This window comes from Candidatus Electronema sp. JC (genome assembly GCF_048287365.2).
In the GTDB taxonomy this organism is placed as follows: domain Bacteria; phylum Desulfobacterota; class Desulfobulbia; order Desulfobulbales; family Desulfobulbaceae; genus Electronema.
In genome coordinates, this window is sequence record NZ_JBLWEM020000024.1 from 1 (window position 1) to 56,934 (window position 56,934).

Annotated in this window: 51 protein-coding genes and 2 tRNA genes (1 of these 53 only partly in view); 32 read left to right on the plus strand and 21 right to left on the minus strand. The window is 59.5% G+C overall.

What is annotated here, in order from left to right:
* From ACNKH3_RS03685 to ACNKH3_RS03695, 3 genes are all read right to left on the minus strand, one after another.
* On the minus strand, positions 1 to 195 hold a 195-nt coding region (locus tag ACNKH3_RS03685; protein WP_420208293.1), incomplete at its 3' end, for an IS630 transposase-related protein.
* Positions 196 to 593: 398 nt separating this feature from the next.
* Entirely contained in the window at positions 594 to 1,595 is a 1,002-nt protein-coding gene (fbp, locus tag ACNKH3_RS03690) for a class 1 fructose-bisphosphatase (RefSeq protein ID WP_420208294.1), read from the minus strand.
* Between the two features lie 39 nt (positions 1,596 to 1,634).
* Positions 1,635 to 3,185 (minus strand): leucyl aminopeptidase, encoded by a 1,551-nt coding sequence (locus ACNKH3_RS03695; protein ID WP_420208295.1) that lies wholly within the window; start codon positions 3,183 to 3,185, stop codon positions 1,635 to 1,637.
* A 156-nt stretch (positions 3,186 to 3,341) separates the two neighbouring features.
* Between ACNKH3_RS03695 and ACNKH3_RS03700 the strand changes: the two genes are divergently transcribed.
* Positions 3,342 to 4,421 carry a hemolysin family protein gene (locus ACNKH3_RS03700; RefSeq protein WP_420208296.1) on the plus strand — a complete coding sequence of 360 codons (1,080 nt, stop codon included), beginning with the start codon at positions 3,342 to 3,344 and terminating at the stop codon, positions 4,419 to 4,421.
* 90 nt (positions 4,422 to 4,511) lie between these two features.
* On the opposite strand, the gene ACNKH3_RS03705 is transcribed toward ACNKH3_RS03700, so the two are convergent.
* The 4 genes from ACNKH3_RS03705 to ACNKH3_RS03720 form a co-directional block, all read right to left on the minus strand.
* Complete coding sequence (locus tag ACNKH3_RS03705; protein WP_420208297.1) at positions 4,512 to 7,916, minus strand: NACHT domain-containing protein; 3,405 nt, start codon at positions 7,914 to 7,916, stop codon at positions 4,512 to 4,514.
* A complete protein-coding gene (locus ACNKH3_RS03710) occupies positions 7,909 to 8,079 on the minus strand; it encodes a hypothetical protein (protein WP_420208298.1) in 171 nt (56 codons plus the stop codon). The genes ACNKH3_RS03705 and ACNKH3_RS03710 overlap by 8 nt, the downstream gene beginning before the upstream one ends.
* 134 nt (positions 8,080 to 8,213) lie before the next feature.
* Complete coding sequence (gene xseA, locus ACNKH3_RS03715; RefSeq protein ID WP_420208299.1) at positions 8,214 to 9,434, minus strand: exodeoxyribonuclease VII large subunit; 1,221 nt, start codon at positions 9,432 to 9,434, stop codon at positions 8,214 to 8,216.
* 7 nt (positions 9,435 to 9,441) lie between these two features.
* Positions 9,442 to 9,957 (minus strand): hypothetical protein, encoded by a 516-nt coding sequence (locus ACNKH3_RS03720; protein ID WP_420208300.1) that lies wholly within the window; start codon positions 9,955 to 9,957, stop codon positions 9,442 to 9,444.
* A 312-nt stretch (positions 9,958 to 10,269) separates the two neighbouring features.
* On the opposite strand from ACNKH3_RS03720, the gene ACNKH3_RS03725 reads away from it, so the two are divergent.
* The 13 genes from ACNKH3_RS03725 to ACNKH3_RS03785 all read left to right on the plus strand — a co-directional run bounded on the left by ACNKH3_RS03725 (position 10,270) and on the right by ACNKH3_RS03785 (position 19,754).
* On the plus strand, positions 10,270 to 10,989 hold the full coding sequence (locus ACNKH3_RS03725) for a YfgM family protein (RefSeq protein ID WP_420208301.1): 720 nt from the start codon (positions 10,270 to 10,272) through the stop codon (positions 10,987 to 10,989).
* Complete coding sequence (panC, locus tag ACNKH3_RS03730; RefSeq protein ID WP_420208302.1) at positions 10,989 to 11,837, plus strand: pantoate--beta-alanine ligase; 849 nt, start codon at positions 10,989 to 10,991, stop codon at positions 11,835 to 11,837. Before ACNKH3_RS03725 ends, panC begins: the two co-directional genes overlap by 1 nt.
* Positions 11,834 to 12,469, plus strand: coding sequence for a hypothetical protein (locus ACNKH3_RS03735; RefSeq protein WP_420208303.1), 636 nt, complete (start codon positions 11,834 to 11,836; stop codon positions 12,467 to 12,469). Before panC ends, ACNKH3_RS03735 begins: the two co-directional genes overlap by 4 nt.
* 17 nt (positions 12,470 to 12,486) lie before the next feature.
* A complete protein-coding gene (locus tag ACNKH3_RS03740) occupies positions 12,487 to 12,720 on the plus strand; it encodes a hypothetical protein (protein WP_420208304.1) in 234 nt (77 codons plus the stop codon).
* The gene (locus ACNKH3_RS03745; RefSeq protein ID WP_420208305.1) at positions 12,704 to 12,973 is read left to right on the plus strand and encodes a hypothetical protein; all 270 of its coding nucleotides are present in this window, start codon (positions 12,704 to 12,706) and stop codon (positions 12,971 to 12,973) included. The genes ACNKH3_RS03740 and ACNKH3_RS03745 overlap by 17 nt, the downstream gene beginning before the upstream one ends.
* Entirely contained in the window at positions 12,966 to 13,301 is a 336-nt protein-coding gene (locus ACNKH3_RS03750) for a cupin domain-containing protein (RefSeq protein WP_420208306.1), read from the plus strand. The genes ACNKH3_RS03745 and ACNKH3_RS03750 overlap by 8 nt, the downstream gene beginning before the upstream one ends.
* On the plus strand, positions 13,298 to 13,456 hold the full coding sequence (locus tag ACNKH3_RS03755; RefSeq protein ID WP_420208307.1) for a hypothetical protein: 159 nt from the start codon (positions 13,298 to 13,300) through the stop codon (positions 13,454 to 13,456). The genes ACNKH3_RS03750 and ACNKH3_RS03755 overlap by 4 nt, the downstream gene beginning before the upstream one ends.
* Positions 13,457 to 13,462: 6 nt before the next feature.
* Positions 13,463 to 14,233: a dihydroorotate dehydrogenase electron transfer subunit gene (locus ACNKH3_RS03760; RefSeq protein ID WP_420208308.1), complete on the plus strand. Its 771-nt coding sequence runs from the start codon at positions 13,463 to 13,465 to the stop codon at positions 14,231 to 14,233.
* Entirely contained in the window at positions 14,221 to 15,153 is a 933-nt protein-coding gene (locus ACNKH3_RS03765) for a dihydroorotate dehydrogenase (protein ID WP_417916802.1), read from the plus strand. The genes ACNKH3_RS03760 and ACNKH3_RS03765 overlap by 13 nt, the downstream gene beginning before the upstream one ends.
* Entirely contained in the window at positions 15,153 to 15,836 is a 684-nt protein-coding gene (aroD, locus tag ACNKH3_RS03770; protein ID WP_417916803.1) for a type I 3-dehydroquinate dehydratase, read from the plus strand. The genes ACNKH3_RS03765 and aroD overlap by 1 nt, the downstream gene beginning before the upstream one ends.
* Before the next feature lie 243 nt (positions 15,837 to 16,079).
* Complete coding sequence (locus ACNKH3_RS03775) at positions 16,080 to 16,538, plus strand: response regulator (RefSeq protein ID WP_417916804.1); 459 nt, start codon at positions 16,080 to 16,082, stop codon at positions 16,536 to 16,538.
* On the plus strand, positions 16,531 to 19,128 hold the full coding sequence (locus ACNKH3_RS03780) for a response regulator (protein WP_417916805.1): 2,598 nt from the start codon (positions 16,531 to 16,533) through the stop codon (positions 19,126 to 19,128). Before ACNKH3_RS03775 ends, ACNKH3_RS03780 begins: the two co-directional genes overlap by 8 nt.
* Entirely contained in the window at positions 19,113 to 19,754 is a 642-nt protein-coding gene (locus tag ACNKH3_RS03785; protein WP_417916806.1) for a response regulator, read from the plus strand. Before ACNKH3_RS03780 ends, ACNKH3_RS03785 begins: the two co-directional genes overlap by 16 nt.
* A 6-nt stretch (positions 19,755 to 19,760) precedes the next feature.
* On the opposite strand, the gene ACNKH3_RS03790 is transcribed toward ACNKH3_RS03785, so the two are convergent.
* Together ACNKH3_RS03790 and ACNKH3_RS03795 are read right to left on the minus strand one after the other, a co-directional pair.
* Complete coding sequence (locus ACNKH3_RS03790; protein ID WP_417916807.1) at positions 19,761 to 20,468, minus strand: response regulator; 708 nt, start codon at positions 20,466 to 20,468, stop codon at positions 19,761 to 19,763.
* A gap of 23 nt (positions 20,469 to 20,491) precedes the next feature.
* Positions 20,492 to 21,589, minus strand: coding sequence for an MBL fold metallo-hydrolase (locus tag ACNKH3_RS03795; RefSeq protein WP_420208309.1), 1,098 nt, complete (start codon positions 21,587 to 21,589; stop codon positions 20,492 to 20,494).
* A gap of 244 nt (positions 21,590 to 21,833) precedes the next feature.
* Between ACNKH3_RS03795 and ACNKH3_RS03800 the strand changes: the two genes are divergently transcribed.
* Complete coding sequence (locus ACNKH3_RS03800; RefSeq protein WP_420208310.1) at positions 21,834 to 22,319, plus strand: DUF3015 family protein; 486 nt, start codon at positions 21,834 to 21,836, stop codon at positions 22,317 to 22,319.
* A 92-nt stretch (positions 22,320 to 22,411) separates the two neighbouring features.
* On the opposite strand, the gene ACNKH3_RS03805 is transcribed toward ACNKH3_RS03800, so the two are convergent.
* The 4 genes from ACNKH3_RS03805 to ACNKH3_RS03820 form a co-directional block, all read right to left on the minus strand.
* Positions 22,412 to 24,010: a glucose-6-phosphate isomerase gene (locus tag ACNKH3_RS03805; protein WP_417916542.1), complete on the minus strand. Its 1,599-nt coding sequence runs from the start codon at positions 24,008 to 24,010 to the stop codon at positions 22,412 to 22,414.
* 20 nt (positions 24,011 to 24,030) lie between these two features.
* Entirely contained in the window at positions 24,031 to 24,306 is a 276-nt protein-coding gene (locus ACNKH3_RS03810) for a hypothetical protein (protein ID WP_417916541.1), read from the minus strand.
* Positions 24,303 to 24,971: a ribulose-phosphate 3-epimerase gene (rpe, locus tag ACNKH3_RS03815; RefSeq protein WP_420208332.1), complete on the minus strand. Its 669-nt coding sequence runs from the start codon at positions 24,969 to 24,971 to the stop codon at positions 24,303 to 24,305. Before rpe ends, ACNKH3_RS03810 begins: the two co-directional genes overlap by 4 nt.
* Positions 24,972 to 25,432: 461 nt before the next feature.
* A complete protein-coding gene (locus tag ACNKH3_RS03820; protein WP_420208311.1) occupies positions 25,433 to 27,355 on the minus strand; it encodes a vWA domain-containing protein in 1,923 nt (640 codons plus the stop codon).
* A 340-nt stretch (positions 27,356 to 27,695) separates the two neighbouring features.
* On the opposite strand from ACNKH3_RS03820, the gene mutL reads away from it, so the two are divergent.
* The 3 genes from mutL to ACNKH3_RS03835 all read left to right on the plus strand — a co-directional run bounded on the left by mutL (position 27,696) and on the right by ACNKH3_RS03835 (position 30,538).
* Positions 27,696 to 29,429 carry a DNA mismatch repair endonuclease MutL gene (gene mutL, locus ACNKH3_RS03825; protein WP_420208312.1) on the plus strand — a complete coding sequence of 578 codons (1,734 nt, stop codon included), beginning with the start codon at positions 27,696 to 27,698 and terminating at the stop codon, positions 29,427 to 29,429.
* A gap of 197 nt (positions 29,430 to 29,626) precedes the next feature.
* On the plus strand, positions 29,627 to 29,896 hold the full coding sequence (locus tag ACNKH3_RS03830) for a hypothetical protein (RefSeq protein WP_420208313.1): 270 nt from the start codon (positions 29,627 to 29,629) through the stop codon (positions 29,894 to 29,896).
* A 345-nt stretch (positions 29,897 to 30,241) separates the two neighbouring features.
* Positions 30,242 to 30,538 (plus strand): hypothetical protein, encoded by a 297-nt coding sequence (locus ACNKH3_RS03835; RefSeq protein WP_420208314.1) that lies wholly within the window; start codon positions 30,242 to 30,244, stop codon positions 30,536 to 30,538.
* Between the two features lie 63 nt (positions 30,539 to 30,601).
* Here ACNKH3_RS03835 and folP read toward each other — a convergent pair whose 3' ends face one another.
* The 8 genes from folP to ACNKH3_RS03875 all read right to left on the minus strand — a co-directional run bounded on the left by folP (position 30,602) and on the right by ACNKH3_RS03875 (position 40,874).
* The gene (gene folP / locus ACNKH3_RS03840; protein WP_420208315.1) at positions 30,602 to 31,408 is read right to left on the minus strand and encodes a dihydropteroate synthase; all 807 of its coding nucleotides are present in this window, start codon (positions 31,406 to 31,408) and stop codon (positions 30,602 to 30,604) included.
* 69 nt (positions 31,409 to 31,477) lie between these two features.
* The gene (gene ftsH / locus ACNKH3_RS03845; protein ID WP_420208316.1) at positions 31,478 to 33,310 is read right to left on the minus strand and encodes an ATP-dependent zinc metalloprotease FtsH; all 1,833 of its coding nucleotides are present in this window, start codon (positions 33,308 to 33,310) and stop codon (positions 31,478 to 31,480) included.
* Between the two features lie 69 nt (positions 33,311 to 33,379).
* Positions 33,380 to 36,607: a carbamoyl-phosphate synthase large subunit gene (carB, locus tag ACNKH3_RS03850; RefSeq protein ID WP_420208317.1), complete on the minus strand. Its 3,228-nt coding sequence runs from the start codon at positions 36,605 to 36,607 to the stop codon at positions 33,380 to 33,382.
* A 346-nt stretch (positions 36,608 to 36,953) separates the two neighbouring features.
* Entirely contained in the window at positions 36,954 to 38,063 is a 1,110-nt protein-coding gene (carA, locus tag ACNKH3_RS03855) for a glutamine-hydrolyzing carbamoyl-phosphate synthase small subunit (RefSeq protein WP_420208318.1), read from the minus strand.
* Positions 38,064 to 38,123: 60 nt separating this feature from the next.
* Positions 38,124 to 38,357: a hypothetical protein gene (locus tag ACNKH3_RS03860; protein ID WP_420208319.1), complete on the minus strand. Its 234-nt coding sequence runs from the start codon at positions 38,355 to 38,357 to the stop codon at positions 38,124 to 38,126.
* A complete protein-coding gene (locus ACNKH3_RS03865) occupies positions 38,338 to 38,952 on the minus strand; it encodes a hypothetical protein (protein WP_420208320.1) in 615 nt (204 codons plus the stop codon). Before ACNKH3_RS03865 ends, ACNKH3_RS03860 begins: the two co-directional genes overlap by 20 nt.
* Positions 38,953 to 38,973: 21 nt before the next feature.
* A complete protein-coding gene (locus ACNKH3_RS03870; RefSeq protein WP_420208321.1) occupies positions 38,974 to 39,600 on the minus strand; it encodes a hypothetical protein in 627 nt (208 codons plus the stop codon).
* Positions 39,597 to 40,874, minus strand: a complete 1,278-nt coding sequence (locus tag ACNKH3_RS03875; RefSeq protein ID WP_420208322.1) for a 3-deoxy-D-manno-octulosonic acid transferase — start codon at positions 40,872 to 40,874, stop codon at positions 39,597 to 39,599. Before ACNKH3_RS03875 ends, ACNKH3_RS03870 begins: the two co-directional genes overlap by 4 nt.
* Before the next feature lie 328 nt (positions 40,875 to 41,202).
* Here ACNKH3_RS03875 and ACNKH3_RS03880 point away from each other — a divergent pair, with 328 nt between their 5' ends.
* From ACNKH3_RS03880 to ACNKH3_RS03945, 14 genes are all read left to right on the plus strand, one after another.
* A complete protein-coding gene (locus tag ACNKH3_RS03880; protein ID WP_417915925.1) occupies positions 41,203 to 42,444 on the plus strand; it encodes a tetratricopeptide repeat protein in 1,242 nt (413 codons plus the stop codon).
* Between the two features lie 298 nt (positions 42,445 to 42,742).
* On the plus strand, positions 42,743 to 44,182 hold the full coding sequence (locus tag ACNKH3_RS03885) for an amidohydrolase family protein (RefSeq protein WP_420208323.1): 1,440 nt from the start codon (positions 42,743 to 42,745) through the stop codon (positions 44,180 to 44,182).
* A gap of 114 nt (positions 44,183 to 44,296) precedes the next feature.
* Positions 44,297 to 46,345: a tetratricopeptide repeat protein gene (locus tag ACNKH3_RS03890; protein ID WP_417916413.1), complete on the plus strand. Its 2,049-nt coding sequence runs from the start codon at positions 44,297 to 44,299 to the stop codon at positions 46,343 to 46,345.
* Positions 46,346 to 46,673: 328 nt separating this feature from the next.
* Entirely contained in the window at positions 46,674 to 47,948 is a 1,275-nt protein-coding gene (gene lysA, locus ACNKH3_RS03895; RefSeq protein WP_417916412.1) for a diaminopimelate decarboxylase, read from the plus strand.
* Between the two features lie 85 nt (positions 47,949 to 48,033).
* Positions 48,034 to 48,109: transfer RNA gene (locus ACNKH3_RS03900), tRNA-Lys, on the plus strand.
* 12 nt (positions 48,110 to 48,121) lie between these two features.
* Positions 48,122 to 48,196, plus strand: a tRNA-Glu gene (locus ACNKH3_RS03905).
* 171 nt (positions 48,197 to 48,367) lie between these two features.
* Positions 48,368 to 48,580, plus strand: a complete 213-nt coding sequence (locus ACNKH3_RS03910) for a hypothetical protein (protein WP_417916411.1) — start codon at positions 48,368 to 48,370, stop codon at positions 48,578 to 48,580.
* Positions 48,546 to 50,051 (plus strand): class I adenylate-forming enzyme family protein, encoded by a 1,506-nt coding sequence (locus ACNKH3_RS03915; protein ID WP_420208324.1) that lies wholly within the window; start codon positions 48,546 to 48,548, stop codon positions 50,049 to 50,051. Before ACNKH3_RS03910 ends, ACNKH3_RS03915 begins: the two co-directional genes overlap by 35 nt.
* 18 nt (positions 50,052 to 50,069) lie before the next feature.
* Positions 50,070 to 51,248 (plus strand): scyllo-inosose 3-dehydrogenase, encoded by a 1,179-nt coding sequence (gene iolM, locus ACNKH3_RS03920; protein ID WP_420208325.1) that lies wholly within the window; start codon positions 50,070 to 50,072, stop codon positions 51,246 to 51,248.
* Positions 51,245 to 52,018, plus strand: coding sequence for a polysaccharide biosynthesis/export family protein (locus ACNKH3_RS03925; protein WP_420208326.1), 774 nt, complete (start codon positions 51,245 to 51,247; stop codon positions 52,016 to 52,018). The genes iolM and ACNKH3_RS03925 overlap by 4 nt, the downstream gene beginning before the upstream one ends.
* A 5-nt stretch (positions 52,019 to 52,023) precedes the next feature.
* Positions 52,024 to 53,196, plus strand: coding sequence for a glycosyltransferase family 9 protein (locus ACNKH3_RS03930; protein ID WP_420208327.1), 1,173 nt, complete (start codon positions 52,024 to 52,026; stop codon positions 53,194 to 53,196).
* Positions 53,197 to 55,263 carry a GumC family protein gene (locus tag ACNKH3_RS03935; RefSeq protein ID WP_420208328.1) on the plus strand — a complete coding sequence of 689 codons (2,067 nt, stop codon included), beginning with the start codon at positions 53,197 to 53,199 and terminating at the stop codon, positions 55,261 to 55,263.
* Complete coding sequence (locus tag ACNKH3_RS03940) at positions 55,250 to 56,671, plus strand: oligosaccharide flippase family protein (protein WP_417915799.1); 1,422 nt, start codon at positions 55,250 to 55,252, stop codon at positions 56,669 to 56,671. Before ACNKH3_RS03935 ends, ACNKH3_RS03940 begins: the two co-directional genes overlap by 14 nt.
* Before the next feature lie 11 nt (positions 56,672 to 56,682).
* Positions 56,683 to 56,934: the 5' portion of a hypothetical protein gene (locus ACNKH3_RS03945; RefSeq protein ID WP_417915800.1), read on the plus strand. Its footprint extends 99 nt past the window's final position; 252 of the gene's 351 nt are visible here — the first part of the coding sequence; the start codon lies at positions 56,683 to 56,685; its stop codon lies beyond the right edge, outside the window.

Consider the following 56,934-nt stretch of genomic DNA (forward strand, 5'->3'; position numbering starts at 1 on the left):
CACATCACGGATGAGACGCTCAGGAGCAATCTTTGTCGCGGGTTTGTTCCGAGTGCGGCACGGTTCAAGCCGTTTCGCCCAGCGGCTCACGCTTGATTTGCTGACTCCGAAACGCAGAGCCGTCTCTTCAAAGCTCAGACCATCCCGGTCTTTGATCTCCAAAACCTTCCGACGAAAATCTATTGAGTATGCCATACTCACAGTGTAGTCATTTTATACTACTTTGGCTATAGCACTTAGCTGTCAGCGTGTCAAGAGAAATTCATCGCCGCTTTTGAATATGCAATAAGAAGACGCAAGACGTGCGGGAATGACTTACGAAAGAGAATGAGAATCCTTCTCAGTAGAGACACGCTAAGAGGATATACCGCAGCCAGCTGCCGGGTTCAAGGCCAACGCAGGAGGCTGGCAAAAAGTGTCGGGCGAGGAAGTAGAAGAGTATCGAGCGAGAGCAGGCAAGAGACTCGAGCGAGGGAAAGAGGGAGACTCGCTCGAGTCTCTTTGGAAACGTCGAGCGAGGAATTTTGGAAGTGTCGCTCGACAAAATACGGGCGTGGCGGGCGGCGGGGGGGAGTTATGTGCGCGGCTGAACCTCAGCCCTTGAAATACTGTGCGGCCAAATCAACTTCTTCCTTAGAGCCGATGATCAACGGCACCCGCTGATGCAGCTCGTCCGGCTGGATGTCGAGGATGTTCCGGCCTGTGTCGTCAATCGCCCGCCCGCCCGCCTGCTCGACGAGCAGGGCCAGCGGCGCGGCCTCGTAGAGCAGGCGCAGCTTGCCTTTGCCGCTTTTTCGGTCGCGGGGATAGACAAAAACCCCGCCTTTGATCAGATTGCGGTGGAAATCCGCCACTAACGAGCCGATGTAGCGCAGGCTGTAGGAGCACTCGCCGCGCTCGTCCAAGTCCTTCAGATGCTCGACATAGGCGCGGGTGTTGTCGTGCCAGTAGCGGGAATAGGCCTCGTTGATGCTGTAATACTTGACTTTCGGCGGTATCTTGATGTCAGGATGGGAGAGGAAGAACTCGCCCACGCTGGGATCAAGAGTGAAGCCCTGCACGCCCTCGCCGACGGTGTACACCAGCATGGTGCTGGAGCCGTAGATGATGTAGCCCGCCGCGACCTGCTCGCTGCCCTTCTGGAGCAGGTCGCCGATCTCGCCTTGGCCGTTCTGGCTTTTCCGGCGGTGGATGGAAAAAATCGTGCCGATGCTGACATTCACGTCAATGTTCGACGAGCCGTCGAGCGGATCAAAGGCCACAGTGTACTTGCCCTCGTAGCCGTCTAAAACCGGAATCGCGCCTTCATCTTCTTCCGAAGCCATGATGCAGACATAGCCGCACTGCTCCATCCGCCGTTTGATGGTCAGGTTGGCGAAATCGTCCAATTTCTGCACCTGCTCGCCCTGAATGTTGACCTGGCCGGACTGGCCAAGAATGCCGGCCAGCCCAGCCATGTTGACCTCGGCGCTGATGATTTTCGCGGCCACGATCAGGTCGTTGAGGAGGCCGGTCAGCTCGCCCGTGGCTTCCGGGTGGCTGCGCTGGCTGTCCATGATCTGGCGGCTGACAGTTACGCCTTTGCGTTTTGGCATGTCGCGCTCTCCTTGCTGTGAAGTTCAGTGATTTCAGATTCAGGGCTGCTTGGCCGCAGGCTGCCAGCCGCGCACCAAATTAAGCAGGGTGCGCACGCCGATCCCGGACGGCCCTTTCGGCACGTAGCTCTTTTCGGTGAAGCTCCAAGCCGTGCCCGCGATGTCAAGATGCGCCCACGGCGTGTCGCCGACAAACTCCTGCAAATAGGCGGCGGCGGTGATGGTGCCCGCCTCCTTGCCGCCGCTGTTCTTGATGTCAGCGACGTTTGATTTGATCTGCTTGGAATACTCCGGCCCCAGCGGCAGCCGCCAGACCGGCTCGCCTGCGCGCTCGGCGGCGGCGTTGATCTGCGCGGCCAAGGTGTCGTCCGTGGCAAGCAGGCCGCTGCGGTGGTGGCCAAGGCCGATGATCACCGCGCCGGTGAGGGTGGCGAGGTCAACTACCGCGTTCGGTTTATACGTGGCGATGCCGTAGGCCAGCGCGTCGGCGAGAATCAGGCGGCCTTCCGCGTCGGTGTTGACGATTTCCGAGGTGATGCCGCCGAAATGGGTGATGACATCGCCGGGCTTGAGAGCTGTGCCGGAGGGCAGGTTCTCGCTCGCCGGGATCAGGGCCACCACGTTGATGCCCTTCAGCTTCTCCTCAGCAATGGCCTGCATGGCGCAGATCACCGCCGCGCCGCCGCACATGTCGTACTTCATCTCCTCCATGCCCTGCGGCGACTTCAGGCTGATGCCGCCGGAGTCAAAGGTCAGTCCCTTGCCGACCAGCATCAGCGTCGGGGCTTTTTTCTCGTCGCTGCCCTGATAGCGGAGAATGACCAATTTCGGCGGCTGCGCTGAACCCCGGCTCACGCCGAGCAGGCCGCCCATGCCGAGCTTGCGCATCTCCGGCTTGCTGATGACCGTGCATTCGAGGCCGTGCTCTTTGACCAGCTTCTCGCCGAATTCGGCGAAATGCTTGGGAGTCCAAGCATTGCCTGGCTCATTGGCCATGTCTCTGGCCGCGCAGACCGCCTTGGCCGCCCGCTCGCCCCGGTGCAGCCCCTGTTTGACCGCGTCCTGATCAAGGCCGCCCGCATGAAGAGAGACCGCCTCGATGTTCACCGTCGGCTCATCGTCTTTTTTCCTGCTCTTGTGCCGGTCGAAACGGTACGCGCCGAGCAGCATTCCCTCGCTCACCGCCTCCGCGACTTCGTCGTCGGGCAGGCTGGTGTTTTCCGGCAGAACCGCGAGCAGACTTTTCACCTTCAGCTTGGCCGCCTGCTGCGCCGCCGTGCCTGCGGCCAGACGGAGCTGCTCGCGCAGAACATCCGCGTTCATGCCCTCGCCGGTCTTGCCCAGCCCGACCGCCAGCACCCGGCCAGCAGCCAGATTGTGCTTGATGTCCTTTTTTGCGGCGGCAGGATAAAAGAGAAAGGTTTCCCCCTTCTTGCCGGAAAAATCCTTGTTCTTCCACGCGTGCTTGATGTTCCGCCGCAGCACCTTGCAGGGGCACATCACCGCGCTGCCCCCGCTCTCCCGGATGAAATAGACGAGCATGTCGCCGTCAAACTGCTCCAAATCGCCTTTTTCCAGCTGAATCTTCATGCTTTGCTCTCCGTCTGGTTTGCTCTGTCATCTGATTTCGGCTTGGCTCCGCCGCCGCAGCCGACGGCATTATACTCTGTTCCGGCGATTGGCAAAACAGTTCGTTTCAGGTAAGATGCAGAAATTGTCAGAACAATCGAACTCAGGAGGAAAAACATGGTTCTCGAACTTGTCCTTGCCGTCAGCCTCGCGCTTGTGATCTCAACGCTGTGCAGCCTGGTGGAGGCCGCCCTTTACTCGCTGTCTCTAAGCCGGATTGAAATGATGGCCGCAGAGCGTCCGGCGACAGCGGCAACGCTGAAAAAGCTGAAAAATAACATTGATCAGCCGATCACCGCCATTCTCACGCTGAACACGGTCGCCCATACTATGGGTGCCTCTGTGGCAGGAGCCGCCGCCGCTCAGGTCTTCGGTGAAAACCGCCTGATCTGGTTCTCCGCTTTTTTCACTCTCGCCATCCTGCTCATTTCAGAAATTCTGCCGAAAATCATCGGCGTGGCCTTCAGCATGTCTCTGGCTCCCTACATGGCCCGGCCTTTGAGCTGGCTGGTGTTCATCTTCAAGCCGGTCATTTTCGTCGGCCAAGTGATATCGCGTTTAGTCCCGAAGAGCAATGAGCACTCCATCTCCGCAGAAGAACTGATGATCCTCACCCGCCTCAGCCGCAGCACCGGCGAAATCTGCGCGGAGCAGGAGGCGGTGATCACCAACATCATCGCCCTGCGCCGCAAGACGGTGCGGCAGGTGATGACCCCGCGCACCGTCCTCTTCAGCATGAGCAAAGACGCGACCGTGGCTGACGCGATGCGGGAGGAGCGGTGGAGCGTGCACAGCCGGGTGCCGGTCTGCGGCGAGGACAGCGACGACGTGGTCGGCATCGTCCGCAGCTACGCGGTGATGGCTGCGGCGGCCTCCGGCGAGGCGGAGCGCAGGCTGGAGGAGCTGATGTTTCCCGCGCACTTCGTCCCGGAGATCGCGCCCTTGAATAAGGTGATGCTGGAGTTTTTTGAACGCCGCCAGCATCTTTTCGTGGTGGTGGACGAGTACGGCGGCGTGACCGGGGTCATCAGCCTGGAAGACATCATTGAGGAGATCATGGGCCGGGAGATCATGGATGAGTCCGACCGCACCGGCGACATGCGCGACTTGGCCCGGAGCAAACGGAAGGCCGCAGCAGCTGAGGCCGCCTCAGCCCGCTCCGGCAACGGCGCAGCACAGCCGCCCCTCGCGCAGTAAAATCACCCTTCGGCTTCGCTCAGGGAGCTTTCGGCACCACGCAGGGAGCTTTTTGCAGGTGCCCTGAGCGAAGTAGAAGGGCAAACCGCCTCAATACTGCGCCGGAACCCATTCAAAGCAGCCGGTCTCGTCCAGCGTCCACGTCTTGCCGTCCTTGGCAAAATTGGCCATTTTCCAGCTCAGTTCGGTGCCGATGATTTTTTCCAGCTGATTGCTGGAGAAAAAGGCCGCATACCATTGGCCGCGCTCGGCGGCGAAGATGCGTTCCAGCGTGCCGTCCAAACGCCAAAGCCGCAGCGTGCCGTCAAAGGATGCGGAGAGGACGCACTGGCCGTCAGGGCTGAAGGCGCAGCTCCGAACTCTTCCCTCATGTCCTTGGAAGGTCAGAAGGCAGTGGCCCGCCATATCCCAGAGCTTCAGCGTATTATCATCGGATGCGGAAAGGATACGACTGCCGTCCGGGCTGAAGCAGCAGCTCTGAACTCCTCCCTCATGTCCTTGGAAGGTCAGAAGGCAGTGGCCCGCCATGTCCCAGAGCTTCAGAGTGTTATCATCGGATGCGGAAAGGATGCGGCTGCCGTCCGCTCTGAAGCTACAGTTTAAAACATAGTCTTCATGATCTTTGAAGGTGGAAATGCAGTGACCCGTCAAGTCCCACAGCTTCAGGGTGTTGTCCCACGAACTTGAGAGAATACGGCTGCCATCAGGGCTGAAACAGCAGCTCTGAATGTACCACTCATGACCTTTAAAGGTGGAGATGCAGCGGCCCGTTAAGTCCCATAGCTTCAGGGTGTTGTCACCAAGAGCAAGAGGAGTATCGTCATCGGCAGCAGAGAGAATATAATTGCCGTCCGGGCTGAAGCAGCAGCATAGAATCAATCCGTCTTTAGGGATGCTGCTGGCTGAAAGGGGGCGAATGAATACGCTCAAATTATTCTGCTCTGGCTGTACATCCCATATATTATTGTTGTCAGAGGAGGGAGTGCGCTGACTCGCTTCCTCGTACCCTTTGAAAGTGGAGACACAATGACCAGTGTCCGTTGCCTTCCAGAGCTTCAAGGTATAATCATCGCCAGCAGAGAGGATATAGCTGCCATCAGGGCTAAAACAGCAGCTCCAAACCCTTGGGTTGTTGTGGCCCTGCCGCCAGTCTGCTAAGTTAAAAGGTTCTGCTGCTTGGCGAGCGACTGGTGGAAAGCAATGGGGTTGCGGTAGAGAGGTAGTGCCTTGACAATTTGCCAGCGTTATCCGATCTTGTAGGGACAGCCTGCCCGCCGTGTTGCCCGCATCCTCAGGGCCGGGACAAGCACAGGGGCTTGCCCCTACAGGATTGCATTCCTGCCACGAACAATCCCGCCACAAACTGCCGCTGATGTTGCCCTGCCCGATGTCAATCTGCTGGAAATGACAATCCAGCCATTGGCTGGCGTGCGCCTCGGCCTGATCAAGCAGGAGCGTTTGCCCGCGCAAGCCCCGGATTTGCCGGTTGGAAAGGAAGCTGCGCCGCAAATCAACATCTCCCAGCTCAGGCGCAGCCTTTTTCTGCCGGGCCAGCTCGGCAATAATATCCAAAGCCAACTCTGACATATCTGACCAAGGCCGGGCCAAGGTCGCAGCCAGCCCCTTGTTGATTCGCGCCAATTCCTGTTCAGTCAGCAAGGCCAGGCTGTCAAAGACAAACTGCCGGGTCAGGCTGGAAAGTGCCTGCTCCATGCGGAAATCCTCATCCTCCTGCCACTGCCGCAGCAGCCATTTGCTGAGGAAAAATTCCTGCATCGAGCTGTGGGAAAAGCCGAAGTCCTGCTCGCCGAAACGCACCAGCAGGGTGGAGTTGCGCAGGTCTTTCTCCAAAACCTGCCAGTCCTCGTCCCGGTACTGGGCAGCCAAAGCAGGCCGCGCCTCCAGCCAGGCGCAGAACCAGTCGTTGAGCCGGTCAATCTGCCAGACTTGGGTTGCCCCCTGCCAGAACGCGGCGGCCAGATCGGTCAAAAGCTGCTGCTTGTGGCGCGGCTTGAGAATATGCTTTTCATCGTCCCGACTGATGCTGTCCGCAATCAAAGCCTGATAAAAGGATGCCGCATTGACAGGCAGGCCCTGGCTCTTCATCTGCTGCAAGTCCGGCAGAGTGCGGGAGAGCTGGCGGAGCATGAAAGGCCGCTGGGCCAAGTCCTTCAAATAGGCTTCGCTGTCAATGAAGGAAAAGACCCGGTTGGCATCCCCGCTGCCCAGCAGGCGGGTGAGCAAGCGGAGAATCTGGCTGGAAGAAAAAGGCAGCAGATGGAGGGCGCGGTAGTCCTCGCCCTGCACGCCGCTGCGGTTCAGGCCGAGAAGAAAGCTGTCCATCTGGCTGATGGTCTCAAAATGGTGGGTGCGGCAGGAGATGACGATTTTCACCCGCGCCCGCCCGTCCTGCGGAAAGACCCGCAGCAGCTCGTTGAGGAACTGGCTGCGCATGTCATTGGTGTAATAGACCAATTTTTCATCCAGCCCGTCAAAGATGAGCAGCAGCAGCCCCTGCCGGGCCGCCTCAATCAGCTCTTCCGCGCTGTAGTCCGCACCTTTTTCCGCCAGACGCAGCACCTCTTGCAGCATTTCCTCCAAAGTCGGCTGGCGGGTGATATTGCCATCTCGGACAAAGGTCGGCACATCGCGCAAGTCGAGATAGACCGGCCTTGGCAGATTTGGATTTGTTGCGCAGCGTTCCGCGAGCTGCTGGGCGAAAACGCGGCAGGTGAAGGTCTTGCCCATGCCGTAATCGCCAAGCAGGGCATACAAACTGGTCTCGCTGTTCTCCAGCCAGTCGAACAGGTCGGCAAGGGTTTCGTAAGAAGTCTTTTCCTCTTCGTTGTCTTTATTTTTTTTCTTGAATCGAGCGGCCAGCACCTCGATAGCAGCCTCTGTAAGCGTTCTTTTGCCAGATGTGCGGACGTTATGCCGATTGCCTATGGTTGGCTCAAATTCGTCGCAGCAATACTCTGCCAGCCTGCTGCATCCCAGATGAGAGCAGAGCGGTTTCTCCTCCGCCTTTTCCTGCCTCCGGCTCAGTTCCTCCCGCTGGAGCTGCGGCAAATCCTCTGGCTTGCAGCCTGTGCTGGGCTGGTATTCTTCCGGCAGATACTCCCGGTTGACCCGCCCCGTCACCTGCGGCAGCTCTTTCGGTGCCTGAGCAGAGAACTTCAGCCGCGCCGCGCCGCCCTTGGCCTTGATGCGGGCCACAGTGATGGAGCGGAACACAGCGGCGGCATTTGCATTGCCGCTGCGCTCCGCCTCATCCGCCGCCTGCGCCGCACCTGCCTTCAGCCGGGACAAAAAACTGCGGCAGGCGCCGTCCGGGTCTTTGCTGCCTGCAAAGAGCAGTTCAATCATGGCCTCGCGGTCTGTCTCGCCCTGCGGATCAAGGTGCTGGGTCAGCAAATTGAGGTTGCGGCAGTCCGCAGCCCCAAGCTCGCCGGATTTGATCAGCAGGTCAAAGGCCCGCAGCACGTGGTCAAGCATCGTTCCTCCTTGTCAGCTTGGCGACAGCGTCGAGCAGCGCGGCCAGCTTGTCCGCATTCCAGAAAAAACTGACGCAAAACAGCAGTCCAGCCAAGAGCAGCAGGCGGGGAAAGGTCAGATGCTCAAACAGAGCGGCGATGAAAGTGAGAAATTCTGCGCCCATGGCGGTCTCCTGCGGCGAAGATTGATCAGAGATGCTGCATCCATGTCGGAAGCATACCCGCTGCGGCAGGCGAGCGCAAGAAATATTTTCACGACCATGAATTTTGTGAAATCAGTTCTTGGAAAAGGTTTGCCTCAGACGGTGCCTGCTGCCGCAACGGCGCAGCGCAGCCGTCCCTCGCGCAGTAAAATTTCAATTTCTTCGCCCGGTTCCGCCTGCTCTGCCGCTGTGATCACCGCGCCGTTTTTCTTCATCGCCACTGCATAGCCGCGAGCCAGCGTGGCTAACGGGCTGACCGCATCAAGCAGCCCCGCCGCCCGCGCCAAGCTCTGCTCTTTCGCGCTGATCAGCCGGTCTACCGCCTGCGCCAATCGTCGCTCCAGCTCGGCCAGCCGCTGTTCCTGCAAGGCAAGAGCCTGCGCCGGACTTTGCTGGCGGAGGCGGTGTTCCAGCCGCTCAAGGCGGCTTTGTTTGTCCGCCAGCAGGGTGTGCATGGCCTGCCGCAGCCGCCGGGTCAAAGCTGCGGCCTGATCGGCAAGGGCGGCGTTGTCAGGCAGGAGCATTTCCGCCGCCGCGCTGGGCGTGGGAGCGCGGAGATCAGCGGCGAAATCAGCGATAGTCCAATCAATTTCATGCCCCACCGCGCTGACCACTGGAATCGCCGAACGCCGGATTTCCCGTGCCAGCCGCTCGTCGTTGAAGGCGGCCAAATCTTCAAAAGATCCGCCGCCCCGGCAGAGAACGATGATGTCCGTGTCCATCCGCCCCAGCGCGGCCTGCCGGTTGATTTCCGCAACAGCCTCGCGCAGTTCCGCCGCCGCGTTCGCGCCCTGCACCGAAGCGGGATAAACGCTGATCCGCGTCTGCGGGCAGCGGTCGCGGGCCACGCGGATGAAGTCGTGCGCCGCTGCGCCGCTCGGCGAAGTCACCAAGGTGATATGGCTGGGAAAGGGCGGCAGCAGCTTTTTCTTGGCCTCGTCAAACAGCCCCTCCTCGGCCAGCCGCCGCTTGAGCCGCTCAAAGGCGAGATGCAAGCTGCCCGCGCCCTGAAAGTCCAGCCCGTCCACGACCAGCTGGCAGTCGCCGCGCTGCTCATAGACCGAGAGCCTGCCCCGGCAAATGACCTGATCGCCGTCCTTGGGCTGCCGCTCCAGCTGCCGCCGCTGCATTCGGAAGAGCACCGCCTTGAGCTGGGCCGCCTCGTCCTTGAGGGTGAAATAGAGGTGGCCGGAGGTCGGCTGGCGCAGGCCGGAAATCTCCCCGGTCACGCTGACCAAGGCGAAGCAGCCCTCCAGAACAGTGCGGGCGGTGGCGGCCAGTTCGGCCACGCTGAAGATATGCTGGCTGCGGTTCACTGCGGGTTCAGAGCGGGACGCTCGGCTCCTGCGGCTCCTGTTCGGAAAGCGATTCAAGGATGTTGAAAAAGCAGCTTTTTTCAGCAGGATTGAACCGCTCCTGGAGCTGGTACGGATATTCGGTGACGGCGCTGGAGGCGATGTCCATGCAGGTGTGCAGCAGCGACTCCCGCAGCTTCTGATTGTCCCGCTCGTCCGCCGCCGAAAGCCGGACAGGCTTGACAAAGCCGCGCAATGTCTGCATGATCTCCGGGCTTGGCCGACTTGTCAGGAACCTGTTGACGAAATCTTTAGCCTTTTCGGTCTCCAGCACTTTGCATCCTGCCAGTTTGTTGACATGAGAAACGTGCTTGTCGATGTAATCGTCAAGGACGGCGACCTCGCCCGCCTGAGCTTGGCCATCGGCCCAAAGCATCTCAATCAGCGGGATGAAATCAATCAGATAGACCTGCTCTCCTGTGATGCCGAAACGTTTCAGCGCAGCCAGCGCAGCTTGTCGTGAAATAACATTGTCCTCTGTCATTGCGGATCCTCCTTGCTCAGGGGTTACGGCGGGCCGTCATCAGCTTTCGGGAGGCGCAGCCTGCGCCTGGTGAAAATTCCCGAATGGTTATGCAGCTCAAGCTATCAGATCATGCCCGATCCTGCAAGCGGCTTATGGCGCAGGCAGGCAGATTTTCCGCCCGCGCCGCTCTCAAGCTGTCCGGCGGCAGACGAAATGCGCCCTGCCGCCGCAAAAGATAATGTCTTTTTCAAGCGGCACGGTATAATACTCTGTTCACCCCCGCAAGCCGGAAATGGCGCAATAATTCATCCACAAAGTTGAGAGCGAAGCATGGACAGCAAACCAAAACATGTCTTTAACGTCACCCTGCAAGAGCAGGCCGCTGTCGGCACTCCCGGCGTGCTTGACCAGCTCCATCTGCCGCCTGCGGTGATCAGCTTTTTGCAGAAAAATCAGCGCATGATCTGGCGGATTGTCATTATCGCGGCAGTGGCGGTCACCGTTGTTTCGCTCTATTTTTCGTGGCGCGAGCACACGTTGAACAAAGCTGCGGCCGCTTACGATCAGGCGGTTGAGATCGCCGATGCGCAGCAGAAGCGGGATGCGCTCCAGAAGGTCGCTGATGACTACGGCTCCACGCCGTCCGCGCTGTGGAGCCGGATCGCGTTGGCTCATCTCGATCAGCAGGAGGGCAAGACCAAGGAGGCCATTGCCAAGCTGACCGCTGTGGAGGCGGAGGTTTCGGCGAAAAACGCGCTCAAGCCGCTGCTCTTGGTCAATCTTGGCGGCCTTCACGAGCAAGACAAGCAGTTCGACAAGGCTGAGGCGGCGTATCAGCAGCTCAAGGGTTTCAAGGGCTTTGAGCCGATGGCCTTGGACAGCTTGGGCCGGGTGTATGAGGCGGCAGGCCAGAAGGACAAGGCGGTGCAGATGTATCAGCAGTACATGGGCCTGACCGAGCTGGGCAAGGAGAAAAAAGAAGGCGCACCGGTGCACAGCTTCCCGGAGCGCGAGCTGGTGCAGGCGAGCTTGAACCGGCTGCTGAAGTGATGCAGATCATCCGTCATCCTGCCGAGATGACCGCTTGGGCCAAGGAGCAGGCCAAAGCCGGGCGACGCATCGGCTTGGTGCCGACGATGGGCTTTTTCCATGAGGGCCACATCAGCCTGATGCGCCGGGCCGGGCAGCTTGCCGATCAGGTGGCGGTCAGCCTCTTTGTCAATCCGACCCAGTTCGGCCCGCAGGAGGACTTGGCCGCCTATCCGAGGGACTTCGAGCGCGACTGCGCAATGGCTGAAGCGGCGGGAGTGACCGCGCTTTTCGCCCCGGAAGCGGCGGAGATGTATCCTGCCGGATTCAGCACCACAGTCACAGTCGGCGCGGAGCTGACCGGCCATCTTTGCGGCGCGTCCCGTCCCGGTCATTTCGCTGGAGTGGCCACAGTGGTCTGCAAACTCTTCAGCATTGTCCGGCCTGATCTGGCCGTGTTTGGCGAGAAGGATTTTCAGCAGCTTGCCGTGATCCGCCGGATGAACGCTGATCTCAATCTCGGCGTGGAGATAGTCACCCACCCGATTGTGCGCGAGGCGGACGGGCTGGCCATGAGTTCGCGCAACACCTACCTTGCGCCGCAGCAGCGGGAAGCCGCGCTCAGTCTTTCCCGCGCCCTCGCCTTGGCCCGCAAAATGGCTGCCGCAGGCGAGCGCAGCGCGGAGCGGCTGACTGCCGCGCTTCTGGATTTCATTCATGCTTTCCCGGAAACAGCCGTGGACTACATCAGTTTTGTTCATCAGGACAGCTTGCAGCCTGCCGTCGAGATTGATTCGCAAACCGTGCTGGCCTTGGCAGTGCAGATCGGCGGCAAGGTAAGGCTGATTGATAATGGATTGGTGCTATGAAATCATTCTCAAAGTGGACTATCGCAGAAGTTGAAGAAACCTTTGCGCTCAATCCGTGCAAGCAGCTTGAGTCTCTGAATCAGTGGCTGGATGCCACTGCGTCACTTGCGCCTGATGAGCAAGATTTGATCGCGGAGTTGCGCGAGAAGTTGCTCGATCATGTTTGGGATTGGAACGAAAGCGAGCTAAAAGGAAAATTTATCTTCCCCTTGCTGGCAGCCGTTAATTTTGACGAGGAGCAATATCAGTCATTCATTGAGCGAGAAATCTCTATGGCGATAGACAACGACACGATTTCTGGCGTGGTTGATTTCTTTGTCGCCAGCGGCAAGCGTTATCCCAAGCATCCGTATTTTTTCATCCACGAATTCAAGAAAGAGCGTGAGGCATCTGGCGACCCGCTTGGGCAATTGATAGTCACGATGGTGGCAGCGCAGAAGCTAAACAATGACGGCAAGCCGGTGTATGGCTGTTATGTCATGGACAGACTTTGGTTTTTCGTCGTGCTGCAAGGAAAAGATTATGCGGGTAGTTTAGCGTATGATGCAACGAAAGATGACATCAAGGAGATCTTCAGCATTCTGAAGAAAATGAAGGAATTTATCCTCAAGCTGATTGTTACAGAACAATGACATAGCAGGGTAATAAATTGGAACGGATATTTACCGAACTTTCTAATCCTGTATGGTGGTTCAGTGTAGTACTTGCTGGGATTGCCATCAATGTGTTTTCTTCTTATCTGAAGGGTGCGATAGATAATGTTTTCTCAAAAAGTTCTGGATGGTGGAAGAATAAGTCATTAGCTCGTAAGAAGGCATGGGAAGAGCAAGTAAACAAACTTGCTTCCAATAGCAAAGAGAGAGACGATGCTGTTGCAGCATGAGATCCGTTATAGGTTAAAATCAATTTTTCTTTTACTATTATCTATAATTATCTTTTCTTCTTTTTTGGCTGTAGGGTTAGTCTTCCCTTCTCTCTTGGCTTCTCTTCTTAAGAGAATTTTTCTCGCATTATCTGCATGTTTTTCTTTCTCAGGTTTTCTCGCATGGAAATTCGCAGAAGATACAGAGGCCGAATTGAAAGAAGCGAAGGGTAGGTTATCAAAACAACTTATTCAAGAAGATGTTGATGCTTGAAAACATTTTCAAATCATTACCACCAGAGACAACAAAAGAGGTCTTTGACGTTCTTCTGCAAAACAAACACATCCGAATTGAGCGCATTGTTTCCGCAGGGCATACATCGCCTGCTTCTGGTTGGTACGATCAAGAGGAAAACGAGTGGGTGATTGTTCTTGAAGGAGCTGGAACAATTTTATTTGAGGATGGCAGGAAGGTGACACTGAATAAAGGAGATTTTCTGCATATTCCCGCCCATGAGAAACACAAAGTCGCTTGGACAGACCCGGACAGACTGACGATTTGGCTGGCAGTGCATTATTCTGGGATAGCGATTTTTGATTGAGCGGCTATCAAAAAAGTCTTCTTCGACAGTGCATTACCGAGATGGTTTTGAAAATGAAAGAATGGCAGGTGTTCATCGATTTGGATGAATATTCGATTGAAAATCCGGGCAAGATCATTGGCATTTTGCTCAATATGGCGGCACCGGCTGCCTGAAAGAACATGCCCCCATTCCAGCAGCACAGCCGCATCCTCGCCAATCAGCCGCTGACCGCCGATGTCTTCCGGCTGACCGTCCATGCGCCGGAGATCGCGGCAGCTGCCGCGCCGGGCCAGTTCGTCATGGTTCAGGTCAGCGGCAGCCTTGACCCGCTCCTGCGGCGGCCTTTTTCCATCCACAGCCGGGGCGCGGACGGCAGTATCAGTCTGCTTTTCAAGGTCGTGGGCCGAGGCACCGCGCTGCTTGCCAAAGCCCGGCCCGGCGATGCGCTCGACCTGCTCGGCCCCTTCGGCAGGGGCTTTGATCTGAGCGCAGCCGAAAAGCCGATCTGCCTGATCGGCGGCGGCATGGGCATCGCCCCACTGCTCTTTCTTGCCCAAGAATTGCCCGGCAGAAAATACGCCCTGCTTGGCGCACGCAACCACGACGAACTGGCACCGCTTGCCAAGGCGTTTGCTGAATTAGGCTGCGCAGTGCAGCTTGCCACCGACGACGGCAGCCTCGGTCATCACGGCTTCATTCCTGATTTGTTAGACGAAGTGCTGCCGGACGTGAGCCGGGTCTGCACCTGCGGCCCCAGCCCGATGATGCGCGGCGTGGCCAGCATAAGCCGTCAAGCCGGAAAAGCCTGTCAAGTCTCGGTGGAAACCCACATGGCCTGCGGCATGGGAGCCTGTCTCGGCTGCGTCATGCCGGGCGCGGACGGACGGCAGGTGCATGTCTGCACCGACGGCCCGGTCTTCAACGCGGAGGAACTGGCATGGCAACTTTGAAATCTGATCTGCGGGTGCGCATCGGCCCGCTGGAACTGCAAAATCCTGTGCTGACCGCTTCCGGCACCTTTGGCTATGCGAAAGAATTCGAGCCGTTCGTCAATCTGAACCGGCTCGGCGGCATCATCGTCAAGGGCATCTCACTGGAGCCGCGTCTAGGCAATCCGCCGCCGCGCATTGTTGAGACCGCCTGCGGAATGCTCAACGCCATTGGTTTGGAGAATGTCGGCGTTGACCGCTTCATCAGCGAAAAAATGCCGTATCTGCGCACGTTGACCGTGCCGCTGCTGGTCAACATTCTCGGCGACTCGCTCGATGACTACCGCGAGCTGGCCCGCCGCTTGGACGAAGTGCCGGGCATCAGCGGCATTGAGATCAACATCTCCTGTCCGAACGTGAAAAAAGGCGGCGTGGCGTTTGGCGCGTCGCCGGAGATGGCGGCAGCAGTTACAGCGGCAGTGCGCGGCGCGACCAAGCTGCCGGTTATTGTCAAACTTTCGCCCAATATCAGCGATATCACCGTGATGGCCAAGGCCGTGGAAGCGGCGGGCGCGGACGCGGTCTCACTGATCAACACCTTGATCGGCATGGCGATCAACGCCGAGACGCGCAGGCCGCGCTTGGCCAACATCATCGGCGGCCTCTCCGGCCCGGCGATCAAGCCCATCGCCCTGCGCATGGTCTGGCAGACAGCGCAGGCGGTATCCATTCCCGTGATCGGCATTGGCGGCATCAGCACGGCGGAGGACGCAGTGGAATTCCTCCTCGCCGGAGCGACAGCGGTGCAGATCGGCACAGCCAATTTCTACGATCCCTCGGCAGCGGAAAAGATCATCAGCGGCTTAGAAGCGTATTTGCAGCGGCATAACGAAGAGCGGATCAGCAATCTCATTGGCGCGTTGGACACAGGAGGAAAGTGATGGAGCTGGGCAAAATTTGCGTCTCCTTGGCCGGAGCGGATGCGGCAATCATTGGCGAACAGGCGCGGCAGGTTGCAGATCTGGCTGATGTGCTGGAAATCCGCCTTGACAGCATGACGCTGCCGGAGCCGGAGAAGTGCTGCTCGCTGCTGCGCAGACCGCTGCTCTTCACCAATCGTCCGACTTGGGAAGGCGGCCAGTTCGCCGGAAGCGAGGAGGAGCGCATTGCCCCGCTCGTGGAGGCGGTGCGGCTGCGGGCTGACTATGTTGATCTGGAGCTGCGGGCCGCGCTGCACAGCCGTCATTGCTTGCTGGAGGCGATGGAAGAAAGCCCGACCAGGCTGATTCTCTCTTGGCATGATTTCAAGGAAACTCCGTCCGCCGCCGAGCTGACCAATCTGCTCCATCAGATGATTGCCAGCGGCGCGCATGTCGGCAAGATTGTCACCACAGCGCAGAACGCCAATGACGTGCTGCGGGTGCTGGCTCTTCAGCAGGAGGCGCGGGCCGCAGGCTTCCCGCTGACCGCCTTCTGCATGGGCGAAGCGGGCCGCATCAGCCGCTTGGCCACGCTCTATCTCGGCGGATATATGAGCTACGCTTGTTTGAACGACGCGCAGGCCACCGCGCCCGGCCAGATTCCCGCCGCCAAAATGCGGAAGCTGAGGATGCTGCTGGGATAGTTTGTTATTTTGCAACAACGAAACGCGCCATGCGGAAGATTGCTGATCAGGCTTTTTGATTGCGGAGGATTGTTCAAAAAACACCTTGCCGGAGGCAGTCCGCTTTGGTTAGATGAAAAGAGGAGCGGGCGGTTTTGTTCCACCTTCTGTTTCTCAGAACAACAGAGGCGTTTCTCTTCCGGCTTTGGAAGCCGTTGCATTTTCCGTCGTCACTCTGGTTGTTCAGACGGGAAGGAGCCAGTCATGTGCACAGAGGCGAAAAAACTGCTGCTGGTCGAGGACAGCGACGACCATGCCGAGCTGACTGAATTTTACATCAAGGACTGCCGCCCGGAGATCGCCGTCCGCCGCCTGCGCGACGGTGCTGAGGCGATGGCCTACATCGAGCGGACAGAGGCGGCGGCGGGACAGCAGGATTTGCCGTGGCTGGTGCTGCTTGACCTCAAGCTGCCTAAATATGACGGCCACGAAATTCTCGCCCGAATGAAGCGCAGCGTCCGGCTGGCGAAAATTCCGGTGGTAGTGTTCTCCACCTCCAACTCCGGCAAGGACATTGAGCAGGCTCTGAACAGCCATGCCAACAGCTATATTGTCAAGCCGATGGAAGCGGACAAATACGGCGAGGTGATCAGCGAGCTGCTTCAGTACTGGGAGCTGAACCAACATCATTTGCTCCGCGAGCCGCGCCTTGCCGATGCCTGACCAGCCGCTCCGCATCCTCCTGATTGAAGACAATGAGGATCACGCCGACCTCTTCGTCGCCAATCTGAGCCTGACCGCCTACGCCGGAGCGGAGATCGTCCGGCATGATGCCCTGCGCGACGGGGAGGAGGAGCTGCGGCGCAGGCATTTCGACCTGCTCTTCATTGATCTCTCGCTCAAGGACAGCACCATCCCCGAAACCATGTCCCGGCTGCGCGAGCTGGGGCGACGTTGTCCGGCTATCGTCCTCACCTCCCTCGACGACCGCCGCACCATCCTCGAAATCATCCGCAAAGGCGCTGACGACTGCCTGCCCAAATCCGAGCTGAACGACATTCTGCTGGAGCGGATCATCCATTTCAATTTGGACCGCTGGCGGCTCCGGCAGCAGCTGATCAGCAGCGAGGCATCCTACAAAGATCTCTATCACAACTCGCCCAACATGCTGGCCTCTGTCCACGCCGAGACAGGACGGGTGCTGAACTGCAATCAGGTGCTGGCAGACAAGCTGGGCTGGACGCGGGCCGAGATCATCGGCAGGGACATTTTCTCCCTCTATCATGCGGACAGTCAGGCGGCGGCGCGGAACGCCTTTGCCAAATTTCAGGCAACAGGCATGGTCAGGAACGCCGAGCTGCGCCTGCTGCGCCGGGACGGCAAAGCGCTTGACGTGCTGCTCAATTCCTCAGCAGTGCGGGACGAGCAGGGCGAAATCATCCACAGCCGGGCGACATGGATCGACATCACCGAAAAAAAGACGGCGGAAAGAAAACTTCATCATATCCAGCGGCTCAACCGGCTGATCATTGAAACCATCCCTGATCTGCTCTGGCTGAAAGACGCGGACGGAGTCTATCTGGCCTGCAATCCGCGCCTCGAACAATTTTTTGGCGCGCCGGAGGCGGAGATTGTTGGCAGGACAGATTATGATTTCATCAGCAAGGAGCAGGCTGACGCATTCCGGGAACGCGACTGCCAGGCCGCTGATGCGGGCCGGTCGCTGACCAATGAGGAGTGGATCACCTTTGCGGCGGACGGCAGAAAAATGCTGCTGGAAACCACTAAAGTGCCGCTGTTTGACGAGGAAAGCCGAGTGACAGCGGTGCTGGGCATCGGCCACGACATCACGGAGCGGCACGAGGCGGCGCAGAAGGCGGAGGCGGCCAACAAGGCCAAGTCGGTCTTCCTCTCCAACATGAGCCATGAGCTGCGCACCCCGCTCAACGCCATTCTCGGCTACACGCAGATTTTTCTCGGCGACGAGACGCTCACCCCCCGGCAGCGGAGCGGCATCAGCACCATTCATCAGGCCGGCGAGCATCTGCTTTTGCTCATCAACGACATTCTCGACATCTCCCGCATTGAGTCCGGCAGGCTGGAGCTGATCGAGACGGAGTTCTGTCTCTCCCCTTTTTTGAAAGGCATCCGGGAGATCATCCAGCTGCGGGCAAGAGACAAAGGGATTGATTTCATCGATAAAAGTGAAGGTCTGCCTGCGGTGGTCATCGCCGACGAGCTGCGCCTGCGGCAGGTGCTGCTCAACTTGCTCTCCAACGCGGTCAAGTTCACCAGCTCCGGCTGGTGCGCCCTGCATGTCAGGGCGGAGGCGGCAGGCCACGGGCTGGCGCGGCTGGACATCGCGGTGGAGGACAGCGGCGCGGGCATCTCCGAAGAAGATCAGAAGCTGGTCTTTGAGCCGTTCATTCAGGTCGGCGAGCGGCTTCAGCACCGGGAAGGCACCGGCCTTGGCCTGGCCATCAGCCGGGAGCTGGTCCGCCTGATGGGCGGCGAGCTGCGGCTCGTCAGTCCGGTCACGGACAGTCCGCAGAACGGCTTCGGGCCGGGCAGCCGCTTCCTGTTCAGCATCACAGTGCCGGTTTCCGAGCATCGGGCGGCAGCTGGGCCGCAGCTGCGCCGGATCCGGGGCTACATCAGCGCGCGCGGGGCCGAAAAGCCGCTCAAGGTGCTGGTGGTGGACGACAAGCTCTCCAACCGGGCCGTGCTGCGCGACACCTTGGAGCCGCTCGGCTTTCAGGTGCAGGAGGCTGCGGACGGCATTGAAGTGCCTGCGGCCTGCGCCCGCTTCCGGCCGGACATCATTCTGATGGATCTGCGGATGCCGAAGATGGACGGCTTCGCCGCCACCGCCCTGCTTAAGGAGCAGGAGGAATTCCGCCATATTCCGGTGGTCGCCGTGACCGCCTCCATCGCCGAGGGCGAGACCTTCCGCCGCCGCTGCCTGGACAACGGCTTCAGCGACTACATCCATAAACCCTTTTCCGCCGAGGAGCTGCTGGAAATCATCGCCGCCCACTTGGAGGTGAAGCTGGCCTACAGCGATCCGGCGCCGGAAAATGCGGCCCCGGAGGAGATCGTGCCGCCGCCGCAGGCGCTGCTCGACGAGCTGGCTTGGCTGGCGGAAATCGGCGAAATACAGGGAATCACTGAGAAGGCGGAGGAAATCGCCGGGCTGGAAGGGGGCCGCTGCCGGGCCTTCGCCCGCCGGGTGCAGGAGCTGGCCGATGATTTTCAATTTGAGGCCCTGCTGCATTGGATCAAAAAGGAGCAGCCGTCATGCAGCACGCCGTGAAAGAGTCCATCCTTGTGGTTGACGACCAGCCCGCCAACCTGAAGGTGCTGCTCTCCTTTCTCCAAGCGCACAGCTTTCAGATATACATCGCCGACAGCGGGTCGAGAGCCTTGAACATCCTCAGCAAAATCCTGCCAGACCTGGTGCTGCTGGACGTGATGATGCCGGACATTGACGGCTTTGAAACCTGCCGCCGGATCAAGGCTGACGAGCGGCTGGCCGGAGTGCCGGTGATCTTCATGACCGCGCTGGACAGTGTCGAAGACAAGGTGGCGGGCTTCAATGCCGGCGGTGTTGACTACATCACCAAGCCGTTTCAGCAGGTCGAGGTGCTGGCCAGGATCAAAACCCACATCATGCTGCGGAAACGGGAGCGCGAGCTGGAACAGGCTTTGGCGGAAATCAAGACACTGAGCGGCATTCTGCCCATCTGCTCCTACTGCAAGCAGATCCGCAACGACAAAGGCTACTGGCAGCAGGTTGAGGACTATATCAGCCAGCATTCGCAGGCCATGTTCAGCCACGGCCTCTGCCCGGAATGCTACAAAAAGGAAATGGCCAGCTTTTTGGAGCTGACCGGCAGGAACGGCGCGGCTGAGAAGGAGAACAAGGGCTGTCCCTCCTGAGACCGGTCAGCTCCGCCGCAAGCTGTGTCTGTTCTCGTCCAGCCTGGCCACAGCCTGCATCAGCACGTCGTGCAGCGGCGCGGACTTGCCGGCGCTTGTCAGCCCGGAGGCGGCCCGGCAGGTGCGGATGGTCGGACAGGCCCAGGAAAGCATTTCCGCCACCGCCTCAACCCCCCGCTTTTCCGCCGCCTCAGCCTCAATCAGATTGCCTTTGCGGATGCGGATGATGCCCCGCAGCTGGTCGGCAGGGCTGCTCACGACCACATCGGCGGAATGATGGCCCATGCCGATGAGCTGGAGCAAGTCGGCTAAATGCACCGAGTCAAAAAAGGCGCTGCCGGACTCGCGGGCAAAAATCCGGGTCAGCAGGCGGAGCAGCTCCTCAATGCGGAAGGGATGCTCGATGACCGCTGCCGCGCCGCTGTGATAGGCGGAACGCTTCAGCTCCTCGGTCAGGCCGCCGCTGTACAAAATCACATGGGTCTCCGTGTGCCAGCGGCGGATATGCAGCAGCAGATCGATGCCGCTTTCGCCGGAGAGCTGGACGTTGGCCAGCACTAAGTGGACAGTGAACCGGTTCAAAATTTCATGAGCCTTGGCAACGCTGGCGGCGAAGGCGGTCTGGTAGCTGCCTGCGAAGGGCGCGAGGCCCTCCTTCAGCTCCCGCATGAAGTCCTTGTCCCGGTCAACGATCAGTATGTTTTTGCGGTTCATGGCGGACAGCGGCTTTGGCTGGGTTATTCAAAATAGTCCGGCAGATCGTGCTCGCCGCTGGACTGCGGCAGGATGTCGCCCACCGGGATGTTGCGGCCGATCAGGGTTTTCAGGGCGACCAGATTGACCAAGCTCTCCAGCCCGGCCCCGCCGTAGGCGCGGAGATGATCGAGCAGAATTTTCACTGCTGTCGGCGGCTCGACCTTGAAGCCGGTCACTTTGCTGCCGGCGAAAGTCATGACGCTGGTGAAGGACTTGTCCCGGTTGAGGGCGGCGATGCCCTTGGCCAGAGCCTCGCCGGAGGCTTCCCGCCCCAGCTCGTCGAGCATTTCATTGACCGCGCCAAGATAGTTTTCCGCCTTCTCGCTGGCGATGAGCAGATCCAGCCCCACGTCCAATTTGTACATCCGGTCAAGGAAGTCCTTGATCAGCGCGCCTTGAATGATGGAGCCGTGCTGCGGGGCGATCATCTCCGGCTGCGGATCCAAGTTGCGGATGCGCGAGACCGCCAGCCGCAGCGCGTCCCGCGAGGGCATGTACAGCTGATGGAAGGTCTTGATGCCCTCCCAGGAGGTCTCGTCAGCGTAGAGATCGGGAGTGTAGGACAGCCCGCCGAAGAGGTCGCCGGAGAAAAGGATGCGGCTGCGCTCGTCGTAATACATCATCGCCCCGCGAAAATGGCAGAAGGGCGAGGGCACGAAAATCAGACGGCAGCCGCCGGGCATGACGGCACGGTGGTTGCGGTAGCTCTCCACCGCCTTGAAGCGGCTGGCCTTGAGGCCGAAGAAATGAATCAGCCGCCAGGTGTCCTCCGAGGCCACCACCATGCACTGCGGGTTGAGTTTCTGGAGATAGGCGGCGTTGGGGGCGACATCAGGATCCTGATGATTGATCAGCACGCCGTTGACCTTTTCCAGCCCGCCGATGATCGGCACCGCCGCCTTTTGCAGGCAGGCGAGCAGCTCCGGCGGACCAGGGTCAAGAATGAGGTTGGCCTGGCCTTTTTCGTGCGGATAGCAGAGGAGATAGACATTCACCTCCAGCAGGGATTCGGAACGGTTGGCCAGCCACCAGACATTGTTCCGCAGCTCAACAGGCTTCATCATCGGCAAGTCTTCCATGCTCGCGGGCGGTTGAGAGGTTTTCCGGCGTTTTCATAAAGATGTGCTGTGTTATTGTAGCGCATCCGGGAAACATTCTCAACGTGCCTCCTGAGCGGAGGCTTTTTCCGCGCCGGCGGAGCGCCTTATGTCAGCTGTTGACATTGCCCCTGCGGCTGAGTAATCTTAACTGCGGATTTTTTTCAAGCCGGAGGCGCGCCGCCCGCGCCATGCTGTTCAACTCAGAATTGCAAGGAGAGACATTATGCGCAGAAACACCATGAAAACTGCCACACTGGCCTTTGCCGCCTCGCTGCTGCTGGCGCAGGCCGCCGGAGCCAGAGAATTCGCCGACATCTACACCGACTGCGGCCTCGGCGCGCTGATCGCCCCCCGCACTCCGGCGGTCGCCGCCGTGACCAATGTCACCTTCGACCTTGGCACCACCGCCATCATCTCCAACGTCTCCTCGCCGGAGACCTGCCAAGGCGGCAAGGCGCTGGCCGCAGCCTTCATCAACGACGCATACGAGCCGCTGGAGGCTGATCTGGCTCGCGGGCAGGGCAAATATCTGGATTCACTGGCCGTGCTGGCCGGTGTGCGCGAGGAGGGCAAGACCGCCTTTGCCGACAGCCTGAGAAAAAATTTCGCCGGATCAATCGCGGCTGAGGGCTACGCTGACCGCAGCCGTTTTGAGAAAGCCGAAAATCTCTACAATTTGGTCTTCCAGCAGCCGGATAGCCGAAGCTGAGAGGGTGTTCTGCCGGGCAGACAGCAAGCCTGTCCGGCTTCCGCCTCCTGTTTTTTATGAGCAGGCAGGCGGTGTTGGAGGAAAGTTAATCTTCAAACCATGCCCGCCGCTTTGAGCAGACTGCTCTCCGGCGCGTCCGGGCTGAGTTCCTGCACGCCCGCCATTGCCCCCAGCAGACGGTCGGCCAGCACCTTGCCGAGCTGCACGCCCTCCTGATCAAAGGAGTTGATGTTCCAGCAGAAGCCTTGCAAGGCGATGCGGTTCTCGTACAAGGCGAGCAGCGCGCCCATCGCATAGGGCGTGAGCTGCTCCCCGATCAGCACCGAGCTGGGCCGGTTGCCGCTGAAGCATTTATTCGGGTTGTCATGCTCGCGGCCTTGGGCCATTGCCAGCGACTGCGCCAGCATGTTGGCCACTAATTTCTGCTGAGAAGTAGTGCCGTTAACCGTGATGTCACGCCCGTGCTGCGAACGGCGGAAGCCGATGAACTCCGCCGGGACGATCTCCGCGCCCTGATGCAGGAGCTGATAGAAGGCGTGCTGGCCGTTGGTGCCTGGCTCGCCCCAGACGATGGGGCCGGTCTTCCACGTCACCGGGCTGCCCAAGCGGCTGACCTGCTTGCCATTGCTCTCCATGTCGCACTGCTGGAGATGGGCCGGGAAGCGGAGCAGGGCTTGGCTGTAGGGCAATACGGCCACGGTGTTGCAGCCGAGGAAGTTGCGGTTCCAGATGCCAAGCAGAGCCATGAGCAGGGGCAGGTTGCTGCGGATGTCCTGCTCTTCCGCCGCCTTGTCCATTTCGTGCGCCCCGCGCAGCAGCTCGATGAAGGCATCATAGCCAAGGGCGAAACCCAGCGTCACACCGCCGACCATTGAGGTGGCTGAGTAACGCCCGCCGATGTAGTCGTGCATGTGGAAGGAGGCGAGATACTTGGCCGGATCGTCCATCGGGCTGCCCGCGCCAGTAACCGCGACCAGATGGCGGGCGGGATTCAGCCCTGCCTCAGCCAAGGCGGCGCGCGCCAGCTCCTCGTTGGTGCGGGTCTCCAGCGTGCTGCCGCTCTTGGACACCACGTTGATCAGGGTGCGGGAGAGGTCAAGACCGGCCAAGACGGCGGCGGCATCGTCCGGGTCAACATTGGCGATGAACGCAGCCTTGCGGCCCGGCAAGCGGTATTTCTCCAAGGCGAGATAGAGGGCGCGGGGGCCAAGGTCAGAACCGCCGATGCCCACTTGCAGCATCGTGGTGAAGGTCTCGCCTTGCTCGTTGCAGACTGCGCCGCTGTCCACATCCGCCAGAAAGCTCTTGAGGCGGGCCAGCTGCTCCTCAGCCTGCGCCGTCGCTTCCGGGGCAAGGGGCGCGTCGCTGAACACGTCACGGCAGGCCGTGTGCAAGACCTGCCGCTCTTCGCTGGCATGGCCAACGATCCGGTTCATCACTGCGCCGCGCCGCATCGCCTCGTATTGTTCCAGCAGCCCGGCCTCATCGGCCAGCTCCTGCAAGGCGGCCAGCACACTGTCGTTAATGCGCTGGGCAGCGTAGAGCAGGTCAAAGCCGCAGGCCGAGGCTTTGTATTCCGCAATCCGCTCCGGCGGCAGGCTGTCAGGCCGGGCCAGATTGTACGGGCTGCGAGCCAGCTCCTCTAATTTTCGCGCCGCCTTCAGGTCAGCGAAATCCTTCCACGTTGTCATTTGCTCCTCCTCCTTTATTTTCACCACGCCAGCAGGCCCACAGAATACAAATAGCCGAACGCGGCCAGCGAACCGGCGATGCCCAGCAGCACGTCATCCCAGCTCCAGAGTTTTTTGCTCCAGAGATCAAGGGCCTCTTTGAGCACATTCACCAAGATGCCGGAGCAGTACAGCGGCGGCCAGTGCACACCCAGCAAAGTGAGGCTGAAGCCCCAGAAGAAATGCGTCTGGAGATCGAAGCGGAAGACCCGCATCACCAGCTCTCCCCACTGCTGATACCGCTCCAGCAGGCTCATTGCTTGAATCCGGCCAGCTCCTTCATCTCGCGGATCACAGCCGCATAATCCGGCTGGCCGTAGACAGCCGAGCCGGCCACAAAAATGTTCGCTCCCGCCTCAGCCATGGCTTTGATGGTCTTCGGGCTGATGCCGCCATCGATCTCAATGCCCGCCGCCGGGTTGGCCTCGTCGAGCATGGCCCGCAGCTTGCGGCACTTGCCCAGCGTGGAGGGAATGAAGGACTGGCCGCCGAAACCGGGGTTTACGCTCATCAGCATGACCAAATCAACCTCTTCCAGCACGTGCTCCAAGGCAGACAAGGGCGTGGCCGGATTGAGCACCGCGCCCGCTTTCTTGCCAAGGCTGCGGATGGCGTTCAAGGTGCGGTGCAGATGCACGCAGGTTTCTGCATGAACGGTGATCCAGTCTGCGCCAGCCTCAGCGAAGTCTTGGATATATTTGTCTGGATCGGTTATCATTAAATGCACATCCAGCGGCAGCTTGGTCGCCTTCCGCGCCGCCTTGACCACCAGCGGGCCAATGGTGATCGCCGGGACAAAGTGCCCGTCCATCACGTCGATATGGATCACTTCAGCCCCGGCGGCCTCCACCGCCCTGATTTCCTCGCCAAGGCGGGAGAAGTCGGCGGAAAGGATGGAGGGGGCGATCATCATTTCTTTCATCATGTTCTCGGCAGCAGCAGGTTCAAGTTCAAAGGAGTGGCGCAGAAAATCAATTGTACCACACCTTGCTTTTTTCAGGCAAGAATTGCCTGCCCTTCGTATGCGTCAAACCGGCCCCAGCCTTCTTCCTTGCTGTCGCAACCTGTTTTTCAGGCGCACTACGTGAATTCTCCTTTTCTCCGCAACTGAACGCACAGGAACGCCATGTCGAAAATACGCATTCTTTCCGATCAGCTTGCCAGCCGCATCGGCAGTCAAGGAGCTGTTGGAAATCGCTAAAAAAAAGCAGGGGCTGAAAACAGCCCCTGCTCTGAAACAATTATGCCAGGAGTTACGCAGTTGAAACAAGAAGTTCAACTATTACAGCCAGTTGTCTTTCTCCCTACTTAGATCGCCAGTTGAATAAAATCAATGAGTTGGCGGTCGAACTGCGTAACTCCTATATGCGAAAAATGCCTTTGCTACTTCTTTCCTTTACGTCCCGGATTGCCTGGGCTGGTGCCTTGCCCGTCGTTTACTGGAGGATTGCCCGGAGGCTGCGGGTCTTGCCCGTTGCCAACGCCGTTGTTAGCGGTCTCGCCCGAACTGCCCGGATTCGCCACAAGGACATGGCCTTCCGCTGTTGTCGCATTGCCTGAGGGATCCGTGGCAATGATTGTCCAGATAATGTTGTCGCCGACACCGCCGGAATCAGCAACAGTAAGCGTGTCACCTGACACATTGACCACACAGGATTCCATCTTGCTCTGCTGCGAGCCGTCTTTTTTGACTTTATAGCAGGAATAGTCGGTTATCTGGATCGCTGCGGAGCAGTTGTCCGTTGCCGTCGCCTTGAACGATATTGGAGCGTCGGACGGAACAATTGTTGCAGGCGCATTTGCTTGGACATTGGTCGGGGCAAGAGTGTCGGCCACAGTCACCGTCGCCGCTGCGCTGGCTGAGTTGCCGTTGCAGTCGGTTACGGTGAGCGTCACCGACTGCGGGCCGACATCGGCGCAAGTGAAGCTGTTTTTGCTGATGCTGCGGGATGCTATGCAGCAGTTGTCCGCAGAGCCGCCGTCGACATCAGAGACGGCAATTGAAGCCTTTCCGCTGGCAGACAGCTGCACTGTGACATCCTTTGTCTTGACAACAGGGGCAACCTTGTCCACTGTCGTCACTTTGGCGACGCAGGAATTAGATGCGCCACTGTCATCAGTCACAGTCAAGGATAAGAAATCTTGAACACCAACATCCGAACAAGTAAAGTTCGATTTGGAAATGCTCAAGGAGATATGATCTCCTTCATCAGGGTCATATGAGCCGTTGTCGATGTCAGTCGGTGAAATTGCAGCGTTCCCGTTTGCGTCCAGAAAGACTTGGATGTCCTTGCACTTCGCTACCGGCGGCAGATTTAGGCAAACCTGCGTTTCTTTGGTTGCGACTGCCTTTGCCACCCCCGGCGTGGTGCTGCTCATGGTGAACTGATTCGAGAATTTCATCCCAGGACTGAGGGGGCCTACAGGCAGTGTCGCTGTCGCCGAACCACTTGCCTCGGCACTGAGCGAGCCGACATCCTCGTTCCAAGAAGAGCCGCCCCATGTGCCGTCAGTATGGCTTATCTTTACGCCTTGGATACTGTTTTGGCTTGGATTTCCATAATCCAGCGCATAGGTGATGTTCGTGCTGTTTGCAGGAAGGCATTCTCCTTCTGCAAGACCATCGCCTGCTTTGAGAGACGTGGCCCAGACACAGGCTTCAAGCACGGCAGCAATGACAGGTTGCGGGTTATTTAAAAACTGATTCAAGTCAAAGAGCTTTCCACCTGTGTCGTCCGCGAGTTTCTGGGTCTCTGCAAACAGGCCGGTTGGCATGATGCCAAAGAAAACACCTCCTCTGTCCGTCATGGCAGCTATGGCTTCTTGCTGTGTGCGACCGCCTTGGTTGGGTGTTTCATCAGTAATGAGGATGTTGCAGTATGGTGCTCCTGTAAAACCAAGCGACGGTGCAGGAGTGGACACGCAGAACGAGCCGTTCCACGCAGCAGCAATTGTGTCGGTTGCCGACTCATAAACTGCACGATATCCTTGCTCTGAGCCTCCGTCTGCAACCATATCTTCAACCGCATTATAGAAAACATTTTGATCGGCTGTCAGCGGTGTGTGAACATGCGGGATTTGACCTTCACTGCCGCAGTGACTCCAAGATCCGTAGCCCACCAAACCAACATGAGAATTAGAAGGCAGGGCATCATAAATTGTCTTGACATTTGTCTTGACACCATCAATTGCCGACTGCATGCTTCCAGATTCATCGATCTTGAAAACCACATCAATTTGGGCCTGTGCCGCCGTGGTGATTCCAAAAATCACCGCTCCTGTAGTTAACGACAGGACTTTTCTCATGGTACTCCTCCTTTTTTTACAACGGTTATGATTTTAATGAGATGCAGATTAAATTAATCTGCATTTCCATTTGAACAACTTGTTAAGCTGTCTATGCAACTTTCTTCACCGGCATCCATCTCGATGCCATCGAAGCGGATGGAAAAAGTAAACCGAATTATCCAATCCAAGAACTTAATCGATTACAGTTATCCCAGTAACAATGCACTTTAGATCACATTTCAAGAAATATGTCAAGATTTTTTAAATATAGTAATGATTATCATTTCTATTTCTCTTGCAATCCTTGTATACTGCCCGAATCCCCCTTTTCCCTGTCAACCAAACGCACAAAAACGCCATGTCAAAAATACGCATCCTCTCCGATCAGCTTGCCAGCCGCATCGCTGCCGGCGAGGTCGTTCAGCGGCCCGCCTCGGCGGTCAAGGAGCTGCTGGAAAACGCCCTTGATGCCGGGGCCAACCGGCTTGACATCCACATTGAGGACGACGGCACCCGCCTGATCCGGGTCGCGGACAACGGCTGCGGCATGGATCAGGACGACGTGCTGCTCTGCCTCGAACGCCACGCCACATCCAAGCTGACCGAGGACAGCCAGCTCGACACAATCACCACGCTCGGCTTCCGGGGCGAGGCCCTGCCCAGCATCGCCTCGGTCTCGCGCCTGAGCATTTTCTCCCGCACCAGCACTGCGGCGGCAGGCACGCGCGCCGAGGTGCGCTGCGGCATTCTCCACGATGTCCACGAGGCGGGCTGCGCCTGCGGCACCATTGTTGAAGTGCGCAATCTCTTCGCCAACATCCCGGCCCGGCGCAAGTTTCTCAAGAGCAAACGCACCGAGCTGGCGCATATTGAGGAGGTCATCCGCAGCCAGGCCCTTGCCTGCCCGGAAGCCGCCTTCTCCTTATATATAGACGAGCGCAAGACCCTTGATCTGCCCGCCGCCAGCTTGGAGCAACGGCTGCGGGCTGTCTGCCGCTGGCCGGACGAGGAGCTGCTGGCGGTGGAGGCGGCGGGAGAGCTGACCGTGCGCGGCTGGCTGCTGCCAAGCGGCAGCCCGGCTGGCCTGCTGCGGCTCTGCGTCAACCGGCGGCCTGTGCAGGACAGAATGCTGCGCCACGCGGCAGCGGAAGGAATGCAGGGCCTGCTGATGAAGGGCCAGCAGCCTGCTGGCGCGCTGCTGCTGGAACTTGCCCCGGAGCTGGCGGACATCAATGTCCACCCGGCCAAGCGGGAGATACGCTTCCGCAAGTCCGGCGAGACGCATCAGGCGGTGAAAAACGCGGTGGCCGAGGCGGTGCGGCTACAGCAGGAGCGACTGCGCTCGCGGCTCTTTGCTGTGCCGAAACAAGAGGATAAGAATGTAGGGGCGAAAATTTTTTCGCCCCTGCAGCAAGAAATCTGCATTGCCGAGCCGCCGCCGCCATTCCAAGAAAAATTTGTCCCGCCGCCGGAAACGCCGCCTTCGTCAGCCGCCGCCAGCCGTCCACCCATGCTGCTTGAACCGGAGCGCGGCGGCCTACGTCTGATCGGCCAGTTAGCCAAGCTCTACCTGCTCTGCGAATTGGACGGCCAGTTAGTGGTGATTGACCAGCACGCTGCCCATGAGCGGATCATCTATCAGCAGCTGCGGGACAATTATCAGCAGCGGCGGCCCGCCAGCCAGGCACTGCTCTTCCCGGTCACGGCGGAGCTGAAGGCGGAGCAGGCAGATTTGCTGGAAAAGGAGCGCGAGGCGGTGGCTGCGCTGGGTGTGGAAGCGGAGTTCTTCGGCGGCAGCACGTGGCTGATCAAAACTCTGCCTGCTGTGGCTGCGCATCTGCCGCCGCAGGAGGTTTTAGCGGATATTCTCGACGGCTTGGCCGCCGCTGTGCCGGAATATATGGACAAGCTGCTGGCTTCCTTGGCCTGCAAGGCAGCGGTCAAGGCGGGCAAACGTCTTCAGGCGGAAGAAATGCTGAAGCTGCTGGAGCAGATGGGCGGCTGCGCGGCCTTCTCGCACTGCCCGCATGGCAGGCCGGTGCTGAAGATGTTTTCGCCGCAGGAAATGGAAAAATGGTTCAAAAGAGCATAACTTTATGATGTTGCTGCAAATATATTTTTTTATACTTGCAGCAGCAAATATTTAACCGCATCCTTTTTAGCAAGTAAAGAAAAATCGAAATTTTTTTGACAAGGCCAGAATTTTCATTTATCCTAAAAGTAGGATTGATTATCAATATCAATTAAAATCTGCATGACAGATTCAGCGTCACGCTGAAGGAGACGATCATGAAGAAATATATTATTCTGCTTGGAATTATACTGCTTGCAGGCAGCGTTGCTTACGCTGGCGATGCAAAAAAAGACTGCTTGTCAGGCGAAGGGAAAACTGTGGATGATGCTTTCAAGGCGGGTGTGACCCTTGCCAAAGGTGCTGGTTTGCAGCTGGGAGGAGAGAAAGGCAAGGCTCGTCTTCATATCTTGCCAAAGAATGGGCATGGTGTCTATGTGGTGAAAGTCTGCCATTCCTCTCTTGACTCTGGAAAAGCCAGAAAATAAAACTTGGTCGGCGTAACAGCCGATCTCCATACGGCCCATCCCGTCTCCCTCTGTTGAGGCAGACGGGCTTTTTTATGCGCAATTTTTGCTTCGCATAAAACAGAAAAGGCTAATTTTATAATGTATCTATCTAATTTTATAGTTAATACTATTTTCTGTACTTTATGTGACATAATTAAACTGCATTTGTTTCAGCAAGTAAAGCGAAATTTGCAAAAATTTGACAAGGCCCTATTTTTTTCGTATCCTTTAATTAGGAATGATTATCAATAACGAAAAAGAAGGGACTGGCCCTTCAGAGAAGATGCTGAGGCGTATTTTCAATCATCGAGGGAGGATACGATCATGAAGAAACTGCTTGCCGCCGCTTGTGCAGCCGCTATGCTGCTTATTTCTGGAGCTTCAGCTTTTGCTGGAAAATGCGTCAGAGTGCATGGAGACACACCGGCTGAAGCCTTGGAGGCGGGCATGAAAGCCGCCAGCGAATGGGACAGCGAGGGTGTGCTGGATGCCAGCACGCAAGTCCGCATTTTGCCGGAGAAAGAGAATGGGAAGTATGTGGCTGAGGTCTACACGCTGCCGCGCAAAAGCCCTTGCGAACTGCACCCTGAATATAAAGTTGCGGACGTAGTTGAGCCGTAATCTCGGCTTCCGTCGTCCGGCGGCCCGGCGGCCCGTCATGCCTTTGCGTAGACGGGCTTTTTTTCATGCCGCCTGCGGCTCCAGTGCCTCGGCCAACCGCAGAGCCGCCGTAGTTTTCGCCACGTCATGCACTCGGAGCATATTCGCTCCCTGTCGGGCGCAAAAGGAAGAGACTAACGCCGTGGCCCAGTCCCGCTCTTCTGTCGGCAGGCCAAGCAGCTTGCCGAGGAAGGACTTGCGCGAATGGCCGATCAGCACTGGAAAGCCAAGCGATTTGAACGCGCTGATGTTGCGCAGAATCGCCAGATTGTGCTCCAGCGTCTTGCCGAAGCCGATGCCCGGATCAAGAATGATCCGCTCGCGGCGGATGCCCTGCGCTGCCATCCACGCTGTCCGCTCCTGAAAAAACGCGCAAATTTCAGCAACCACATCAGCATATTGCGGATCAAGCTGCATGTCGCCGGGCCGACCCTGCATGTGCATGATGATCAACGGGCCGTCAAAGCTGCGGGCCGCGTCAATCATCGCCGGGTCGTGACGGAGGGCGGAACTGTCGTTGAGCATCGTCGCTCCGGCGGCCAGCGCGGCGCGGGCCACAGCGGCCTTGGTGGTGTCGATGGAAATCGGAATTTCCGCCGCAAGCGAGCGCACCGCCTCAATCGCCGGGATGACCCGCCGCAGCTCCTCCTCCTCTGCAACCGGCTGGGCAAAAGGCCGGGTGGACTCACCGCCGATATCAATGATGTCCGCACCATCGGCCAGCAGCCGCTCCGCCTGCCGGAGAATGCTTTGCGCATTAAAAAAGCTGCCGCCGTCGGAAAAGGAATCCGGCGTGACGTTGAGGATGCCCATGAGCTGGGGGTTCTTCATCTTGCCTGCCTCCTCCCCAAAAAAAAGGCGCAGGAAAATCCTGCGCCTCATGCTGTGTTGCTGAAGAACTCAGGCCGCAGCTGGCTCAGGCTCAGGCCGCAGCTTGCCGATGATCCGGTCGATGTCCTCCAGCGTGATCGTCTCCTTCTCCAGCAGCTCGCCAGCCACCGCTTCAAGGATGTCCTTGTTGTCACTCAGCAGCTGCTCTGTGTCCGCAGCGGCGGCAAGGATCATCTCCTTCACCACCGCGTCGATGCGGCGGGCTGTGTCTTCGCTGTAGTCGCGGTGCTGGGCGATTTCGCGGCCAAGGAATATCTGCTCCTCCTTTTTGCCGTAAGCCAGCGGCCCTAGCTCCTCGCTCATGCCCCACTCGCAGACCATCTTGCGGGCCAAGTCGCTGGCGCGCTCAATGTCGTTGCCGGAACCGGTGGTGATCTCGCTGAAGATGATCTTCTCGGCAGTCCAGCCGCCGTAGAGGATGCGCAGAGTGTTGAGCAGGAACTGCTTGGAATGCGTGTATTTCTCATCCGTGGGCAGCTGCATGGTCAGGCCCAGCGCCCGGCCGCGCGGGATGATCGTCACCTTGTGAATGGGATCAGTGCCGGGCAGCAGGCGGGCGACAATGGCGTGGCCTGCCTCGTGGTACGCGGTGATTTTCTTCTCGCGGTCGGAGATGATCATGGATTTGCGCTCCGCGCCCATCATCACCTTGTCCTTGGCCTTTTCCAGCAGCTCAACGGTGATTTCCTCCGCGCCCTGCCGGGCCGCCATCAGGGCCGCCTCGTTGACCAAGTTCTCCAGATCCGCGCCGGAGAAGCCGGGCGTGCCGCGCGCGATCACCTCCATGTTCACCGAGGCGGCCATTTTGGTCTTTTTGGCGTAGATGTCCAAGATCATCTGACGGCCTTTGATGTCCGGGATCGGCACCACCACCTGGCGGTCGAAGCGGCCAGGCCGGAGCAGGGCCGGATCGAGCACGTCAGGCCGGTTGGTGGCGGCGATGATGATCACGCCGTCATTGGCGTTGAAGCCGTCCATCTCCACCAGCAGCTGGTTGAGGGTCTGCTCGCGCTCGTCATGACCGCCGCCCAGACCCGCGCCGCGATGGCGGCCCACCGCGTCGATCTCGTCGATGAAGATGATGCAGGGCGCGTTCTTCATGCCCTGCGTGAACAAATCACGCACCCGCGACGCGCCCACGCCGACAAACATCTCGACGAAATCCGAGCCGGAGATGGAGAAGAACGGCACCCCGGCTTCACCGGCGATGGCTCTGGCCAAGAGCGTCTTGCCGGTGCCTGGAGGGCCGGCCAAAAGCACGCCCTTGGGAATGCGCCCGCCGAGCTTGGTGAATCTCTCCGGGTCTTTAAGAAAATCAATGATCTCCTCCAGCTCGGCTTTGGCCTCGTCTATGCCGGCCACGTCCTTGAAGGTGATTTTAGACTCGCCCTCCTCCTGCATCTTCGCCCGCGTTCTGCCGAAACTGAGCGGGCCGCCTTTGCCGCCCATCTGCATCTGGCGCATGAAGAAGACCCATACGCCGATCAGCAGCAGCATCGGGAACCAGGAGATGAAGATCGAGAGCCAGAGCGACTCCCGGTCCGGCTCCTTCACGGTGATGTCCACGCCGGATTTGCGCAGCAGGGGCATCAGCTCCGAGTCGCGGGGTGTCATGGTGACAAAGGGGCGGCCATCCACAGTGGTGCCGACTAATTTGTCGCCCTTGACCATGACCCGGTTGATCGCCCCACTTTCGACGTTGAGCAGGAACTGGCTGTAGCCCATGTCAACGCTGCTGCCGATGCTTTGCCTATCCGGCTCGGTGCCGAGCAGCTTGACCAGAACGACCGCCGTCAGGCCGATCACCAGCCACATGCTCAGATTTTTATAGAAGTTGTTCATTCAGCTGCGAAGGGAATTAGGTTGAGGCTTGCTTTCCGCCTTCAGGGCAAGGTATGACCTCGCAGGCCCTCAGTCAAGGGCAGCGGCGAATTCCTGCACTGTTTTCACCCCGATTTCCTTTTCAGCCAGAGCAGCGATGGCCTGGGCCATCGACACCGCGCCGCTGACTGTGGTGGTGTAGGGGATGTGATAATTCAAGGCCGCCCGGCGGATGAAATAGGAATCTTCCGTGGTTCTGCTGCCGGACGAGGTGTTGACTATCCACTGTACTTGACCGTCCTTCAGTTTGTCAAGAATATGGGGCCGTCCTTGGGAAATCTTGTTGACCCGCTCGCAGCCCACGCCGTGCTCGGCCAGTTTGTCCGCCGTGCCTTGGGTGGCGAGAATGCTGAAGCCCATCCTGACCAGCTCCTTGGCCACCGGCACCATGCCGTCCTTGTCGGAATGGCGGACGCTGATGAAGACGCAGCCGTTTTTCGGCACCTTCTGGCCAGCGGCCTGCTGCGACTTGGCTAAAGCGAGGCCGAGGTTGTCGTCTATGCCCATGACCTCGCCGGTGGATTTCATCTCCGGGCCGAGCAAGGTATCCACGTTCTCAAAGCGGTCAAAGGGGAAGACCGCCTCCTTCACCGCCCAGTGTTTAATGGTAACTTCTTTGGTGAAGCCAAGCTGCTCCAGCGTCAGGCCGAGCATGACTTTGGCCGCGATCCGGGCCAGCGGCACGCCAGTGGCTTTGGAGACGAACGGCACGGTGCGCGAGGCACGGGGATTAACCTCCAGCACATACAGCGTCTCGTCCTTGACCGCGTACTGCACGTTCATCAGGCCGACCACGCCCAGCTCGGCGGACATGGCCTTGGTCGCCCGGCTGATTTCGGCGATCATCTCGACAGAAAGCGTGTGCGGCGGCAAGACGCAGGCCGAATCGCCGGAATGAATACCCGCCTCCTCGATATGCTCCATGATCCCGCCGAGCACGGTCATCTTGCCGTCTGATACCGCGTCCACATCCACCTCAATCGCGTCTTTCAGGAAGCGGTCGAGCAGCACCGGATGCTCGCTGCCCGCGACCGAAGGCAGGGCCATGAACTCGCGGATGCCCTGCTCGTTGTAGACGATGCGCATGTCGCGCCCGCCAAGCACGTAGGAAGGCCGCATGACCACCGGGAAGCCGATCTGCTCCACCGCTTTCAGGGCCTCAGCCAGATTGTGGGCGATGGCGTTCTCTGGCTGCTTGAGGCCGAGCTTTTGCAGCATCTGCTGGAAGCGTTCGCGGTCTTCGGCCCGGTCGATGGCATCAGGCGAGGTGCCGACTATCGGCACTCCGGCGCGGGCCAGCGGCACAGCCAAGTTGAGCGGGGTCTGGCCGCCGAACTGGACAATCACGCCGTCCGGCTTCTCTCGCTCGATGATGCTGAGAACGTCCTCCTTGGTCAGCGGCTCGAAGTAGAGGCGGTCGGAGGTATCGTAGTCCGTGGAGACTGTCTCCGGGTTGGAGTTGACCATGATGGATTCCACGCCGATTTCCTCCAAGGCAAAGGCGGCGTGAACGCAGCAGTAGTCGAACTCAATACCCTGGCCGATGCGGTTGGGGCCGCCGCCAAGGATCATGATTTTTTTGCGGTCGGACGGCTCGGACTCGTTCTCCTGGTCATAGCAGGAGTAGTAGTACGGGGTGTAGGATTCAAACTCAGCGGCGCAGGTGTCCACCAGTTTATAAACCGGCTGAATGCCGAGCTTCTTGCGCAGCTGGCGGATGTCCTCCTCAGCAGTGCCGGTCAGATGAGCAAGCTGCGCGTCAGAGAAGCCCAGCTGTTTGACCTCAAAGAGGAAATCGGCATCAAGCAGCCCGGCCAGCCCCTTTTCCTTGATCGTCTGTCCGGCCTCGACGATCTGGCGCATGTTGACCAAGAACCACGGGTCAATCTTCGTCAGTTCGGCGATGCGCTCGATGCTCATGCCCCGGCGCAGGGCCTCGAACAGATGCGGGACGCGCTTGGAGTTCGGCTTGCGCAGGCCGTGCTCAAGGTCGTCCTTGTCCAAATGCCGCAAGTCCATCTTGCCGCTGAAGCCGAAGCCTGTCCAGCCGATCTCCAGCGAGCGCAGCCCTTTCTGGAAAGCCTCCTTGAAGGTGCGGCCCATAGCCATCGTTTCCCCGACCGACTTCATCGCTGTGGTCAGGCAATCATCCGCTTCCGGGAACTTCTCGAAGGTCCAGCGGGGGATCTTTACGACGCAGTAGTCGAGCGTCGGCTCGAAAGCGGCGCAGGTCTCCTTGGTGATGTCGTTTTGCAGCTCGTCCAGCGTGTAGCCCACAGCGAGTTTAGCAGCAATGCGGGCAATGGGAAAGCCGGTCGCCTTGGAAGCCAGAGCAGACGAGCGCGAGACACGCGGATTCATTTCAATCACCATCAGTTCGCCGTCCGCAGGATTGACCGCAAACTGGACGTTCGAGCCGCCGGTCTCCACGCCAATCTCGCGGATGATGGCGATGGCCGCGTCGCGCATGTTCTGGTACTCGACATCGGTCAAAGTCTGCTGCGGGGCCACGGTGATTGAGTCGCCGGTGTGCACGCCCATTGCGTCAATATTCTCAATCGAGCAGATAATGACCACGTTGTCCTTGCGGTCGCGCATCACCTCCAGCTCGTACTCTTTCCAGCCGAGCAAGCTGCGCTCCAGCATGATCTCGGTGGTCATGGACAGGTCAAGCCCGGCGGTGCACATCTGATGCAGCTCCTCGCGGTTGTAGGCCACGCCGCCGCCTGTGCCGCCAAGGGTGAAGCTGGGCCGAACAATGACCGGAAAGCCGATCTCCTCGCCTGCGGCCATCGCTTCTTCGATGGTGTGGACGATGAAGGATTTCGGCACATTGAGGCCAATCTTGCGCATCGCGTCGCGGAACTCCTCGCGGCCCTCGGCCTTGCGGATGACCTTCGCGTCCGCAGCCAGCATCTCCACGCCGTATTTCTCCAACACGCCGCTTTCCGCCACCTTGATCGCGGTGTTGAGGGCCGTTTGGCCGCCGAGCGTCGGCAGGAGCGCGTCTGGCCGCTCGCGCTCGATCACTTTGGTCAGATATTCCGGGGTGATCGGCTCGATGTAGGTGCGGTCGGCCAGACCGGGATCAGTCATGATCGTGGCCGGGTTGGAGTTGATCAGCACCACCTCGTAGCCCTCTTCTTTCAGGGCTTTGACCGCCTGCGCGCCGGAATAGTCGAACTCGCAGGCCTGGCTGATGATAATCGGGCCGGAGCCGATGATGAGAATCTTATGTATGTCTGTGCGTTTGGGCATGGCGAACTGTACGAAAATATTTAAGCTGACAGGCAGCGGTCCTTCTGAAAGGGAGAATGTTCTTCTGCTGGCTGCGAACGGCGCATTCCGGGCAAGAAACGGCTTGCTTCCGGCTGCGAATGGCCCGTTTGACACTGGAAATGCCTCATTGCCAACAAGGAATGGCACATTTCCACGTGCGAATGAGGCATTCCTTCTTGGCAACGCCTCATTCCTTGCTGCGAATACCGCATTGCCAGCAGCGAACGGCTCGTTGCCAAGCGGGAATGGCCTGTTTCCAGCTGGCAACGAGCCGTTGCCAGCGTCAAATGCGGCATTTCCAGCCGGGAACGCCTCATCGCCGCTGTTATCTGCGCCCTTCCATCAGGCCGATGAAGCGGTCGAAGAGGTAAACGGCATCGTGCGGGCCGGGCGCGTGTTCCGGGTGATACTGGACGGAAAAGGCGGGGTATTCTTTGTGCCGCATCCCCTCAAGGCTGCCGTCGTTGAGGTTGATGTGCGTGACTTCGACGCTGGCGGGCAGGCTTTGCGGATCAACGCAGAAGCCGTGATTCTGCGAGGTGATCTCCACCTTACCGGTCTGCAAATCCTTCACCGGCTGGTTGCCGCCGCGATGACCGAATTTCAACTTGAAGGTGCTGCCGCCATAGGCAAGGCCGAGCATTTGGTGGCCAAGGCAAATGCCGAAGATCGGCTTCTTGCCGAGCAGGGCGCGGATGTTCTCGACCACGCCAGCCACGCCAGCCGGGTCGCCGGGGCCGTTGGAGAGGAACACGCCGTCCGGGTTCAGAGCCAGCACGTCGGCAGCCGATGTCTTCGCAGGCACGACCAAGACGCTGCATCCCTTCTCAGTCAGAATGCGGAGCTGGTTGTACTTAATGCCGAAGTCATAGGCCACAACCTTGAACCTGCCGCCCGCTGGGAAGGTGCTGCCCGCGACCGGACCGTTTGTGCTCCACGCATAGGGTTTGGCCGCTGTCACGCCTGCCACCATGTCTTGGCCGACCAAGCCCGCCCAGTTTCTCGCTTTCTCCACCAGCGAAGCCTCGTTGAGGTCTTCGGTGGAGATGACCGCCTTCATCGCCCCGCGCTTGCGGATGATCCGGGTCAGCATCCGGGTGTCGAAACCCTCGATGCCGAGTACGCCGAACTTGCAGAGGAAGTCGGCCAAGGTGCCGCTGGCGCGGTAGTTGCTCGGCACGGCTTGGTATTCGCGCATCAGGAAGGCGCGGGGATGCGCGGCGGCGGATTCCATGTCCTCCGGGTTGATGCCATAGTTGCCGATCAGCGGGTAGGTCATCGTCACCATCTGGCCGGTGTAGGAGGGGTCGGTCAGGATTTCCTGATAGCCGCTCATGCTGGTGTTGAACACGATTTCCCCGGCTGCCTCGCCTGCCCCGGTGAAGGAGCGTGCGGGCAGCACAGTGCCGTCTTCAAGCGCGATTAGTGCTTTCATATTGAATTGGATTTTTCTCTGTTGTGCGGCCCGTATGGAGCAGAGCGGAATACGGGAGTTTCAGTTGTTCTCGCTGGCTGCTGGAATGACTCCCGCGAAACGTTTGACAAATTCCTTTGCGGACAAGGGGCTGCTGTTGCCAAATTCTACAGGCAGAATGATAACCTCAATTTTTTCATACGCATCGAACTCAGGCGGCAGTTTAATGAGAATTTGCTGATTTTGAGTTGTGTGGATTTGGCGCAGGGCTAACATGACAATCCGACGGTGATTTTTATGCTGGGGAATCTTCATCAAGAGATGATGCCGCCATACTGAACGTCCAATTCAGCACATCAAACACCTCCTGCAAGTCAACCGTGGCGGAAAATTTTCTCGGCTCCCGGATGAACACCCGGTTTTCCAGTTTGCCAAACTCCCACGTATTGCCTGTGGTGACAACACTAAGACACATTTTGCTGCCTTGCAGAGAGGCAGCCACCATTTCTGCCAATGCTTGCGTCCAGCCTTCCTCAAAATTGTCCTTTTTGGCTTCGACAATGCAGAGCGGTGGCACTCCCATGTCGCCGTATTTCGTTCGCGGCGCAATCAAATAATCTGGCTCACCAACTAAACCCTTTTCCTTGTCCACGTTATAGGGAACATGCGACCATATCTTCAGCCGGTCATAGTTATTTGCCACCAACTCTAAAATTGGACTGATGATTCTTTCGCAGATGGTGGTTTCGTTGATGAAGTTCAGGTCATCAGCCAGCTTGTTTTTGATTCTTTTGAAATCAGAGTCAGGAACTTCGACCTTTAATTTGCCTGCAAAAGGTTGGCTGCCGCCAACGGCGATGTCAAATATCCTCGCCACCTCAGAAACCGACCTGAACGTGCCGTATGGCATAATTTTTCTCTGTTCCTTGATTCAGTGAATCTTTGCCGGAGCGAGCATTCCGCTCAAAATGGAGAATATCTCGCTGACATCTTCAGGGAAACGGAAGGTGTGAACATCTTTCAGCAGCCGCTTTTCTTCCCGCTCCAGCACTGCAAAACGCCAGACCTCGCCAATCGTGACCGCGCCGTAGATATTTTGCATCGCTGACGGCTCTTCGTACATGTCCATCGCGATCATCTCAGCGGCCAATTGATTGAATCCGCGTTCAAGGTCGCCTTTCTTCGCTTCAATGACAATCAAGTTTTGCGGCGAGCGAAAAAGGTAATCTATCGTCCCGCCCAGCTTGTCATTCACCTCAACCGGATATTCTATATTCAGCTTGGCGTTGATATTTTGAATGACCGAATGCAGCACCGGCGCAATCATCACTTCGCGCTTCGCTGTTTCAGAAGAGAGCGAAATCTTTGGCAGGAGCGCATAATACGTGGAACTGATGCGTTCAGCAGTTTCCTGACTGACAGTCTGCAAGCGGGGAAGAGCGACGGCTTGCGTGAAAAAGGCGTATCCCAAGGCGACAACAATTTCCTCCGTCGGATTGCCCATTTCAAAATAATCGCTGAAGGTGTATTTTTTCCCTTCTTTGAAGATGCTTCTCATACGCGACCTTTTGCTTGCAATTCCCGCATCACCAATTCTGCCTGCCGCTGTGCCGAACCCTGCTGGGCCACTGCCAGCCGTTCCGCCGCCTGACAGGTCTGCTCATACAGCCGCTCATCGCGCAGCAGCGCGGAAAGGCAGTCGGCCAGCTCTTCGGCATCACGCGCCTGAAAACCTGCGCCAGCGGCCAGCACCATTTCCGCCGCATCGGCAAAATCCTGCATGAACGGCCCAAAGCAGACCGGCCTGCGCCAACGCACCGGCTCCATGATGTTGTGGCCGCCCTTGTTGACCAAGCTGCCGCCGCAGAAGCTGACATCCGCCGCCGCGTAGAGATCGGCCAGCTCGCCGAGCGAATCGACCAGCACGATGTCCGCTGTCCGCCCTTCCGCCGCGCAGCGGGAGAACAGCTCGTATTCCAGCCCGGCCTCATTGAGCAGCCGCCTGATTTCATCCAGTCGCTTCAGGTGGCGGGGCGCGATGATCCAGAGCAAGCCCTCCGCCGTTTCCTCACGCAGACGGCGGTACACCGGCAAGAGCAGCTCCTCCTCGCCCGTGCGGGTGGAGCCGCAGATGAAGACCTTTTTTCCGTCCGCCTTGAGCAGCAGCCGGTATTTGTCCCGCATCATTCCGGTATCGGCGGCAGGCAGGTCGTATTTTAAATTGCCGCAGACCTGCACCTGCTCCGCGCCCAGTTCGCGGAACCGCGTGCCGTCCTGCTCGCCGATCACGCCGACAGCCTTGAAGTTCTTGAGCAGATCAGCCATGAAGCCGGGCAGCCGCCGGTATCTGCGGAAAGAGCGTTCCGAGAGCCTGCCGTTGAGCAGAAGCAGCGGAATCCCGGCCCGGCTGGTCTCGCGCAGCATAGTAGGCCACAGCTCGGTTTCCAAGCAGACATAGGCATCGGGCCGCACCGTGCGCAGGGCGCGGCGCACCGCCTGGAGCGTGTCTAACGGAGCCAGTCCGCAGCGGACATCCGGCGGCAGACGCAGGCGGACGGCTTCCCGGCCCTGCCGGGTCATGGTGGTCAGAAAAAACTGGCAGTTCAAAAGATTGGTGCGCAGGGCGGCGGTCAGGGCGCGGGCGGCCTGCACTTCGCCCACCGAGGCGGCGTGTATCCAGATCAAGGGGCCGCTGCGCTGGAAAGTGTCTTGATATCTGCCCAGACGCTGGGCTATTTCCCAGCCGGGCGCGGTGATGTTCAAAACAGGCAGGACAGCCGGAAGCAGGGCGTGAACAGCCGTGCTCAGTGTGCGGTAGAGAGTGTGCAGCATGAATATCCCGGCCTGCGCCGGTCCCGGCTGTCTTTTTTCTTCCCTTCGCAAAACAGGCTATTTAAACAGGATTGGCCCGGAACGTCAAGAGGGAAGCGGCGGCGGGCGGAAAAAACAGCGGCGGTTTTATTTGACAGCCGCTGCCGCAGAATCAGCGGATTATTCGGACTAATCGCCTGTGCGCTTTGCTTTCAGCCAATATTTTCTTGTCCTGCGGCAGGCGGTCTGCTATACCAAGGAGCGCAGAACTTTCCCGCTGCCGCCGCGCAGACCGCAGCGGCCCCTGAACCATGCCATGTTTTCCTGATGCTGAGGAGGAGCCGAGGCCGTGTCCGAAAATATCGCCCTGTCGCCTGAATCCTACGGGCAGCGCCTGATCGCCCAGAAAAAGAAGCTCCTGCCCGCGCTGACAGCGGCCATTGAAAGCCGCGACGACAGCAGGCGGGAAAAGCTGCAAATGGCTGTGACCGCCATCACCGAGGCCCTGACCTTTTTCAAGCAGAGCTACCGCAACGAGATGGCCTGCCGCAAGGCCGCGCTGGCCGGGCTGGGCAAATTGCAGAACATGCTCGGCAAAGATGACTACGATCTCGCCTGCGTGAGCGTGCGGGCCAACGCCAGCACCGCCGAGGCCGAGCAGGTCTTGGACAAGCTGGTGGGCAAGGGCGGCAAGGTCGCGGCCTTTGCCGCCTTTCACAGCGGCAGGCTGGCCGAATGCCGGATGGATTTCAGCCGCGCCGCTGTCCGCTTCGACAAGGCCGTCGAATTAGACAAGAGCAATATTCACTACCTGAAGGCCGCTGGTCTGCTCGCCCGCAAGATGTACCAGCACAAGAAGGCACTGGCCTGCTTCTCCATGATAGAGAAGCTGCTGGTGCAGAAAGGCGAGGACTCGGCGGAGCTGGCCCTTGCCCGGCGGGAGATCTGCTGCACCGCGCTGCTTTCCGGCCAGTCCGGCCCGGCCATGGACTACTGCAAGAAGGCGATGAACGGCATCGCCAAGCATCTGGGCAAAAGCCACCCGGAGCTGGGCATCTGCTGGTTCCTGCTCGGTCAGCTGCAAGAAAGCCAAGGCGAGTACGAGAAGGCCGACGCGCCGTACAAGCAGGCGCTGGCGATCATGGAGAAGACCGACAACGACATGGTGCTGGCCGGCATCCTCGACAAGCTGGCCCGCCTGCACATGGAGCTGGAGGCCGAGTTCGAGGCCGTGCCCCTGCTGGAGCGGCTGCTGAAGATCAAGACCAAGTCGCCGCAGCCCGATCTGGCCGGGCTGATCATCATCTACACCCAGCTGGCCGAGGCCAGCCGCATCTGCGGCAACTACGACCGCTCCGAGGAGTTCTACAAGCAGTCTTTAGCCGTGACCCAGAAGCTGCGCGGCAAGGATCATCCGGCAGTCGGCAGCATCTATCAGGAGCTGGCCAAGCTCTGCGACCGGCAGCGGAAAAAGGACGAGGCGAAGCAGTACAACGAGATGGCCGCCGCGCTCTTCCAGCGCGTCCTGGAGGCGCAGGAGGCGGCTGCGGCTGCGGCAGGAGGGCAGAGCGAGGACCGGCTGACGCTGTGACGCGCCCTGCTGCCGCGCGTCAAGGCGGCGAAGGAGCTTTGGCAGGAGGAACAGTGGCGGGACAGGCTGAAAAGCCGCAGGCGCGGACTCCGGGAGATGTGGCAGGCCACATCTGCGGGATCAGGCCTGCCTCGTCTCTGCGATGTGGCCTGCCACATCTGTTCGATCAGGCCTGCCACATCTCCGCGATGTGGCCTGCCACATCTGTCCGGTCAGGCCTGCCGCATCTCTGCGGTCACGCAGGCAGGGACGGACGAGGCAACCGCGTAACTCCCATCCATTTCCCCATCATTGCGCCATGAACCACTTTGATCAGTCCTTGGAGCTGCTGGCCTTCAACCTCAAGCTCGCCAGCCGCAGCAGCCGCACCCGCATCCTGGTCAGCTCAGGCAAGGAGGAGGACAAGCAGACCCTGCTGCCGCACATCAAAGAGCTGAAGACCATCGGCGTGGAGTTCTTCGCCACGCCCGGCACCAGCCGCTTCCTGCTGGCGCACGGTGTGGAAAACACTGAGCTGCACAAGATCGCCGACAACATCGCCCCGAACATCCTGCCCTATCTGTCGGACAGCAAAGTTGATCTGGTCATCAACATCCTCACCGGCAACAGGGACTACGACGAATCTTCCGACTCCTCCACCATCCGCGCCCTCTGCATCGAGAACGGCATTCCCATCTTCACCAGCGTCAAGCTGGCCGCCATGACCTTGGAGCGGCTGCTCAAGGACAAGAAGGGGAACATCTTCAACTACGCGATCACTGATCCGTCCGCGCCCTGGGACATGAAGAAGCACTTCCTCCAGATGGTGCTGGAGAAAGGCGGCTTCGCCTGCTATCACGCCCATTTCGACAAGTCCTACATCATCTCGCCCGACAACCTCAAGCTCAGTCAGGCGGACATGCAGAAGAAGTGGGAGCTGTACAGGTACATCAAGGAGAACTACTCGGAAAGCGACCTGACCGAGCGGATGAGCCGCTGCATCGAGGTGATGAAGGCCCAGGGCGTGACGCACTGCCGCACCTTTATTGACGCGGACAAGACCGTCAAGCTGCTGCCGATGCAGGTGGCTCTTGCCTTGAAGGAGAAGCACAAGCGCGAGATCAAGATTGAAATCGCTGTGCAGCCGCTGGAGGGCGTGCTGAACAAGGAGTCGCGGGACTTCTTCGAGCAGGCCTGCGCGCTGGCAGACGTGGTCGGCGGCCTGCCGTCCAAAGACCGGCCCCTGCCGGAAAAGCATCTGGACATCATCCTCTCCATCGCCAAGAACCTTGGCAAGCCGGTGGATGTGCATGTGGATCAGGAGAACAACCCGGACGAGAACGAGACCGAGCTGCTGGCGGTGAAGACCATTGAGCACGGCATGGAAGGCCGGGTGCGGGCGGTGCACGCGGTCTCGCTGGCCGCCAAAGACCCCAGCGAGCGCAAGCGGATCATGCGCCTGGCCAAGGAGGCAGGGCTGTCCTTCATCGTCTGCCCCTCAGCGGCCCTGAGCATGAAGCAGCTCCAAAAATACGCGCCGCTGCACAACTCCATCGCCCCGGTGGATGAGCTGGTCGCCAACGAGCTGCCTGTCTATCTCGGCGCGGACAACATCCATGACCTCTTCATGCCGCTGGTGGACGGCGACATGTGGACTGAATGCCGCTTCCTGATGGAAGCCTGCCGCTACTACGAGCTGGAGACCGTGGCCGCCATCGCGGCGGACAAGAGCGGGTTCGCGCTGCCGGGAGCGGCTTAATCACCTTTTTTATCACACGAGCATGAACCGCTCCACCTGGCAGAACGGCGCACTCTGCTGCGAGGACGTGCGCCTGCGGGACATCGCCATCAGAACGAAGGTTGAGGAGGACGTATGAGCACAGTCAGCCAGCATATAGACGGCAACGGCAACACCTGCTCCGGCAGCGGGAATGTGCAAAGCAACAGCTTTACCAGTCACGGTGGGCCGCAGAACATCGGCCAAGGCGACAGGGCCATAGGCCAGCAGAACAACACCTACTCCCTTAGCCTTAGCTTGCCGTCATCCGGTGAGCAAGGACAAAAAGCTACTGTTCCACGACAGCTTCCTGCCCTCGATGCTCACTTCTTCGGTCGCGATCAGGAGCTTGCCGAGTTGCTTGACAGGTTATATCCCGGCAAAGTCGTAGCCATTTGCGGGCCGGGTGGTATGGGAAAGAGTATGCTGGCTGCTCAGGCGGTGCATCGACTGGAACCAGACCGCTTCCCGGACGGCATTGTCTTCCACAGCTTCTATCATCAGCCGAAGGTGGAGACAGCCCTGCAAGCTATATGCGCGGCCTTTCAGATCGAGACGAAGGCAGACCTTCCGACTACAGTCCAACAAGCACTTTCAGGCAAGAAGGCATTGCTTATATTGGATGGTACAGAGAATGCCGATGACCTGCCAGCCATTCTTAAACTGCGCGGCACCTGCGGAGTATTGATCACCAGTAGGAAACGGAGCGATGCTCTGACCCCTCCGCTGATTTTAAGGCCGTTGGGATATGAAGCATCTGAACAGATGTTCCGGGCTTATAGCGGGATTATTAGTGATGCGGAAAGCGTGCGCCGAATCTGTATGATACTAGACGGCTGGCCGGTGGCTCTGCGGATAGCAGGTCGTTATCTGAGAATGACAGGCGAGAAGACAGCGGATTACTTGTGCTGGCTGGAGAAGGAGCCGTTCAAGGAGCTGGCGGGCGGACAGCATCAGGAAGAAAATGCGGCCTTGCAGCTGCGCCGCAGCGTGGCTCAGGTGAGCGATGATGCCCGCCTTGCGCTGGGCATGGCAGGCACGTTAGCCTTTGCGCCATTTTCTCGTGAACCGGTAGCAGCTATTCTCGATGGCTATGAAGGGCGATGCCGCACGAGTTTGAATGAGCTGCTCAATTATGGTTTGCTTGAGAGGCGAGATGAACGCTGGCAAGCAAGTCATAGTCTGATCCATGCCTATGCCCGCATTGAGTTGCCTTTGAGCAAAGAGAGTCTTGAACGATTGGCAACCTATTACATTACTTTTTGCCAATCTCAAAGCAAGTTTGGAAAGGATGGGTATGACCGCCTTGATGTAGAACGAGCGCACTGCCTGCGGCTGATGGAAAGCTGCTTGGCAAGCAGGCTGTGTAAAGAGCTGCATGATTTGGTTGATGCAATCTATATCTATTTAGACAGGCGTGGTTATTGGGAAGATAAACTGACCGCCGTAGAAATGCGTCTGACTGCCGCCCGGCATACAGATGACCGCAAGGATGAAAGCTGGTGCCTGAATAGCTTAGGAGAGACTTACTATCAGATAGGGGTGTATCAGAAGGCATTAGCATATTATGAACAAAGTTTAGCAATACGCCGCGAACTGTGTGACAGAGAGGGGGAAGGTGTAACCCTGAATAACATCGGCTCAATTTATTGGATGCAGGGCAAACTCGAACGGGCACTGCAATATTATCAGCAGAGTCTCACAATACAGCGAGAAATTGGCGACCGAGATGGGGAAGGTGCGACCTTGAATAATATTGGTCTGCTTTATATGAACCAAGGCGACTATGCGACAGCCTTGCAGCACTATGAACAGTGCCTCCCTATCAGACGGGAGGTTGGCGATAAGACCGGGGAGGGCGCAACCCTGAACAACATCGCCGCCATCTACCGTATCCAAAATGATGCTGCCAAGGCGTTGGAGTATTACGAACACGCCTTGGCGATAGCACGGGAGCTTGGTGACAAAGCAAGAGAAATGGAAATTAGCTGGAATCTTGGAGTCAGCTTCGCAGACCTCGGCGACCTTGCCAAGGCGGAGGAATATATCAGCCATGCCGTGCGGATTGCAGAGACCATCGGCCATCCTTCCTTGGAGAAATACCGCGATGGATTGGCGCAGGTGCAGGCAGCACGGCGGGCGTAGTGGCAATTCATGAATTGCCACTACGGTGGTTGGCCGCAGGCGGCGCAGGGACGTTCAGCCACACTCTGCTGTGGCCAGTTTTTTCACTCTGGTGCAGGCAGCGCGGCAAGGATAGTCCGCCCGCAACTTGCACGAGAGTGAAAGCAGCCGTTGTACTCTCGAAGTAGCCTCCGTTGCACGAGAGAAGTATCCACCGTTGTACTCTCGTGCAACGTGCTGTTGTACTCTGGTGCAACCAATCTTTGCACTCTGGCGCGGGCAGCGCGGCAGCCGCAGTCCATCGGGCAGCACACCGCGCCTGTCAATATTCTTCATCCATTGGAACGACATGAACCACTTTACCTATCAGAACGGCGAACTCTGCTGCGAGGACGTGCGCCTGCAAGACATCGCCGCGCAGGTCGGCACCCCTTTCTACCTCTACAGCTCCGCCACCCTCAAACGGCACTTCACCGCCTTTGAGGCGGGCTTCAAGGGCATGGCGCACCAGACCTGCTTTGCAGTCAAAGCCTGCTCGAACATCGCTATTCTCAACCTCTTTGCCAAGCTGGGCGGCGGTGCGGACATCGTCTCCGGCGGCGAGCTGTTCCGGGCGCTCAAGGCCGGGGTGGAGCCGCTGCGCATCATCTACTCTGGTGTAGGCAAGAGCCGCCGCGAGCTGGCTGAGGCATTGCAGGCGGACATCCTCATGTTCAATGTCGAGTCGCCGCAGGAGCTGGACCGGCTGAACGAGGTCGCGGCGGAGCTGAAGACCCGCGCCCGCATCGCCTTCCGCATCAACCCGGACGTTGACCCGAAGACGCACGCCTACATCTCCACCGGCCTAGCCAAGAACAAGTTCGGCATCCCGGTGACTGAGGCCTTGCAGGAGTATCTGCGGGCCAAGACGATGGCGCATATCGAGATTGTCGGCGTGAGCTGCCACATCGGTTCGCAGCTTACGCAGATTGAGCCGTTCATTGAGGCCCTGCGCAAGGTCAAAGCCTTCATCGCCAAGCTCAATCAGGAAGGCATTCAGATTAAATACGTGGACATGGGCGGCGGCATCGGCATTCCCTACGACGACGAGCAGCCGCCGCATCCGATTGATTACGCGGCGGCAGTGCGGGCCGAGCTGGCAGGCATGGACTGCACCCTGATTCTGGAGCCGGGCCGGGTGCTGGTCGGCAACGCGGGCATTCTGGTGACAGAAGTGCAGTACACCAAGGTCAACAGCGGCGGCGAGAAGGTGAAACGCTTCATCATCGTCGATGCGGCAATGAACGATCTTGCCCGTCCCTCGCTCTATGGTGCATACCACGAGATCCTGCCGGTGCGCGAGCCAGCAGCAAGCGGCGGGCAGCTTCAGGAGGCGGATGTGGTCGGCCCGATCTGCGAGAGCGGCGACTTCCTTGCTAAGGACAGGCCGCTACCGGACGTGCAGCCCGGCGAGCTGCTGGCCGTGATGAGCAGCGGGGCCTACGGCTTCTCGATGTCCTCGACCTACAACTCTCGGCCCAGAGTGGCGGAAGTGCTGGTCAGCGGCGGTCGCTTTGAGGTTATCCGCAAGCGGGAGTGCTACGATGACTTGGTGCGTGGAGAGGCAGTGAGCATCTTGAAATAAGAGAATAAAGCGGACAAGCCCAGCTGAATTTCGCTTTTTTCTTGACGCAACGCAGGAAAAAAAGTATATATATGGTCTCTGCTAAGGGTCGTTAACTCAGCCGGTAGAGTATCTGCCTTTTAAGCAGAGAGTCGCGCGTTCGAGTCGCGCACGACCCACCACGCAACTCAAAAGTCCCCATCGTCTAGCCAGGTCCAGGACATCGGCCTTTCACGCCGACAACACCGGTTCGAATCCGGTTGGGGACGCGAAGCAATATCAGGGAGTCAGCACGAAAGTGCTGACTCCCTTTCTGCGTTCTGCGGATAGCTTGCCTTTCCACTGCTTGCATCGTCAGCTGGATAAAATCAACAAATTGACAGCCGAACGGCGTAACTTCTGTTTTGTTGCCGCCTGCAGAAGGATGCGGAAAGCGCGTTTTGACCGACGATGAGCCGCGCCTTCTTGCTGTGCTGTTGACGGTCGTCATCTCCGCTGCGGAATTTATTCACTTTAAGCTGATGACGCTTGACAGCGCCGCCCGCATCTGTGATACTCTGTTTTTTCTCAGCCGCGCCGCCATCTCGCGCAGACTTGACTTTTTTTTCCGCAACGTTGATGCCGTTCCCGGAACAATCGCAAACACTGACTGAAGCCTTGCTCCGCCGGGCCGAAACCACACCCGGCAAAGTCTTCATCCGCTCCGGCAGAGGGCATTTTTCCTATCAGCAGACTTGGGAGCAGGCCGCCCGCCTGGCCAGCTTCCTTGCCGCTCAGGAGCTGACCGCCGATGCCAGAATTTGCCTGCTGCTGCCGCGCGCGCCGGAGCTGATTTTTTCCTTTCTCGCGGCACGGCTGGCGGGCTGCCTGCCCGCGCCGGTCAATTACTTGGACCACCCGGAGCGGGTGCGGCAGGCCGTGCTGGCCGTCGCGCCCGCAGTCATCATCGTGGATGAAAATGCGGTGAGCGGCAAAGTGACTGACAGCCTGCGGGATTGCGGCGCAGCCGTGATCAGCCTCAGTGCCGAACCGGGGGACAGCAGCTTCCTCCGCTGGGCCGACTGCCTGAGCTGCGCGCCGCTGGCCGAGCCAAAGCCGCAGCAGTTTGACAGCTTGGCCTACCTGAATTTCACCTCCGGCTCCACCGGTCAGGCCAAAGCGGCCCTCTGCACCGAGGCCAATCTGTACTGGAACACCCGCGCCGCCGCCGAAGCCTTCCAGTTGACTGCCGAGGATGTCCATCTCTGCATGTTCGCCGCTTTCGCTCATCCGCACGAGCTGTTTTGCCGCGCTCTATACACCGGCGGCTCGCTGGCCCTGCTGCCGGAGATCAGCCCTAAGGCGGTGATCCGGGTCATCCGGGAGCAGAACGTCACCTGCATGATGGGGCTGGCCGCGCTGTATAAAATGATGGCCGGGCATTGCGGCAGCACCGCGCTGCCCAGCCTGCGCATCGCTGAAAGCGGCGGCATGTTCACGCCGCCCGCCCTGCACCGGAGCTTCCTCGCCGCGTTTCAAACGCCGCTGCTGGCGGTCTGGGGCAGCACGGAGACCACCGGCATCGCCCTTGCCAACACTCTGTCCTGCCGCCGGGCTGATGGCTCGCTGGGCCGGGTTTGTCCGCACTATCAGGCGCGGGTTGCGGACGAGCTGGGGCGCGATGTGCCGCTTGGAGAAACAGGCGAGCTGCTGCTGGCCGGGCCGGGCGTGGTGTCGGGATACTGGGGCGGCGTTCCGCTCTCCGCCGAGGACGGCTGGTGCCGCAGCGGCGATCTGGTCCGGCAGGATGCGGAGGGCTTCTTTCATTTCGTGGAGCGGAAAAGCGGCTTGATCAAAGTGGCGGGCCTCAAAGTCTATCCCCTTCAGGTCGAGCAGGCATTGCTGGAGCATCCCGGCATCCGCGAGGCGGCGGTGGTCGGCATGGAGGAGAAGCGGCATGGCTGCGTGCCGAAAGCCTTTGTCGTGCCCCAGCCCGGTGTGCTGCTGGAGGAAGAGGAGCTGACGCGGCACTGCAAGGGGCGGCTGGCGGCCTACATGGTGCCGAAAGCCTTCCGCCTGCTGGAGGCCCTGCCGACCACCGGCAGCGGCAAAATTGACAAAAAAGCCTTGCTGTCTGCGGCCTGACCTGTTTGGAGCGGAGCGATGAAAGTCTTTGCGGCTGATGCGGAATGGTGTCCCCGCCCCGGCTGGCGGCTCTCGCCGGACGAGGAACGGCGGCGGCGGGCGGAATCCGCCTGCCAGATCTGGCGGCAGCCCCGTTTCTATGCGGACGAGCGGCCTGTCCCAGACGTGGCTGATCATGAGGTGCTGATCCGGGTCAAACGCTGCGGCCTCTGCGGCTCAGACACCCATCTCTATGAAACCGACGCGGAGGGCTACGTCATTTTTTCCGGCCCGGCCCGGCTGCCCTGCGTCATCGGTCATGAGTATTCCGGCATAGTCGAGCGGGTTGGCAGGCTGGTGCGGGACTTCGCGCCCGGCGATCCGGTGGCGGCGGAGAGCATCGTCTGGTGCGGCCAATGTCCGCCCTGCCGCAGCGGCGCGCCCAACCAGTGCCGCCGGGCCGAGCTGGCCGGGATCACCGTGGACGGCGCCTTGGCGGAATACGCAGTGGTCAGCTGCCAGCATATCTGGAAAATTGACGAGCTGGCCCGGCAGTATGGTGACGACCTGCTCTTTGACCTCGGCGCGCTGATCGAGCCGACAGGTTGCGCCTACAACGGCCTTTTCATCAGCGCGGGCGGCTTTCTCCCCGGCGCGACGGTGGCCGTGCATGGCGCAGGGCCAGTGGGCTTGGGTGCTGTCGCTTTGGCGGCGGCAGCGGGAGCCAGTCAGGTGCTGGTCTTTGATCTGGCCCCGGAGCGTTTGGCCATTGCCGGGCAGCTGGGGGCTTCCGCTGTGTACGACCTCAACGCCCTGCGGGCGGCGGGTGTGCGGCCCAGTGAGATCGTGCTGGAGCAGACCGGAGGCCGGGGCGCGGACGTGCAGGTCGAGGCGGCGGGCGCGGCGCAGCAGACCATCCCTGAGATGGAACTCTCGCTGGCGGTCAACGGCACCATCGTCTATCTGGGCCGGGCGGGCCATTCCGTCCAGCTGACCTTGGACCGCTTAGTCACAGGCGCAAACAAAATCGCCGGAGCGCGGGGGCATTCCGGCAGCGGCATATTCCCGAACATCATCCGGCTGCTGGCCAGCGGCAAAATCCGGCTGGAGGCGATGATCACCGCCCGGCTGCCCTTTGCGCAGACCTTGGACGGCATCCGCCGCTCTGCTGACCGCAAGGACGGCAAAATTTTGATTCAAGTGGACAACCCGGCATGAAAAAACTCTGCTCTGCTCTGCTGTCCGCCCTTTTGCTGCTGCTGGCTCTGACCGGCTGCGGCAATAAGGCGGTTTTCTCCCAGAACAGTCTGCCGGCGGCAGTTCCGGCGGCGGCCAAAGATTTGGCGGCAGACAGCGGCCAAGATCTGCGGCTGGCCGCCGGAGACAAGCTGACCGTCGAGGTCTGGGGCCATGACAATCTGACCAAGCAGGTGACGCTGGACCGCTCCGGCGCGATGCACTATCCCTTGATCGGCGCGGTGCAGGCCCAAGGCTTGACCATGGAGGAGCTGCGGGCCGTGCTGACCAAGAAGCTCTCCGCCTATTACGTCAAGCCGCAGGTGACGGTGATGCCCCTTGATCTGGCCGGGCAGATCTACTATGTGCTGGGCGATGTCACCAATCCGGGCAAGTTCACCCTCAACGCCAAAACAGCGGTGATTGAGGCTGCCGCCACCGCTGGCGGGCCGACCAAAAGCGCGGGCGAGTTCATCGTCCTGCTGCGGAAGGCGAAAGACCGGATTCAGGTGGTCAGCATCCCGCTCGGCTTCCAAAATCTGGGCGAAGAGAACGCCGCTTCCGCCGCCATGCTGGTTCAGTCCGGCGACATCCTCTTTCTGCCGCCGAGCCAGATTTCCGATGTCGAATCCTTCATGCGGAGTCTTGACAGCATCCTCAGTCCGCTGCTGGCTGTGGAGCGCGGGGTGATGTACTGGCCGGTCTTCAAGCAGGCCCTGCAAGGCACCTCCGGGGAAATTCTGGTGCAGTAGCCGCCGTGTACAAAATCGTCAACCGGAAAAAATGGCTGTCTGTCCTGCTCGCGGACAACCTCGGCAGACTGCTCTCGCTGCCGTGGACGCTGCGGCGGCGGAGCGAGGCTGTTGCGCCGGAGACAGTCAGGAGCATCCTGCTGATCCGCACCGCCTACATCGGCGATGTGATCATGACGCTGCCCATGCTTAGGCCGCTCAAGGAGCGGTTTCCCAAAAGCCGGATCACGGTGCTGACCGCACCGGGCGCGGCACCGCTGCTGCAAGGCCATCTTTATGCTGACGAGGTGGTCACCTTCGCGCCGTTCTGGTTCTACCGTGCCGCCAATTTTGCTGAATATTTTCGTTTCATCCGCGTCTTCCGGCGGCGGCAGTTTGATCTGGTGATCGAGGCCAGAGGCGACATCCGGGACATCCTGCTGCTTGTCGCGCCGCTGCGGAGCAGATATAAAGTCAGCTACGGCATCGGCGGCGGGGCCTATCTGCTGACCCATGTCGTGCCATATCCCGGCCTGCGCCACAAAGTCGAATATCATCTCGACATCTGCCGTTTTCTCGGCTGCCCGGACAAGCCGCTGGACTGGGGCCTGCGGCTGACAGAGGATGAACAGACGCAGGCGCGGCAGCTGATCGAACGTCTGAGTGTGAGCGGCGCGTTTCTCTGCGCGCATCCCGGCTCGCGGCTGCCCTTGAAGACTTGGCCGGAGGAACGCTGCGCCGCGCTCTACGACCTGCTGCTGGAACGCTTCGGCCTGCCGCTGCTGCTCTTGGGCGGCGCGGACGACCAAGCCAGAATTGAGCGGATCATGGCCATGATGCAGGGCAAGGCGGTCAGCTTGGCGGGCCGCACCAGCCTGCGGGAGATGGCGGCGGTCTTGCAGGAGGCCAGTCTCTTTGTCTGCAACGACAGCGCGCCGATGCACTTGGCCGCTGCCCTCAACACGCCGACCGTGGCCCTGTTCGGGCCGTCCAAATCACTCGAAACCCGTCCCTTCTCCGCCCGCAGCGTGGTTGTGGAGGAAAATTTTCCCTGCCGTTTCGCCTGCGATGAAAGCTCCTGCCACCGTGCCGTCAAGCAGGACTGCATGAAGGCCATCACTCCTGAAGCCGTGCTGCGGGCGGCGGAAACTTTGCTCAGCGGCGCGGGACGGCAATCCGGCTGCACTGGAACAAACTAAATGGAATTTCTCCATCTTGTCAAAATACTGCTGCGGCGACGCTGGATTTTTGCCGCCGTTTTCCTCCTCTTTTTCCTCCTCTTCGCCGCAGGGGCCTTGCTGATCACGCCGACCTATCAGGCGGCGGCCAAGCTCTTTGTCCAGTCCTCCAGTGCTCTAACCTCGTTGATGAGCGCGCTGGAGATGCCTTCGGCAGCGGTCAACGACAGCTCCGAGGACATCTTTGAGACCAAAACTGCCTTGGCCAAAATCAGACCGCTTTTAGATGAGCTGATCGCCGATCTGAAGCTGCAAGACCGCGACGGCGCGACGATCAAGGCCGAGGATTTGCTGGAGGCCGGGCTGGTCAACAAGCTGCTGCCTCAGCCTGCGGTGACAGTCAAGCAGCAGGATGACACGGCCTTCCTCAAGATCACCGCCACATCGCCGGACGCGGCCCAAGCGGCCAAAATCGCCAACACCTTGGCCGAACTCTATTTAGCCCACAATGTGCGGCGGACGCAGGCCGAGTTTGTCAAAGTCAAGGCCTTCATCAACGCCAAGCTGACGGCCTTGTATGAAAACTACAGCCGCTCGCTGGCTGATCTGACTGCCTTCAAGGTGGAGGCGAATGCCGCCGATCTGGACACCACGCTGGGCAACGCCCTGTCCCGGCTGAACGATTTGGTCAAAAGCCAAGAGGACAACGAGCAGTCCCTGACACTGCTGGAAAAGGAAATCGCCAGCACCCAAGCGCAGCTGGAGAAAATCGGCAAGTACCGCAAGGAGACCAGCGAATTTTCCAAAAACGAGGAGCTGGCCGGACTGCGGACCAAGCTGAACGACCTGCTGGTCAGCTTGTCGGCCAAAGGCGCGGTCTATCAGCCGAGCCATCCCGAATATCAGCAGATTGAGAAGGAGCTGCAAGCGGTGCGGGACTTGGTCAAACAGCAGGAGAAGATCACCCTGAACCGCGAGAACATGGGCGTTGACCCGGTTTACGACTCCCTGACCGACAAGATTGTCGGCCTGCGGATCAGCCGCGACGTGGGGCTGGCCAAGCGGGTGCTGATCCAGCGCGGCATTGCCGAGTACGAGCGGAAGGTGGCGGAGTTCCCGGAGAAATCCGCCCGGCTGGCCCAGCTGGAGCTGGCCTTGTCAGCCAGCAAGGGGGTCTATGAAACCTTTCTCAGCTACCTGCGCAAGGTGGAGGTGGCTGAGGCCGTGGCCATGTCGGACACCCGCATTGTCGAACCTGCCCAGACTCCTGAGAAAAAGAAATTTCCCAAGAAAGGTCTGATGCTGGCCGCCGGGCTGTGCCTCGGCCTGTTCTGGGGCGGGGCCGCCGCCTTCTTCGCCGAGTACATCAGCACGGCGGTGCAGTCTCCGGCAGACCTGCCGTTGGCAGAGCCGGACCGTCTGCTCGGCTGCCTGCCCCGCTCGCGTCAGGTGCGGCAGTTAGCCAATCTGCCGCCTGCTTCGCCGCTGGCCGAGGCGGTGCGAACGCTCCGGCACAGCATCAAGTTCGCCGCCGGGGACAGGCCAGCAGCAATCATCCTTGTCACCGGGTGTTCCGGGGGAGAGGGAACAAGCAGCGTCGCCGCCCATCTCGCCCTGTCTTTTGCCGCTGTCGGCAGGAAAGCCCTGCTGGTTGACCTCAACCTGCGGCGGCCCGTCCTTCATCGCTGGTTTGGCCTGAGCGGCAAGCAGGGTCTTGCTGAAGTCCTGCAAGGCAAGCTGACCGCGCCGGAGGCGATTGCTGCCGATGCCGCGCCGGGACTGGATCTGCTGCCCGCAGGCCGCAAGCAGGCAGCACCGGGCGCGCTGCTGGAAGCTCCAGCCCTGCCGGAGCTGCTCCGCTCCCTTGCCAGCAGCTACGAGGCCGTGGTGCTGGACGCGCCGCCGCTGCTGGCAGGCAGCGATGCCCTGCTGCTCGGCGAGGAGGCAGACTGGCTGCTCGGCGTGGCTGAATGCGGGTGCACCGGCAGGCAGGCGGCGGCTGAGGCGCAGCGGCGGCTCCGGCAGGCGGGCATCAGCCGGGCGGGCTGGGTGCTGAACAAATGCGGGGGCGGCTGTGGCCGGAGCTGACCGGACAGCGGTCAACATCGTCTTCACCTTTGCCGCCAGAGCGGCGGAGCTGCTGACCGGCCTGCTGCTGGTCATGCTGCTTTCCCGCGCCCTTGGCTTGGAGGATTTTGGCCGCTATTCGGTGCTGACCGCGATTGGCTTGGTGGCCCTGCCGCTGCTGAACCTCGGCTTCCCCCGGATTTTAGTGCGGGAGATTGCCGCCCGGCCTGCCAGCGCGGCAGAGCAGGTGCTGCTCGGCTGGAGCTGGAACCTGCTGACCGCGCTGCTGCTCCTCGGCGGTCTGCTCATAGCCAAGGTTGAGGAAAACGGCCTGCTGCTAGCCGTGGGCCTGACCGCAGGCTGCACCGCCATGAGTCAGACCGCAGGCGCGGTGGGCATCGCCTTGCAGCGGATGCGCTGCGAAGCCCTGACCGCGCTGACGGCCTCGGTTGTCCTGCTCGTTCTCACGGCGGCAGCGGTCTGGCAGCAGCTCGGCCTTAGCGCGGTCTTGGCTGCCCAGACCTTAGCCGCGCTGGCTGGCCTGACCGCCGCTGTCCTGCTCACCAACCGCCTCTCGCCCTATCTGCGGGAATTGCCCCGCGCTGTCTCCAGCCTGCGGCAGCCCCACGCCGCGCTGAGGGAATCTTTGCAGATCGGCCTGTTTCAGCTTCTCGTGCAGCTCCATCTCTACACCGGAGTTTTCTTCTTGCAGGCAATGGCGGGCAACGCCGAAGCAGCCCTTTTTCAGGCACCGTTCCGCATTTTCACCCGTGTGCAAATCATCCCGATGACCTTTCTGCCGGTGCTGCTGCCGATTTTCTCCCGGCTTTTCTTTGCGGGCAACAACGAGGAGCTGCGGAAGACCGCCGGAACCGCGTTCCGCAGGCTGCTCTTTGCCAGCCTGCTGCTGACTTTTTTCGCCGCCGCCTTGGCTGACCGGCTGATGCCGCTGCTCCTTGGCCCGGAATTCAAAGACTCGGCGCAGGTCTTCAGCATACTCGCCCTGTCGCTTTGCTTTTCCTTTCTCAACACCGCCTTTGACGCGCTGTTCATCGCCGCGAAAAAGGTCAGTCTGTCGGTCTGGATACAGGCGGCGGGCGTGCTGCTCTGCGCTCTGGCCAATCTGCTGCTGATTCCCCGGCTGGCCGCTGTCAGCGGCAGCTGGGCGATGGTTCTGTCCGGCGGCTGCATGTTTGCCGCCAACTGCTGGCTGTTCCGCGAACTGCTGCCGGGCCTGCTGGCCAAAACTCTGCTGGCCGCAGGCGCAGGCTGGACAGCTGGCTGGCTGGCCGCCGCGCAGGCAGAAAATTTCGGCCTGCTGCCGCCGCTGCTGCTTGGCGTTCTGGCCTGCGCAGGATGCGGTTTTCTGCTCCGGCTGGTTTCGCTGGAAGATGTCAGCAGGCTGCGGGCTTCCTTTTTCACCTTTTAACCGACTGAATCATGGACATCATCATTGCGGCAATTGCCGGCGCGCTGGGCAACCTGAGTTCAGATGCAGTGAAGGCTGCGTACAAGGGCATGAAAGACGTGCTGCTGCGCAAGTTCGGGGCGGAAAGCGACCTTGCCGATGCGGTGAAAAAGCTGGAGCAGAAGCCTGATGCGCAAGCGCGGCAGCAACTGCTGAAGGAAGAGGCGGAAGCTGCGGGCGCGGACAAGGATGAAGAGATCATGAAAGCGGCGCAAGCATTGCTG

Bases quoted from the DNA above. Each gene is read 5' to 3' on its own strand.
- ACNKH3_RS03785 (WP_417916806.1), top strand. From the start codon at position 19,113: ATGCAGCACGCCGTGAAAGAGTCCATCCTTGTGGTTGACGACCAGCCC.
- ACNKH3_RS03835 (WP_420208314.1), top strand. From the start codon at position 30,242: ATGAAGAAACTGCTTGCCGCCGCTTGTGCAGCCGCTATGCTGCTTATT.
- iolM (WP_420208325.1), top strand. From the start codon at position 50,070: ATGAAAGTCTTTGCGGCTGATGCGGAATGGTGTCCCCGCCCCGGCTGG.
- ACNKH3_RS03760 (WP_420208308.1), top strand. From the start codon at position 13,463: ATGCCCCCATTCCAGCAGCACAGCCGCATCCTCGCCAATCAGCCGCTG.
- ACNKH3_RS03795 (WP_420208309.1), bottom strand. From the start codon at position 21,589: ATGGAAGACTTGCCGATGATGAAGCCTGTTGAGCTGCGGAACAATGTC.
- ACNKH3_RS03710 (WP_420208298.1), bottom strand. From the start codon at position 8,079: ATGGGCGCAGAATTTCTCACTTTCATCGCCGCTCTGTTTGAGCATCTG.
- ACNKH3_RS03875 (WP_420208322.1), bottom strand. From the start codon at position 40,874: ATGCTGCACACTCTCTACCGCACACTGAGCACGGCTGTTCACGCCCTG.
- panC (WP_420208302.1), top strand. From the start codon at position 10,989: ATGCAGATCATCCGTCATCCTGCCGAGATGACCGCTTGGGCCAAGGAG.
- ACNKH3_RS03800 (WP_420208310.1), top strand. From the start codon at position 21,834: ATGCGCAGAAACACCATGAAAACTGCCACACTGGCCTTTGCCGCCTCG.
- ACNKH3_RS03780 (WP_417916805.1), top strand. From the start codon at position 16,531: ATGCCTGACCAGCCGCTCCGCATCCTCCTGATTGAAGACAATGAGGAT.
- ACNKH3_RS03925 (WP_420208326.1), top strand. From the start codon at position 51,245: ATGAAAAAACTCTGCTCTGCTCTGCTGTCCGCCCTTTTGCTGCTGCTG.
- ACNKH3_RS03885 (WP_420208323.1), top strand. From the start codon at position 42,743: ATGAACCACTTTGATCAGTCCTTGGAGCTGCTGGCCTTCAACCTCAAG.
- ACNKH3_RS03865 (WP_420208320.1), bottom strand. From the start codon at position 38,952: ATGCCATACGGCACGTTCAGGTCGGTTTCTGAGGTGGCGAGGATATTT.
- ACNKH3_RS03695 (WP_420208295.1), bottom strand. From the start codon at position 3,185: ATGAAGATTCAGCTGGAAAAAGGCGATTTGGAGCAGTTTGACGGCGAC.
- ACNKH3_RS03890 (WP_417916413.1), top strand. From the start codon at position 44,297: ATGAGCACAGTCAGCCAGCATATAGACGGCAACGGCAACACCTGCTCC.
- ACNKH3_RS03705 (WP_420208297.1), bottom strand. From the start codon at position 7,916: ATGCTTGACCACGTGCTGCGGGCCTTTGACCTGCTGATCAAATCCGGC.
- ACNKH3_RS03720 (WP_420208300.1), bottom strand. From the start codon at position 9,957: ATGACAGAGGACAATGTTATTTCACGACAAGCTGCGCTGGCTGCGCTG.
- carA (WP_420208318.1), bottom strand. From the start codon at position 38,063: ATGAAAGCACTAATCGCGCTTGAAGACGGCACTGTGCTGCCCGCACGC.
- ACNKH3_RS03790 (WP_417916807.1), bottom strand. From the start codon at position 20,468: ATGAACCGCAAAAACATACTGATCGTTGACCGGGACAAGGACTTCATG.
- ACNKH3_RS03830 (WP_420208313.1), top strand. From the start codon at position 29,627: ATGAAGAAATATATTATTCTGCTTGGAATTATACTGCTTGCAGGCAGC.
- ACNKH3_RS03775 (WP_417916804.1), top strand. From the start codon at position 16,080: ATGTGCACAGAGGCGAAAAAACTGCTGCTGGTCGAGGACAGCGACGAC.
- mutL (WP_420208312.1), top strand. From the start codon at position 27,696: ATGTCAAAAATACGCATCCTCTCCGATCAGCTTGCCAGCCGCATCGCT.
- ftsH (WP_420208316.1), bottom strand. From the start codon at position 33,310: ATGAACAACTTCTATAAAAATCTGAGCATGTGGCTGGTGATCGGCCTG.
- ACNKH3_RS03935 (WP_420208328.1), top strand. From the start codon at position 53,197: ATGGAATTTCTCCATCTTGTCAAAATACTGCTGCGGCGACGCTGGATT.
- ACNKH3_RS03820 (WP_420208311.1), bottom strand. From the start codon at position 27,355: ATGAGAAAAGTCCTGTCGTTAACTACAGGAGCGGTGATTTTTGGAATC.
- ACNKH3_RS03805 (WP_417916542.1), bottom strand. From the start codon at position 24,010: ATGACAACGTGGAAGGATTTCGCTGACCTGAAGGCGGCGCGAAAATTA.
- ACNKH3_RS03765 (WP_417916802.1), top strand. From the start codon at position 14,221: ATGGCAACTTTGAAATCTGATCTGCGGGTGCGCATCGGCCCGCTGGAA.
- rpe (WP_420208332.1), bottom strand. From the start codon at position 24,971: ATGAAAGAAATGATGATCGCCCCCTCCATCCTTTCCGCCGACTTCTCC.
- carB (WP_420208317.1), bottom strand. From the start codon at position 36,607: ATGCCCAAACGCACAGACATACATAAGATTCTCATCATCGGCTCCGGC.
- lysA (WP_417916412.1), top strand. From the start codon at position 46,674: ATGAACCACTTTACCTATCAGAACGGCGAACTCTGCTGCGAGGACGTG.
- ACNKH3_RS03870 (WP_420208321.1), bottom strand. From the start codon at position 39,600: ATGAGAAGCATCTTCAAAGAAGGGAAAAAATACACCTTCAGCGATTAT.
- ACNKH3_RS03725 (WP_420208301.1), top strand. From the start codon at position 10,270: ATGGACAGCAAACCAAAACATGTCTTTAACGTCACCCTGCAAGAGCAG.
- ACNKH3_RS03915 (WP_420208324.1), top strand. From the start codon at position 48,546: ATGCCGTTCCCGGAACAATCGCAAACACTGACTGAAGCCTTGCTCCGC.
- fbp (WP_420208294.1), bottom strand. From the start codon at position 1,595: ATGCCAAAACGCAAAGGCGTAACTGTCAGCCGCCAGATCATGGACAGC.
- ACNKH3_RS03745 (WP_420208305.1), top strand. From the start codon at position 12,704: ATGCTGTTGCAGCATGAGATCCGTTATAGGTTAAAATCAATTTTTCTT.
- ACNKH3_RS03810 (WP_417916541.1), bottom strand. From the start codon at position 24,306: ATGAGCCTGCTGGAGCGGTATCAGCAGTGGGGAGAGCTGGTGATGCGG.
- ACNKH3_RS03750 (WP_420208306.1), top strand. From the start codon at position 12,966: ATGCTTGAAAACATTTTCAAATCATTACCACCAGAGACAACAAAAGAG.
- ACNKH3_RS03700 (WP_420208296.1), top strand. From the start codon at position 3,342: ATGGTTCTCGAACTTGTCCTTGCCGTCAGCCTCGCGCTTGTGATCTCA.
- ACNKH3_RS03735 (WP_420208303.1), top strand. From the start codon at position 11,834: ATGAAATCATTCTCAAAGTGGACTATCGCAGAAGTTGAAGAAACCTTT.
- ACNKH3_RS03860 (WP_420208319.1), bottom strand. From the start codon at position 38,357: ATGAAGATTCCCCAGCATAAAAATCACCGTCGGATTGTCATGTTAGCC.
- aroD (WP_417916803.1), top strand. From the start codon at position 15,153: ATGGAGCTGGGCAAAATTTGCGTCTCCTTGGCCGGAGCGGATGCGGCA.
- folP (WP_420208315.1), bottom strand. From the start codon at position 31,408: ATGAAGAACCCCCAGCTCATGGGCATCCTCAACGTCACGCCGGATTCC.